We start from the raw sequence: 57,671 nt of genomic DNA, 5'->3' as shown, positions 1-57,671 counted from the left end.
AAGAAGATATTCCGGAAACCGGTCCTTTGTATGCGAGTGAAGATGATTTACGTCACTGCGCCGGCTTAGTGATGGGGAGCCCTACCCGTTTCGGCAATATGGCGGCACCGCTAAAATATTTCCTAGATGGTACTTCTGGGCTGTGGATGAGTGGCGCCCTAATCGGCAAGCCGGCGGCGGTATTTACCTCTAGTGCAAGCTTGCATGGTGGCCAAGAGAGCACCTTGTTGACCATGATGATGCCCTTGCTGCACCACGGTATGTTAATTACCGGCATTCCTTACAGCGAGGCGGCATTAACCACCACGCAAACCGGTGGCACTCCGTATGGTGCCTCCCACGTTGCTGGGCAAAATGGTCGGGCGGTTGACGACACAGAACTTGAATTGGCGGCGGCGCTGGGTAAGCGCGTCGCAACGTTAAGTAAACAATTGCAACACTGAGGTGGTCATGACCGCATTAGAAAAACGCACTGCTTTTGCAGGCATGTTGATGAAGCTGAGTTATGTCGGCTTTTTAATTACCTTAACATTGGGAACGTGGGTGTGGGTTCAAGAGGGACGTCAGCCCAGTATCACTATTTGGGTGATCCGTCTTGCGCCGATGCTGATGTTTGCGCCGGGTATTTTTAAAGGCCAATTGCGTCCGATTGCGTGGATGTGTTTTGCCAGCTTGCTGTATTTTGTGATGGCGGTGACTGAGGCTTTATCTTCCATGGCTATTTGGTTTAACTATATTGAACTAGCTATGGTGGTTGTGCTGTTTTGCAGTGCGACAATATTTATTCGGTGGCAGGCACAAGTCTGGCGCGAGAGAACAGCACTGAGGGATGATGCAGTATGAGCCAGAATAAAAAGCGTGGTTTCTTCTCTGCGCTCGGCAGCTTTATTGACGGCGCAAGACGCTGGACCCTAAATATCATTTTTCTGGTGATTATTGGCAGTATTGGGATGGCGATTTTTACCTCGGTAAGTCACGTCTCAGTGCCAAATGGTGCAGTATTAGTGTTAGCACCCGGTGGGGTAGTGGTCGATCAATTGTCTGCAGTAGATGCGTTTTCGCAGCTCAGTACCCAGGGCTTGCCCAGAGAAACACTGCTTGCAGATTTGATTGAAGCCGTTCAGCTGGCGACAGACGACCCGCGTATCGAGGTGCTGCTTTTGCATCTTGATGAGCTTGACCATATTGGCATGAGCAAGACCTTGGAGTTGTCTGAGTCAATTAAGGTATTTCGCGAAAGCGGTAAGACCGTGGTTGCCAGCGCGAATCATTACAATCAAGACCAGTATCTATTAGCGAGTTTTGCCGACCAGATTTTTGTTCATAATATGGGCGGGGTCGGGATTGAAGGTTTCGCTGTTATTCGCAACTACTTTCGCGACGCTATAGATAAATTAAAAATACGCTTTCATGTATTTAAGGTTGGCAATTTTAAATCTGCAGTCGAGCCGCTGCTGCGCAATGATATGTCAGAGGCCGCTAAAGAGGCGAACCGGGCGTGGTTGGATGAGCTCTGGACCTTATACCGCGATACCGTGGTTGAGCGGCGCGGAATAAGTGTGAGCAAGTTTAATAATTACGTGAATCAGATCGATCGCGTGATGGCCGATGTAGGTGGAGATGCGGCACAGGCAGCCTTAGATTATGGTCTAGTCGACGGGATTATTAGTCGACCCATGTTAAGAGAGATGCTAATTGAGCGGGTTGGCAAAAATAAAGATGGCAGCTTCAAGCAAAGTTACTTTCGAGATTACTTATCTTTAAATCGCAGCTTATTAGCTGAAGTTAAAGAGTCGGTTGGGATTATTGTTGCCAGCGGTAATATTGTGGACGGTGTTCAGCCTGCCGGCATAATCGGCGGCGACAGCTTGGCCTCGTTGATTCGACAAGCGCGTCTTGATGAGAATGTTAAGGCCTTGGTCTTGCGTATAGACAGCGGTGGCGGCTCTGCCTTCGCTTCTGAAGTGATTCGCGCCGAATTACAGCAGCTCCAAGAAGCCGGTAAGCCATTGGTAGTATCGATGGGCAGTATGGCGGCATCAGGTGGCTATTGGATTGCTGCGGGAGCCGATGAAATATGGGCTACGCCAGCAACACTAACGGGGTCTATTGGTATTTTCGGCGCGTTTCCGACTGTAGATAATTTATTACAGGACTTGGGTATCAGCACTGACGGGGTTGGCACTACCGCCGTTGCCGGCAAGTTGCGCCCTGATCTGCCATTAGATCCTATCTTGGCCAGTGCAATACAATCGGGCGTTGAATATGGATACCGACGGTTTATAAAAATTGTCGCCGATGGCCGAAACAAATTAGTGGCGCAGGTTGAACCCATTGCTGAAGGGCGAGTGTGGAGCGGGGTGGATGCGCAAGAGCTAGGCTTGGTAGATAAACTCGGTGGCTTACAGCAGGCTGTTAATTCTGCTGCAAGCTTGGTGGGTATCAACCCGGCTAATACTCGCGTGCTGTCATTGCCACTAAGTCCCGAAGAAGAGCTGATGCGGATGATCCTTGGTTCTGGCATGGTGAAAGCCGCACTGAGCACATCATCGCCGCTGCTATCTGTATTAAATAGCGTATTGCCGGCCTGGAGTGATGTTTTAAAGCTTAAAGATAGCAGGGGCGTCTATGCCTACTGTCTGATGTGTGTGGCGCCCTGATGGCGCCACTCGCTGGCTTTTGAATAAAGTTCTCATCTAGCGCCATGGTTAGACTGTAAGCTCATTCCAGAGCATGCAGTCTTACCTAGCGCCTATTGCGTTCTCGGCGTCCTGCCGTCGCAAAGTATCTTTTAAGTATTCCTGTAATATGGCGTAACAGTTGCCAACCACTCCGCGTGTTCACCATCCGCCCTATTAGGTGTTGGCGGTATTTTGCGGAAATAATTGTCGCCACATTTCAAAGCCACCATCCATGCTATAGACCTCGGTGAAATCCTTCTCGACAAAATACTGGGCGGCACTTTGGCTGCTGTTACCGTGATAGCAATAAATAATGAGAGCTTTATCAGGGTCGGCTTGTTCAATAAATTGCTGCAAACTCTGGTTGTCTAAATGATTGGCGCTTGGAATATGGCTCATTGCGTAGGACTGTTCATCTCGAATGTCGGCGAGCTGGCAACCCGCTTCTATCATTGATTGGGCGTCCTGGGGTGAGATGTGTTTGAATTCAGGCATGATATACCTATCAGTTTAAATTAAAGGGCTTATGGTACCGCGATGAAGCAAAAAACAGAACGCCGTCAACGCCAACAACGCTTTTCCTTGCGGGCGCGACTAGCTAGTTTTTCTTATGCATTTAATGGCTTACTTACAATGGTGGCTGAACAGCAAAATGCGCGACTGCATTTAGTGGCTGCAATGTCCGTGGTAAGCTTGGGTGCGTTGACGGGCCTAACATCGCTGGAGTGGATGTTGGTGCTGCTGGCGATTACGCTGGTATGGATGGCTGAGGCGTTAAATACGGCCTTGGAATATTTGGCGGATGCCGCTGTGCCGGAAACCCACGAGCTGGTTGGCAAGGCAAAAGATGTTGCCGCAGCGGGGGTGTTAATTGCGGCGGCGTTTGCACTTACTGTTGCCTTGTGGGCATTTTGGCCCTTTTAAGTAGTAGTGCTGGCGACTTCCTTTGAGGTCGCACCGACTAGGCGCTTAAAGTCATCTAACACAATATATAAGCACGGAATTAAGATCAGGGTAATCACCGTGGCAAAGATAATTCCAAAGCCCAAAGATACCGCCATGGGAATCACGAATTGTGCCTGTACGCTGCTTTCTAGAAGCATGGGCAGCAGCCCAAAGAAGGTGGTTAATGATGTTAGTAGTATCGCTCTAAAACGCAGGCAGCCCGAGTCGATCACAGCGTCTAGCAGGCGTTCACCGCGTGCAATGGCTGAGTTAATAAAATCGACCATAATGAGACTGTCATTAACAACCACGCCGGACAGTGCGATTACCCCAAAGAAGGACATCATGCTGAATGACATATTTAGCACGATATGTCCGAACACGGCGCCAATAATACCAAATGGGATTACTCCCATTATGATCAGTGGCTGTAGGTAAGACCGCAGCGGTATAGCCAGCAGCGCGTATATGCCGAATAAGGCGAGTACAAAGCCGATAGCAAGGCTTTTCATTAGTACACCGCTCTCTTCACTTTCACCGCTTAACTTCACAATGACCGATGGATATTTGTCGGGGAAGGTTTCGTTTACCAGCGTTTTCATTACATTGGCAGTGACTTTGTCTGGTGACGTAAAGTCCTTGTCAACTTGCGCTGTTACAGTAATTGAGCGTTCACCATCAATACGTTTGCGCTGGCTGAAGCCAGGTTCAAAATTCATATCAGCGACGCTGCTTAAGGGGACATAGGCATTGTCGGCAGAACGGATATACATGTTTTGTAAATCTGATATCGCTTGTCGCTCTTCCCGCGGGTAGCGAACCATGACTTTTACTTCGTCGTTGCCGCGCTGCAAGCGTTGCGCTTCTGCACCGTAGAAAGCATCGCGTAGCTGGCGTCCAAGCGATGCCGATGAAATACCCAACACCTCGGCGCTAGGTTTTATATCCAGCACAATTTCGTCTTGGATGGCACTGGCGCCGTTGCGGATGTCGAATACGCCCTTGTAACGACTTAAGGCTTCTTCAACCTGCTTGGCTGCAGCTTCTAATTCTGTGTTTGAATTGCTGCTGAGCTTGAGCGAAATTGATGGCCCTGATGTTTGATCGGCGCTGCTGACAGACAAGATTTTTGCCCCAGGAATGTCACCAATCTCTTTGCGCCAGCGTCGTGCAATTTCACCGCCATCAATATCGCGCTGCTCATTTTTAGTGAGCTCTACCATAAAAGTGAGGGTTCTACCCGATGTGCCGAATGCTTCTACGTGATTGATCAAGCGCTTGTTCGATGAGTTTTCATGGGCGCTTTGGTAATCAGCGTCTACTTTGCGGAGAGCGCTGTCGATATAGTCAAAAGCTTGCCGAGTTTGCGCTTCGGGTGTGCCTTCCACCATTTCCAAGTTTGCTTTAATGAAATCCGATGGGACGTCAGGAATCATCACAAAACGAACAATACCGCCAGCAATTATGCCAAACGTAATGATTAACATAGCGCTAAAAATTGAGCCGGTGAGGTAGCGGTTGGCAATGGCTTTGCGAATAAAAGGCCGGTAGAGATGGTCAACAAAATAGTTGAGCTTGCCATTAAAATAGCGTGGAATTTTATCTATCTTGAGCCAGATGCCGGTCGTGCCGGGCCGGCTATGCGCCAGATGAGCGGGTAAAATTAACTTGGATTCCACCAGTGAAAAGGTTAGGCAGAGAAGCACTACCCAGCCCACGGCTTCAGGAAACGGCGAAAAAGCGCCCTCGGTAAATAGCGTCGGCGAAAATGCCATGATGGTGGTCAGCACACCAAAGGTCGCGGGTGTGGCTACTCGCAGCGCGCCGGTGATCACGCTGTCGATGGAGTGGCCTTTATTTTCGGTCTCGGCGTAGGCGCTTTCGCCAATAATAATGGCATCATCAACCACAATACCAAGCACTAAAATAAAACCGAATAGGCTCAGCATATTCAAGCTGACCCCCACAATAGGCATCATCGCAAGTGTGCCTAAAAAGCACATTGGCAGGCCAACCATCACCCAAAACGCGAGTTTAATATTCAGGAACATGCCCAATACAATGAAAACCAGCAGCGCACCCATGCCGAGGTTCTTCATCATCATGGTCATCCGACCTTCAAGATAAAATGTGATGTCGGCCCAGGTGGTAATACTCACCCCTTGGGGAAGTTTATTGCGTTTTTCAGCGACGTAGCGTTTGGCGGCATCAGACACTTTGATTAAATCTTGATTGCCGACGGCGAATACCTGCAGACCGATACTGTTTTGACCATCAAAAAATGAGAAGCCGTCTTTTTCGACAAAGCCGTCGTTGATAGTGGCGATATCGCCGATGGTTACGCGAGTGCCGTCGGGATTGGAGATTAGTACCACGCGCTCGAATTCGTACTGGCTGCGAGCTTGACCGCGGGTGCGCAGAAGAATGTCGCCATTGACGGTTTTTATTGAGCCGCCGGGCAAATCTAAGGAAGAGCGACGAACAGCCTCGGCGACCTCATTGAGCGTTAAGCCGTACTGGAGCAATGTGTGTTCAGAAACCTCGATACTAATTTCAAAATCTCTAGCGCCGTTAATTTGTACAAATGCGATGTCTTCATCGAGGGTGAGTTCTTGTTTGACTTGCTCCGCCAGCTCCTTCAAACCGCGTTCATCGAGGTCGCCATAAAGTTGCACATTGAGTGCGTGGTTATTGAATTCAACCCGATTGACGGTGGGGCGCTCTGCTTGCTCTGGAAAACTCACGATGCCGTCAATAGCGCTTTTGATCTCGTCCATGACCGCGTTGGTATCGTAATCCTCGTAAATTCCGGCGGTTATGGTGGCGAAGGATTCGTCGGCGGTTGATTGGACACTTTCGATGGACTCGATATCTTTGAGTGCTTCTTCAATCTTTAATACCACGCCGTTTTCGACTTCGTCTGGCGTCGCGCCGGGGTAAGCAACGGTAATCCGTATTACGTTTATTTCAAAGTCAGGCTGGATTGTGCGTTGAATATTAAACGCAGTACCCAAGCCGATGGCAATAATGACAAACATGAGGAGGTTAGAGGCTACCGAATTACGGGCAAACCAAGGGATTATTCCCTTGTTGGTATCAAACTCCGGTAAGGGGTTCATAGCTGGCTCGCCGTTGTGTCTAGGGCGGCAACCGGGTTTGAAGTAGAGGTGACGAGGGAGCTAGTTTTTATCGTGCTATTTACTTTCACCTTGGTGCCAGCGATGACATTGGGTATTGTCGACAAGCAAATAGCGTCGCCGGCATTTAGACCTTCGTAAACATAGACCAGCTTACCCTCGGTATGAAGAATTTTGAGGTCGCGATTGCGAATGCGCTGCTCCTCATCGAGCACCCAGACTTTATTGCCAGTGCGCAAAATATAGCGCGGGATGGCAATCAAGCCATCGATTTTTTTACCGCTGATGTCAGCTTTTACGAAGCTGCCCATTAGCAAGGTGTCACCACCGCCGTCTAATCCATAGGGGTCGTCTATTTTAGCGATGGCAAATAACACTCGACTGCGTTCATCTAAAACCGCTTCGGTACGAACAATATTGCCCTGCCACTCGAGGCCTAATTCATTTTTTAAGACTACTGCCGGCGAGCTTTGGTTGCCGTTGCTATTTGGAAGCGCTAGATATGCCAGACGGTCAGTAGGAATAGGAAGTCGAACTTCAGCAAAATCTACCGCGAAGATATGTCCTAGTTGCGTTCCTGGACTAACAAATTGACCCAGACCAACACTTCGCGCCTTGATAATGCCGCGGTAAGGAGCGCGAATTTCGGTGCGATCTAAATTATTTTTGGCTTGAGCAATGTCGGCTTTGGCCGAGTCTAAGCGCGCCCGCGCCTCTTTCAATTGTGGCAGTCGCATGGCGAGGTAGCGGGCTTCTTTGCTGGCGAATTTGCGGGGATATTTTTTTATATCTTGCTTGGCAACTGAAACCCGGCCTTTCTCCTGAATTAAGTTGCTAAAGGCGGCGGCTGCATTGGCCTCGGCGCGTTTGACTTCGACGTCGTAGTTACGCGGATCAACACGCAATAATAACTCGTCTTTCTCTACTAAGCCGCCATTTTGAAATTGCGCTGCAACCTCGATAATTTTGCCTGACACTTCGGTAATTAGGGTAGTTTCGGTTCTTGGTTCAACCGTGCCCTGGGAGTTAACGGCAATAGATAATGTTTGTTTCTCAGCAATGGCGACGTTGATATATGGAGCCGATGGCGTGATCGTGACGGTTTCTGGTGGCGGTTTCAGAGCAAAGATGATGATTGCGATGATAAAGGCCGCGGCAATAACCGCTGCGGAAAGCAAAGTTTGTTTCGAAGTTTTTAACACACTGACGTTCTCTATTGCGTGATTACACCCGAGTATTGTCTAAGTCGAGGTTTAAAACGACATAGGCACGCTAAGCCCGCGTGCTCTGGGTGTCAAAGTATGGCCATTGTAGCGTTATCTTTACGCTGATGTTGTGACAACTTGTTAATCCGCTCTTATCCAGTTTTCACCGGTATCGACTTCCTGCGGCAGTGGGATCTGCGGTTTCCATTCCAGCCAGCGTTGATCCACCGATTGATGAAGGGCAAAACTCTTGCCGTCGTTCACAACCGGCGCTAATGGCGCCCCGTCTGGAGTAGCAAAGGCGATGCCACCTTCTAATAAGGATTCAATGGATTTGCTGCGAATGGTGGCGCCGCTAAATAGGCCGAATTTTACGGCGATACCGCTGGAGTTCCAAAATTGGCTGTTTTCGCGGACAAGGCCTGCATATCGCGGCTCGATATTAATGTGAATAAGGGTCTGGCGAGCATCCTCTGCCAGCTCGTAGCCAAATACCTCGCCGACCGGGATGTCTCGATAAAAGACTTTGACGCCATCTTTGATAGAGCCACGTTGGGCGGCGGTAAGAATTAAGTTAAGGCCGTTGCCTGGCTTGCTGAGCGGCGGGGGGTTATCGAGAGCGACGAATGCGTTAGTGCTGCTGCCATAACCGGGGCGAACGGTAATATAGCTGCCGGTTACTAGAGTTTCTAAATTTCGAGTACCGATGAGTCCGAGTTGTGGGCGCACCACCCAGAACTGACTGCCGGCGCGAGCCAGCGCTTTGGCGGAGGGGGCTAGTCGCGCGCTGACCTTGACGCGGTCCATATTGTCATCTAATTCTAAAGCGACGACTTCGCCGACCTTAATACCTTGGTATTTGATTTCGGTACCTTTGTTGATATTGTTGCCAGTGGCGAAATACAGGTGGATATCTCGGCCTTTTTCATCCGAAGTGCTTTGGAAGTCGGGGTATAAGGTGTAGCGCAATCCCTCCCAAGCCAGCTGTGGTTTGTTGATCACTGGGGTGTGAAAAGCAATGCCGCCAGCAACAATTGTTGCCAGAGAGTCGGCGTGGATGTCTAGCCCACTCAAACCGCCGCTGATACTCAGTCCGCTAGCATTCCAGAATTGAGATTCACGATGCACCAAATGGGCGTAGCGCTGGTGTATAAAGATACCGATATTTACGCCGTCTTTTTCCAGGTCGACAGACTCGATTTGGCCCACGGCAATTTTTCGATAATAGATTTTACTACCGACACTCACCGAGCTGAGTTCATCGCTGCGCAGCGTAAGCCGTAATCCAGGCTCCTGAACGCGCCTCTCTGGCGCTGTAATTAGGGCGGTGTACTGCTTGAGAATAGTGCCGCCTTTACCCTCTACTTGAAGGTTGATATAGGGGCCACTTATTATTGCATCTAAGCCACTCACGCCATTGCTGGAAAGCTCTGGCTTCACCAGCCAAAACTGGGTGTTTTCATTTAAGTAACGGTTGTAAGGAGGGGATACCGCAATCTGGATGCTAGCACCGAGATTGGGGTTGTCATCGACAAACGTCAAGCTATCTACCTTGCCAATTTCCATGCCCATCAGCTGCACTTTGCTGCCGACCTTTAAGCCGTCAGGGTTTCTAAAAAAGACGGTGATCAGCTTGCTACCTTTGGCTCTGTCATGGCTTTTAAACAAACTGAAACTCGCCATATGACTCGCTTCAGGGGCTGACTTTACGGGGGTGTCAAAGGCGATGCCGCCGGCCAAAATACTCGCTATCGATCCGGTTTCAATATCGATACCTTGCAGGCCGGCATTTACCTTTATGCCGCTTTGCACCCAAAAGCGTGAGCTACTATTGACCAAGTGGCGGTACTGCGGATCTATGCGGACGCTGATTTCAATATCATCGCCCTTGAGTTGATAGCTCTCAACCGCCCCCACATCAATTTTTTGATACAGCAGCGGCGCGCCGACAGATAGCGACCCCAGCTCCTCGGCGCTTAATACCAAGCGTAAACCGGGCAGGTTATTGGTTTGCGGCGGCGGCGTATTTAATGCCGTGAAATGCAGGCTAGGTTTGCCGTCACCGGGCTCGAAACTGATGTAATTGCCCGCCACAAGGGTGTCTAGACCAGAGACGCCAGACAGTGATATTTGGGGTTTTACTAGCCAGAATTGGGTGTTTTCCTTAATAAGTGGCGCTATCTGCTGTGATAATTCTAGCGTTGCGGTTACTCCCTCTAGGTCGTCGTCAAGCTGCAAGCTTTGCACGTGACCAACATCAATGCCCTGATAAATAACCGGCGTTTTGCCAACATTAATGCCGCTGCCATTGTTAAAGGCGAGGGTGACGTTCAGACCGCTGTCATTGAGGCTCTGATACATAAGCCATGCGGCGATGCCCAAGGCAATCAGCGGCAGCAGCCAGATTGCCGAAAGGCCGCGCTTAGGCGCCAGTACGGCGGACGATATATTGCGATCAGTCATTATCTAAGTCCCATAATAAACGCGGGTCAAAACTATTTGCGGCCAAGAGGGTAAATACCACCACGGCGGCGAAGGCAGTGGCAGCGGGGCCGCTTTCTACTGTGGCGATATTGCCTAGGTGTACCAATGTGACCAAAATCGAGATCATGAATAAGTCGAGCATGGACCAGCGACCAATAAAGTGAATGAAACGGTATAGCGTGGTGCATTGCCGGCGGTTTAAGGGGAGTTGGAATTGCACAACGAGCATCAAAATGATCAGAATAATAAGCTTTATTACCGGCACCGCAATGCTGGCAATAAACACGATGGCGGCGATGGCTTGGAGGTCAGCCACCCACAGCTTAACAACACCAGACATGATGGTGTCAGGATCACCTTGACCAAAGCTAATGACGGTCAGTATGGGCAAAATATTTGCTGGCAGCAGCAAGGCTATTGCGGCAAGGGTATACGCCCAGCTGCGCTGTAAGCTTCGGATTTTGCGGAAGCTCAGTACTGTGCCGCAGCGTGGGCAGGTGGCCGCAGTGCTGCGGTTGAGGGCCGGCAGATGACTGAGTTTGCCACATTCATTGCAGCGAGCGATGCCGCGTTGTTGAGCGCTAATAGTCATGTGGGTTTATTTTTTTCCCAATGCTGCCAGGCCTGTTCTTCATGAAAATACTGACTACACAGAATAATACACAGCAGCAGGGCGCTCACGCAGAACGTGCCGCCAGAGATACTGACCTCTCCGTCGTGCATCATTTTAACGTAGGCAACGATGATACCCAGGGCATAAACTTCTAGCATATTCCAGCTTTGCATCCAGCATTTGTATTTGAGCCAGAGTGGGAAGTGGCGAGGGAAATGATTTATTCGAATGCTCAGGCACACCACCGCAGTGAGCGCTAAATGCATAAGCGGTGCGACCAGAGAGCACAACAGAATTAACACCGCGAGCATTCTCTCCTGTTCCAGCCACATGCTGTAGATACCACCGAGCAGAGAGTTGCTGCCGTGCTGACCGACCATGGTGAATTTTAAAATGGGTAGCGTGATCGCGGGGTAAAATAAAATTAAACCGCTTATTGCCGCGGCAAAGCTTATGGTGTCAGTGTGTTTGGCTGAATGCCAAAGTACGGCCTTGCATCGCGGGCAGCGCCCTTCTAGATGGTGATCGCGCTGCGCGGTCTGCAATAATAGATCGCAGTCGGGACAGGCCGTGAGTTCTTTCGGAATATGACTGGGTATTGTCATGGGGCTATTTATTGCAGCGGTGCGAATAGATAGGCGCAGCGGCTGAGGATGCGGCGTGTGAGTGACCATTGTGCCACTTCGCGTGGCAGCAACTGGGTACATTTTTCAAAATCGTTGTTGAGCATCACTTCCATTTTGCTGGCAAATTCCACGCTGTGATTGATAACACAGAGTTCAAAATTGAGACGAAAGGACCGGTTGTCCAAATTGGCGGTACCGACCACGCTGATATCATCATCTACTAACATTACTTTCTGATGCAAGAAGCCGGTTTGGTAGTAATAAAACTGTACGCCTCTGGGGAGGGTTTCTTTGATGGCGGTATAGGACGAAAGTTGAATCATTCGCTTGTCGGGTTTAGCCGGCAGCATAATCCTGACATCGACGCCGCGCATGGCGGCGAGTTGCAGGGCGTGAATAACTGGCGCATCTGGAACAAAGTAGGGGCTTACTATCCAAAGTCGCTGACCGGCTTGATGAATCATATTTAAGAAGTACAGCTCGCAGCTGTCGGTATTGTCGGCGGGACCGGTGGCTAATACCAAGCTGTTTAAGGGGCCGTCTACGCTAGTGGCTTGCCAATTGAGCACTGGCAGCGACTCGTTTGTCCAGAACCAATCTTCTGCAAACGCCAATTGCACTGATTGAACTGCGGGGCCAGCTATCGCAATACCGGTGTCGCGCCAGGGAGTTAGCACTGGGTGCATATCGCGGTACTCATCACCAATGTTCATGCCGCCGATAAAGGCGTAGTTGCCATCACACACGACAATTTTGCGGTGATTGCGAAAATTGAGTTGCAGGCGGTTACCCAAACCCTTGGTACTGTTGAAGGAACATATATTGACGCCGTTCTTACGCATGTTTTTTACGTAATAATTGGGTAGTTTAAGGCAGCCTATTTCGTCATATACACAGTAAATACGCAGTCCTTGCTGGGCCTTTTTAATCAATAGCTCTGCCAGCTCACGGCCTATTTTATCATCACGAATAATATAAAATTCTAGTAGTACATAGTCTTTTGCCGCTTCTATACGCGTGAATATCTCGGCAAAGGCATGTTGACCATTAATAAGAAGCTGGCAGTCATTGCCTGAGCAAAATGGCAAGGTAGTGAGTTGCTCTAGCGCGACCAAACGTGGGTCATGACTACTCTTTTCGGCGGCTAGGGCGGGGAAATCTGCGAGGAGCTTGTTGGCTATTTCATCAATTTGTAATTGGTTGTGACGTTTGGCCAGAGCGTAACCGCGGAATTTGCGGCGACCAAATATCCAGTACAGTGGCACAAATACCGGGGGGAAGCCGATCAACACAATAGCCCAGGCGACTGCACCTTGTGCTGTTCGGGTTTTCATAATGGCTTCTATGGCTGACAAAATACCTAATATGGCAAAGGTGGCGGCTAATAGTGCGCCAATACCGGTTAGGTTGCTGATAATCCAGTTCCATACTTCTGGTACGGGGTAGGTCGCCATGTGGTATTGCGTATCCCTATATTAATTACTAAGGCTTTTCTCGCCTCGATTATATAGCGCGCGCTTCTTTAGACAAGGTGCTTGTGTGCTGGCGTCTAGTTTGGCGAATAAAGGTGAGCGGCCATACATAGCTGAGAGCGGGAGATCGTCGTCTTGTTAGACTATGCCTCAGTATTTATAGGCAATGGTAAAGTTGCCGAACGTGAATCAGAATCCCAGCCGCTCATTTTAAGCGGGTGGCCAAGACATAAAAAGATATCGGCCAGATACCGGAGACCCAATGACCACCGTATTTAAGCAACCACAAGAACTCTTCTCAGCGCTTGGCGCCGAGCTAGGCACTAGCGAATGGCTGGAGCTTGATCAACAGCGCATTAATTTATTTGCCGATGCCACTGGCGACCATCAGTGGATACATGTGGACCCGGAGAGAGCAAAGGACGGACCGTTTGGTAAGTGTATTGCTCACGGCTATTTAACGTTGTCTTTGGTGAATTTGTTCTTGCCTCAGATTGTTGATGTGCAGGGCATTTCTATGGGTGTGAACGTGGGCTGTGACCGGATTCGCTTTCCTGCTCCCGTGCCTGTTGGCTCCCGAGTGCGCGGCAGTGGCGAGTTGATTTCTGTTGAAGAAATAAAGGGCGGTGTTCAGGCCGTGGTCAGAGTCACGGTAGAAATTGAAGGCAATGATAGGCCCGCATGTGTGGCTGACACGATTAGTCGCTACTTCCCCGCATAATGGATTCTTTTGTAAACCCTTATTAGCGCATGTCTTGGCGGTGAGCTTTTTTGTCACCGCCTAGTGGCGACTGCGGCTAATGTTTTTGTCTGAGAGCCGGCGTAGAGTGGTGTTGAGTCCGCTTATCAGTCCAGCTACAGGTCCAGTTATAAGGCGCATTGCTATGAATTCACTTCCTTATTCTCTAATCGATTGCGACAACCATTATTACGAGCCTGACGATTGCTTTAGTCGGCATATAGAATCTCGCTTTCGGGATCGCACGGTGTGGGTTGAGCGCGAGCGCGATGATGGCTTTGGTATTATGAGGCTGGGTGAGGAGCGCTTAAATTTCTTTAGCGTTGGTGTGGGGGATTATGTTGGCGCCCCCGGAGCCATGAAGGCCTTTTTTAAAGGTGATGTTGATATCGGCGGCGCAGTTAATGCCAATGCGATTCGCGCCATCGACTGCCCTGAGTTTATTAATAAAGATACGCGTCTAAAAAGAATGGATGAGCAAGACGTAGAAGCTTGCGTGATGATTCCAACCTTGGGATGCGGTGTGGAATATCAGCTCCGCAAGCCTATGCATCATGATGTTGCCTACCCAAGTATTCGTGCCTTTAATCGCTGGGTGGCGGAGGATTGGGGCTGGGGTGGCGATGGCAGGGTGTTTTCCACCGCCATGATGAGCTTGCTAGATGTGACCCAGGCTTTGCTTGAGCTAGAGCGTGTTATAAAAGAAGGGTGTCGTTTAGTACAAATTAATACCGGTCCGATAGAGGGCCGATCGCCGGCCGATCCGCATTTTGATCCTTTCTGGGCTCGGGTGCAGGAGGCGGGTCTGATCGTGACCTACCATATTGGTAGCGGTCCGTTTACCGAGCTTCACGCTGCGCCCTGGGGCGAACCCGCCAACCCGCCGTCGCATCGTTTTACGGCATTTAATATGTATGTTGGTATGGGCGAGCGTACGGTCGTCGATCAGCTAGCCGCAACTATTTTTCAAAATCTGTTTGGGCGTTTTCCCCGTCTGCAATTTTTAATTGTTGAGTTTGGTGCGGCGTGGCTGCCGCATCTACTGAAAACCATGGATAAAATTTATCGGCTTGGTGATCACAAGAGTCGTTGGCCTTATGGCAAACCCGAGCTTCCGAGTGAGGTGTTTCGCAAGCACTTTAAAATAGTGCCCTTTCATGAGGATGATTTTAGCCATATCGCTAAAAGTGTGGGGGTGGACGTTATTCTAAATGGATCCGATTATCCCCATCCCGAAGGCTTGCTCTGGCCTGCGGAAATGGTAGAGGAGATGGAGGGATTTTCCGAGGGCGAGATCTACCAGATGATGCGAGGCAATGCGGCAAAAATGCTGGGTATTGGCGCATAAATACGCATATATACTTTTTTGTCATACAGCTGCCGGTAAATAGAGGTGCTTTGCTCAAATTTGGGGGCACAATTTTCAGCAGACTTGTGATTTGCAGAGGGTAATGATGGGGATACTATAAGGTGATGTGGTGGTTGATGCTTACCATGAATTTTCGCATCCTCGCGAGGTGATGGCTGGGATAGTGACGGGATTGAAACCGGGCGGCCGGGTAGTGCTGGTTTAATACCGCGGTGAACACAACAGAGTGCAGATCAGGCGACTGCATAAAATGACCCAACAGTAAGCCAAAAAAGCAATGAGCGCGGTCGGCTTACAATGGCTTCGTACCGACGACTATTTGCCGCAACAACATGTCATGATATTCAGCAAACAGTGAGCGAGTTGCCCATTACTTAGCAGAGCTCGCAATGAATACCAGTCACAGATCACCCGCATCAACGAAATTATAGATGTGATTTAATAAAGTTGGCAATATATTGATTGACTATTTCTGGTTGCTCAAGGGACACAGAATGGCCTGCCTTGGGTATCACAACCATCTGACTACCAGCAGTGGTTCGAGCAATATTTTCTGATAAAGGTACCTCATACGCATGATCCTGCTCTCCTGCCAATACTAGCAAGGGAACTTTGTTATTCTCAAGTTCTTTCAAGATGCCGTTGCGATGAATAACGCCGTATGCACTTCGGGCGATATCTGTTCCAAGTTTGAGCATATAATTGCGCCAGTACTCGCGCTCATCAGAGCGGGATGAGTCTGCTAAATAATCATCACCAAACATAATATACATAAGCGTATCGATAAACGGTTCGGTGCCCTGTGCAGCTAAACCTGCTATTAGTGGCGAAAACTGCTCTAATTTATACTCAAGCTCTGCACTAGAACCCAGTACAATGCAGCCCTTAAGTAAATCTGAGCGACGAGCGGCTAAACGCAGCGCGATAAAGCCTCCCATAGAGTTGCCGGCGAAGAAGCAAGGCTCTAATTCAAGTGCTTCAATTAAGGCCGCAGCATCATCTGCGTGTGTATCCATATCGACGCTGACTAATCCTGTACGGGCGCTTTGCCCTTGGTCTCGGTGGTCGTAGCGCACTATCCGAATGTTTTTAGTCAAATGTTTTGCTTGGTGTTCAAACATCTGTTGATCAAAAAACAGTGAGTGGCTTAACACCAAAACCGGAGCGTCTTTCGGCCCTTGGTCTTGATAAAAAATGGTGGTTCCGTTCACGTCAATCTTTGGCATGGTGTTCCCTTTTTATTTGAAAATAAGTCTATCTAGTGTCGACGCAGAGAAATCGAATACAACAACATAAATTATTATTTACACTACAGGATGACGAATACAATCTTTATCATAACTAGCTTAAAACGTAAATGAGTATCAATTGAAGCGTGTAAAATAGAATCCTTTTAGGTTAATGAAATAATTTATGATAAGCAGCTACACAAAATTTATCACAGTCTCAAAGCTGCGCCATAATGATGCTATATATGGTTTGATAATATATATTGAGTCAATGACCGACTAATTAGTTGGCTTGCAAAAATACTGCATATCAATTTTGGCTTAAGAAAGTCTGTTGTTTATTGATTGCTTAGTCACTCTCAACACCACCTCAAGTGAGCCTTTTAATATGTGCTACTCGGTGGGTTATGATTCTTTTATCTGATGGATTCTCAGCGGTTCTTTGAACGTCATGGTGCGATATGGGAACGGTATTTCAATACCTGCTTGGTCTAGGGCGCGTTTGATGGCGCCGACTACTTCACATCGAGATTTTCGTTGGCCCAGCGGAGAGTACGTAATTGAATTTGAATGTAGCACGGAGTCAGTCAATGGATTTGACACATGGCAGTGTATTGCAGGGTGGTCGGGAATTGTTATCTGACGTTCCCATGTACATTTCCACTAGCAAGAAATATGTTAAGTGGGGTGGCTGCCTGCATTTAAATAAGCAGATCAGCGAGCGTCTAGTCGGAACGGATTATAGTATCCGTCTGCGCAATGGCCGCTTGGGCCAAATTCGAATTCGCAAAGTGGTAAACACCAGCGGTTCTCTGCATGTCGAATTACTCTTCGATGGCCTCGGTAGCTTGGATGCCGACGTCGGCGCTGTTTGAACGTGTGTTGGCTTTTCCTCTCGTCTATATTCGTGCGTAGTTATTGACTGCAGTTATCTGCTGTCCTTGTCGAATATCTCCCTCCCTAGTCTATTTCAGATAATGGCGGCGCAAAGGTGGGAGATTTTCTCTCTTGATCAGCTTTGCTGCCTAAATTGGCGTATCCATTTTGCCGCACTGTCCCCGCTAAAAACCCATACCTAGAATCCAATATCTGTTAAATTGACGTTCAAATTAGCGCATGGCCGCAAATTTTGCTCTGATGTTTCTCGTGAGCTAGTAATCAACGATTCAGGTGGTAATAGTATTTTGTATAAGGGCGAGCGTTTTAACAGCGTGTCTCATTTTGCGGGTGCCTTAGCGGCGGCGCTTGGTAGCGCGGCGCTGATATGGCCGGCAGTGCAAGACGCTGAGGTCTGGAAAATATTAGGTTTTTCGATTTACAGTATCTCGCTGCTATCGCTGTATACGTTTTCAACCCTTTATCACAGTACTCAGGGCGCGAGTAAGGCCCTGTATCGGCAGTTAGACCATTTAGCGATCTATCTACTTATTGCCGGCACGTATACTCCATTTTTAGTGGTAACACTCCGTGAAGCCGGCGGTTGGTGGATGTTTGCTGTGATTTGGTCTTTGGCGGCGGTGGGTATGATCCTTGAGGTCATCCCTAAGGCTGGTCGGCGCGCCTGGTCAATCGCTGTTTATTTGCTTATGGGTTGGTTGGCGGTATTCCTGATTAAGCCCTTGAGTGCTGCGTTGCCAGAAGGTGGCTTTAGCCTGCTATTGGCGGGTGGTATTGCCTACACCGTGGGTATTATTTTTTATGTGTTTGATAAGAAAATCACCCACTTTCACGGTATATGGCATCTTTTTGTCTTAGCCGGTAGTGTGTGTCATTTCTTTACCATCTATTACTATGTCGCCTGAAGTGACGAGATAACTAGAGGTCGGATTTCTTGATTTTATGTCGTATTGTAATTGCCTTTGGTCTGCTAAACGTTCTGCTGTTACTGATTGCCGCGCTGATGCCGCTGCCTTTTAATGGGCTTGAATATGGTTGGTCGCAGGCGTCGTCGCTGATGATTTTACAGGGGTTTATAACAGCGGCGATGATATATGCCGCTAGCGAAAAATTGCGCGGTAGTGATATCGGGCAAAAAGCCTTTCCGGCGTCAATAATGAGTTATGTGCTGTGGCTGTGTATGTTCCTGCGGTGGGTAGCTCAGTAAACTAACCCCGCCTATGGCGGTGAAGGGTAGATAAAGATGTTGCTTTGCACTATGGAGCCTCGGTTCTGTGAAACAGATGCCTTGGGCCATATAAATAATACTGTTGTGCCCATGTGGTTTGAAACCGGCAGAGTGCCGGTATTTGAGATATTTAATCCCGGTCAGCATTTAAATGCGTGGAATATGATTTTACGTAAGATAGATGTCGATTTTGTGGCGCAGATTTATTACGGCCACCCAGTTGAGATCAGGACGCGCGTTGGTCATGTCGGTAGCTCCTCCTTTGTCTGCGAACATGAAGCTTGGCAGCGGGGCAGTCTTGTCGCCACGGGCAGTGCGGTGATGATTTATTTTGACTTTGAACAGCAGCGCAAACAGGAAATTACCGCCGCTTTGCGCGTCGAGTTGGAAAAACTGCGCTAAGGGTGGGGTGTGCGCGCCACTCTTGGGGTGCTAATGCCAAAAAAGGCCAAAGGTTTCAAGGTATTTCTGCGTTCATATCGGTATAATGCGGCCTCAACGCCATATCTGCGTTCGGCCGAGTGTGAGGTCTAATGTTGCGGCGACTCATGCATTTTTTACGGTAGCGATTATGCCCTCAGATACGGCCGCGGCAGCGGAAATTATGACTTTTGACGATTTGGGTTTAGCACCCATGGTCCTTGCCGCTGTGAAAGCGGTTGGTTACGAAACACCTTCGCCAATCCAGGCGGCAACAATTCCCTTTATTCTGGCAGGCAGAGACCTCGTTGGTCAGGCCCAGACTGGTACCGGTAAAACAGCAGCATTTGCGCTGCCTTTACTATCTCGTCTCGATGTAAATAGCCGTCGTACTCAAGCCTTAATTTTGGCGCCAACACGCGAATTAGCGATTCAGGTAGCGGAAGCACTGCAGAGCTATGCGTCGCATATGCCTGGTTTCCACGTCCTACCCATTTACGGTGGTCAAGATTATCGCGGTCAACTGGCGGCTTTAAAACGCGGTGTTCAGGTTGTTGTCGGTACGCCTGGCCGGGTAATGGATCACATGCGTCGCGGTACCTTAAAGCTCGATGATTTGAGCCATTTGGTATTAGATGAAGCAGATGAAATGCTCCGCATGGGCTTCATTGATGATGTTGAATGGGTTATGGCGCAAATGCCTGCGAAGCGTCAAATTGCCTTATTCTCAGCCACAATGCCATCGGCTATTCGTCGCATCGCTAATACGTATTTGAACAACCCCGAGCAAGTCACCATTCAAACCAAGACCTCAACGGCGATAACGATCCGTCAGCGTTATTGGATGGCGCGTGGTTTGAATAAGCTGGATGCCTTAACCCGTATTCTGGAGGCCGAACCTTTTGATGGCATGATTATTTTCGTGCGGACCAAATTGGTGACCACCGAGCTTGCCGAGAAATTACAGGCCCGCGGCTACGCAGCAGCGGCTTTGAATGGCGATATCGCTCAAGCCCAGCGCGAGCGCACGGTTGAATACCTGAAAAATGGTCGTTTGGATATCATTATTGCTACTGATGTCGCCGCACGTGGTTTGGACGTTGAGCGTATTAGTCACGTTATCAACTACGATATTCCACATGACACCGAAGCCTATGTGCACCGGATCGGTCGTACTGGTCGCGCTGGTCGCAGCGGTGATGCGATCTTGTTTGTGGCACCACGTGAAAAACGTATGCTTCAGGCAATCGAACGCGCCACGCGTCAATCCATTGAAGAAATGGGTTTGCCGACGGCAGAGAATATCAATGCACTGCGCGTTGACCGGTTTATGCAGAAGATCACCGAGACCCTCGCGGGCACGGATCTTAGCTTCTTCCGTAAGATGCTTCAGGAATATGTAACCGAGCACGATGTGTCTGAACTCGATGTCGCTGCGGCTTTGGCGAGTCAATTGCAGGGCGACAAGCCACTGCTAGTAAAAGATGCGCCCAAGCTGATGACTGAATCGCGTGCTCGCGACAAGGTTGGTGGCGGCAAGCGTGCGGCAGAGTCAACGCTGCAGCGCTACCGTTTAGAAGTCGGGCGTGAGCACGGTGTGAGTGCGGGTAATATTGTTGGTGCTATCGCCAATGAAGCCAATATTGATAGTGCTAATATCGGTCGTATTTCAATCTACCCAGAGTTCAGCACCGTCGATTTGCCTGCAGATTTGCCTGCTGGTGCGTTTGATTGCTTAAAGACCACCCGCGTTGCTGGCCAGGCTTTGAATATCTCTGTTCATGAAGGCGGTGATATGCCTATTGAGCGCGAGCGTCCTCGCAAGCCGCGTGTTAGTAAGACCGGCGAGAAAGGTGGTCGTAAGCCAGTCACAAAAGTGATTAAGGCTAAACCTAAGACTCCGGTAACTCCAAGAGAAAAACGCGGCAAGCTATAAACCGTAATACGCTTGGTTTACACTCTTCTCGCTTTATTAAAGTAGTATTGAGGGGAGAGTGTGAACGTGGTGTGGCGTACTTTTCTGCAGTTCCTCTATTTGGGCTGTGTTAGTTTTGGTGGCCCAGCCGCACATATCGCTTATTTTCGAAAAGTGTTTGTTGAGCAAAAATCTTGGTTAAGTGAACAGGAATTTGCCGCTAATCTCGCACTATGTCAATTTTTACCTGGACCATCTTCTAGCCAACTTGGCTACGCGATCGCCTGTCGGCGTGGTGGAATTGCTGCGGGTGTTGCGGCATTCCTGGGCTTTACCCTACCGTCTTTTATTCTTATGTATAGCCTTGCTGTTTGGCAGTTAGATCTTGCCAAGGGGTCTCTGCAATACGGCGTTGTGAGTGGCTTAAAGCTGTTAGCGGTGGCGGTGGTGGCCGATGCAGCGTGGGGAATGGCCAATCAGTTTTGCCGACAGCCGCTAAGCATTGCACTTACCTTGCTTAGCACTGCGGTGCTGAGCTGGGCGATGACGCCGCTGTGGCAGTTCTCATTAATGGTGCTCGCAGCGGCATCAATGGCGTGGCGAGCGGGTCCTACGCAGACCGGCGCGAGTATTGCGACTGATTTCACGCTGCTGATTTGCGTGACGGTATTCGCGCTGTTGTTTACGATTGCCATGGTGTTTCCCGAGGCGATCTTTTCAATATTTTATCAGGCGGGCAGCTTGGTGTTTGGCGGCGGCCATGTTGTATTGCCGCTGTTGGAGCCGCTGGTAGGCGACGCCTTGAGCAAAGATCAGTTTCTATTGGGCTACGCCGCCGCGCAGGCAATGCCGGGGCCAATGTTTTCCTTTAGCGCGTATCTTGGCGCGGCTATGCGTCCTGATGCTGCGCTGTCATACGCTATTATTGCCACGCTAGCTGTCTTCGCGCCGGGCTTCTTGCTGTTGTCGGGGTTTAGCGGGATATGGCAGCAACTATCAATACGCCCGCGTATTGTCGCGGCTATTGCGGGTGTTAATGCCGTCGCTGTGGGTATGTTAGCCGCAGCATGGATAGATCCAGTGCTCACAAGTGCGCCGCATAACGGGCTTGCACTTTTTCTGGCGGTAACGGGGTTTATTGCTCTGCGTAGTAAGCGCGTTCCGATCCTGGTGATTGTTGCGGCGTTCGCTCTGTGCGGCGCGGCTTTTTATTAGTAACGCTTAGCTGCAGCTCAAAAATAATAATGATACGAGCCCAAGCCAAGCGAGTTGAAATATCGTTATTCTCATTCTAGCTTGCCAAAATGTTTACCAGCGCTGATGCCGGTGCTGATAGTTCAAACTCCTGCCGGTGGGCGCAACATACGCTTAGCTTCTCGGCAGAAGTAAAGCCGAGGATAGTGAAGCGTTTAAGAAACTCACGATTTTGGAGATAATTTTGTCCCACTGTCGCTACAGCGTCGGTAGCGGCGACCACTTCGCAGGCCAGCGGGAAGTGGCCAATAATATGTATTGGGTGATCAGGCGGTATTTCGGTGTCGCCAAATAAGCGGTTGGTGATTTCGGGAGAGGCACCATCTCGCTCGGGAAGTACCAAGGGGTAGTTTAATATATGCTTTGATGACACCGCCCGTTTATTAGTTAAAGGATGATCGCGGCGGGTAAAGAAGTAGGCGTCAAAGGGTTGTAGTGGAATAATTTTAAACTCGCGCCTTTCCTCAAGTGCCCGCATTGGGCCAATGATCAGCTCAGAATCACCTGCTCTTAAAAGGCTAATGGCCTGCTCTGTCGATACCGATTTTATATCTACTTTTAAGCTCGGGTAGTGCGTGAGTAACTGAGGTAGCGCGGGATTCATGAGGGTTATCAACGGTGGCGGTGAAATGCATAGGCGCAAATGAGATTCTCGGTACGCTCGAAATTCCTTGGCATCCAGATCTAGGCGTTCAATATCGGCAAGAATGCGCGCTGCGCGGTCAATGATGCTTCGCCCCTGCGGAGTGGCAATGACACCTCTTGCGCGGCGCTCAAATAAGGCTATGCCCAATTCCTTTTCCACCTCGGCGACGGTTCGGGTTAGGCTGGGCTGCGAAACGTGAATGGCCGAGGCGGCAGCGGTCATCGAGCCAAATCGATCAACGGCGACAATATAACGTAATTTATTGGTATTCAAAGGTATACGGTTTCCAAATATTACAGTAAAAATAGTATTGGACTGAATATTAGTTACGTTGTCAAATGAGACCATATTCGCAGTCACTTGAATGATCTAGGAGCTATACCGGTATGCACCCTTATACTGAAATCACGGCAGAAATTGATAACGCTCCCGCAGGGCCACAGATCGCCGCGCTGTTTGATTTTGACGGTACGATCATTGATGGTTATTCGGTCTTTAGCTTTCTTCGTGAGCAGGTACGTCGAGGTGATTTAGCGCCATTCGAAATACTGGCGACGGTCGACGCCGTTGCGCGTTTTGGCTTGGGAAGTGCCGATTTCACTGCGCTTATGTCATTGTCTGCCCACAGCATGAAAGGTTTAAAAGAAGAGGATTACCTCGATGTGGCCCAAAAGCTTTTTGAGCGCGATCTAGCAAAAAAAATCATTCCTGAAACTCGCGCCTTAATAGAAGCCCATATGCGCAAAGGCCACACGGTGGCAATTATTTCCTCTGCGACCCCTTATCAAGTTGTGCCCTGCGCGAAATATCTCGGCATCGATAAGGTCGCTTGCAGCACCATTGAAGTTAAAAACGGCATCTTTACCGGCGAACTGGGTGGCCCACTGTGCTTTGGTGTCGGTAAAGTTAATGCAGCCCTAGCGTTGGCTGAGACCCATGATGTCGATCTGGACAATAGTTACTTTTACTCTGACAGCACTGACGACATCGAACTCCTCGAATATGTCGGTAAACCGCGGCCACTTAACCCGAGTCACAAATTAAGAGATATTGCTGAGAAACGTGGCTGGCCGGTGCGGGTCTTTAGAAGTCGTTCAAGAAAATCAGTCATGGGTCTAACTCGTAATATCGCCACCAAGATTAGCCTCGTCGGTTCGGTATTAGCGGGTTTGCCAATTTGGGCGCTGACGGGATCTAAGCAGGAAGCCCGAAATTTTTCGATGTCGCTATTCGGTGACTTAGCGAGCGCAGTGGCGGGGCTCAAGCTCGAGGTTGTCGGTGAGAAAAACCTCTGGGCAGCTCGCCCCGCGGTGTTCATCTTTAATCACCAAAGTGATATCGATGTCATGATTTGCGCCAAGCTGCTACGCCGAAACTTTTCAGGCGTCGGCAAAGCCGAGATTAAGAAAATGCCACTGATTGGCGTAGCCATGGAATACTCCGGTGTGGTGTTAATTGATCGCAATAATAGCAAGGGCGCGATTGCAGCGCTCGATCCCTTGATCGACAGAATCAAGCAAGATCAGATTTCTGTTGTTATGGCGCCAGAGGGCACCCGCACCCATTCGAAGAAACCCAAGCCGTTTAAAAAGGGCGCATTTCATATCGCGATGCAGGCGGGGGTTCCGATTATCCCCATCGTTATTCATAACGCCATGGATGTATCCCCAATGGGTGACACCTTGTATTACCCCGGTACTGTCGAGGTAGAAGTTCTCGCTCCAATTGATACCAGTGATTGGACCACCGCTAATCTCCACACTCAGGTGACCAAGGTAGAGGCGCTTTATAAAGCCGCGCTGGACAAGTCTACGGCGGTGGGTGAATAACTAGTCTGATTTTTATACGTTATTATATTTTTTATCTGCGGTCTCGGCCCTACTTGAGACATATCATTTCAGCACTGAGCGAGAGCGAGCATGGAACAAATAAAACCCCAAGACGCGCAGTTTCTTTATACCGAAACAGACGATAATTTCAACCATATTACCGTCTTGCTTAACTTTGGTGGTCCCACAGTCCACAGCGAAAGCGCTGTGGACTGTGGCGCAATAATAACGTTTTTAAAACAAAAGCTAGAACAGTACCCAATATACTCGCAACGCTTGGTGCGATTGCCTGCAGAGCTGGATTACCCCTACTGGCTTAACGACGACGACTTCAACGCTGATGAGCACTTTAATGTGTCGCCGCTCGCCGCAGCGGGTGAGTGGCCCGTCCTGCGAGAGGCTGCGTGCTACCTTCATTCTCAGCCCATGGATATGGAGCGCCCCTTATGGGACGTCACGATATTTACCGGTGTTCATTGCAACGGTGCCAATAAAAACGGATTCACTATTGCTATGCGGCTGCATCATGTCGCTATTGATGGGGTCGGGATGGTAAAACTGCTGGCAAACTTAGCAATGCCGGCAACCGCACTCGATGTTCGCCCAGTAGCAGAGCCTAACGAGCAGGGTAATGTATTGTCTTGGTCTAATGTAGCGGGCCGGGCAGTCGCCAATAGGCTCCGTCAATCCATCGACCTGGGCGGCACCTTATTAAAAGGTACTAAGCTTATCGCACCCTCCGCGCGGCGCTATCTTAATACCAAACCCTCAGAGCGGCAGCGTGTGCCCCCTAGTCGATTTAATACCAGTGTTAGTGGCGACAAGATATTTGACGTGATTAATGTCGATCTTAAAGTCTTGGGTGCCCTGCGGCGTCTTCATCCTGGAGCGACGGTTAATGATGTCGTCCTGAGTATTTGCGCGGGGGCGCTGCGGCGTTATTTGGACAAACACGGTGAGCTGAACTCGCAATCTTTAGTCGCCTGGGTACCAATTAATGCAAGAACGGCGGAGAGCCAAAAAGGCGGTGACACCGGCAATAATCTAAGCGCGTTTACAGCCTCTATATATACAAATATTGCCGACCCTGCGGCCAGGCTGGGCAAGATAGTGACGGCTACTCAGAATGGCAAAAGTGGAAAATCCGGAGCGGGTCTGCTTCTTAATATCACTAAATGCCTATCTGCTCCGGAGCAGTATTTATTCGCCCGAGCTATTAACGCAACGTCGGCTGCTAGCTCAACCTGTAATTTATTCGTCTCCAACGTCCCTGGCCCCGCCCAGCCAATTTCCTTGGCGGGGTATCCTTTGGAAAGTACATCGGGACTACCACCGCTGGGCGAAGGTATGGGGCTTTTTATTGCCACGCCTAGCTACAACGGCAAACTGTATTTCAATGTGATTTCAACAGCGGCAATTTTGCCGGATATTGAGTTCTTTATGAAATGCCTTCAAGAATCGTTTATTGAGATGCAGGCATCACTGGCGGATTTGACTAGTAGTTAAGTCTTAGGGAATACGCTTTATGTTTTGGGGCGTGGTTTTACACAGAGAAGCTTGAGCTAGATTAAGGACAGTCGAGTCCAAGTCTTGTGTAATGCCAAACTCAATTCATAAGGACAGATGTGGCTGCGCGGATTGCGGTGCATCTGTGGAGAGTCAGCGAATGTCCGAAGAGCAAAGCCCCTATCAGATCTTGGGTGAAGACAAGATCAAGGCGCTAGCCAGCACCTTCTATGAGGTCATAGACAAATTGCAGGATGCCAACCGCTTCAGAGAGATGCACGGCAAAAGCTTAGTTGATATTAAACAGAAATTGGCCGAGTACTTGAACGGCTGGTTGGATAGGCCTCCACGGTATTACGAAAAGCACGGCATCGTCTGTCTCACCAAGCCTCATACTCCTTATGCTATTGGATCTGAGGAGCGAAACCAGTTCCATCTAGCTCTTGAACGTATTGATGCCAGCGAAGATCTTAAGCTTATGTTGCGCACCCCAGTGTTCCGTCTGGCCGATATGATTTGAAACCGCGATGAGTCGGTGAGCTAGGTTTGTTTTAAAGTTGAAAGTGCCGCGCGACTGTCACAGCGGCAGTGCGGTTAGCAACGCGCAATTTCGCGTATAGATTTTTCAAATGCCAGGCAATGGTATGCTGACTAACACTCATTTCTATGGCGAGCTCTTTGTTTTTTAGTCCCTTGGCAAGGAGTTTTAAAAGGTCTAGTTCCCTAGGGGTGAGTGGTTCTATGTCATTAATGTCAGTGGTAATCTCTTCTATAGCAGAGCGGCTGACGCCAAAATTTTCTTTTAGAGTAGCGAGGTATTGTTCACCCTCAAGACTACTGTTTAGATCGCCATCATTTGGCCAGCGCGATAGAGTCTTTTGAAAAGCCTCATGGAGTGCCGGATCAGATTCGATAAATGTCTGCAAGAAACTGCCGTTGGCACCAAGTTGGATTGATTCAGTAAGCCGATTAAGAACACTTCTATCCTTGCCAAGTTGCAGTAGTGCACTTGCTTCAATTAGTAGTATTTTAATTAAGTGGCGATCTTGATTTAGTTTTCTGGCAAGTGCGGATTGTCTGTTTAGGATGGGAATAGCCTGTTCGGGCTTACCGATACCTAGGAAGTATATACATGCACCCATATCAACATAGTATTGAACCTCAGACCAATATTCATGACTGCTGTTATCTTGCGGTATATTCAGTGTGCTGAGTTTTTTTAGATCGATGAATACAGTCGCAGCGGACTCAAGCTTGCCATGCTTGCATAAGAGCCTAATTCGTTCAGACAACATCGCTGCCACTAATCGATTGTAATGATCTTTTTTACCTATTGCTTCGCCTTCAGCGAGAAACTGTAAGGCTTTCTCAATATCCCCTTTAGCGGCAGCGAGCTTTGATGATATTTGGTAGTAGCAAACTAAGGGCTCGATTACTGAAGATTCGTGTCTAACAACTGCGCTATTTTGAATGCATTCAGATGCGCGGGAAAGATCACCCCATTCATAATATATTTCGGCAGATAGCGCGCTCGGAACAGCGAATGGCATCCACTGATCTTTAAAACCCTTACCTGCAATGAGTTGGGCTTTTTCGTACAGTTCATTTGCTTTTTTCAGGTGGCCAGAAAGACGATATCCGAGGCCTCGAAAAATGAGTATATATACCGTCGCACGGAAATTATTTATATCTCCTAAAATGTCATTTTCTATTGCGAGACGATGACCCTCATCAAATCTTCCTTGATGCATTAAGGCATAAACCAACGCAGCAATATAGGTGTTGCGAAAGAATATATGTTCTTTTGATATGTCAATTTCGACGGTATTCGCAAATTCAGAAATTTGGATTTCATTATCACTGACTACAGTAATAACGCCCTTTTGGGCCTCAATGTTACTCAGTAGTTTACTGAGTTTGTTTTTGGCTACGGTATTTTGTTCTCTAGCTAAAGCCAATGTCGACTCTGCATTGCTGCAGTGCTCAATGGCAGTAGAGTAATCTCTTTGAAGAATGGCGACCCAGCCTAGTCCAAGTTGGAGGCACGGATTTTCTTTTACATATTGAACTGGTAAGCGATTAATCCATATTGCTAGGGTCGCTAGGCGGTTTCTTGATAATAGCATTTCCAAACTATTTTCTATGGCATCGGCGGCGTAGTCCCAGTCTTCTACTACTAGCATATGATTTATAGCTTCATGTAGTAAATTGTTAGCTATACACCACTTATACGCTCGCCTGTGTATTAGATGCAGATCTTTCTTTTTTCTTGACAACATTTTTTCCTGAAGAAAGCTGCGAAAAATATGATGGTAGCGATAACAAGAAAGTTGTTCATCTAAGGTGACAATGAATAAATTCATTCGACGTAATTGAGCGAGTATCGAATCGCTATCATGTCTTTCGGTTACCGCATCGCAAAGCTCTGGTGTAAGTATCTCAAGTATTGATGTTTCAATAAGAAAGTTCTTAATCAAGTCTGGCAGTTGAGAAAAAATATCGCATTCTATGTATTCGGAGAAGTCTGATTCCCGCCCTGAAAACCTACGTATATACTCATCGATATTGGTATCTTTCTTTAAAGATAAAGATGCTATATGAAGTCCGTTTATCCAGCCGTCGACACGTTCAAGTAGTAATCCAATATTGTCATTACTTAGACTTGGAAGTGACTTGCTCGAAAGTATTTTAACTGCTTCAGAATAATTTACTCGTAAGTCGTCAGCGGATATTTCTATGAGATTTTTACGCGCTCGGAGTTTTCCAAATTTGGCAAAAGAAGATCGACTCGAAATGATTATTCTAAGATTGTGGGGACCACTACCGAGTAGTTCTACCATTATATCTTCAATGTCAGCTGAATTGGAGCGGTGAAGATCGTCTAGAATTATCGTAATAGGCTCGCCAAAAGATAGTATCTCGTTCATCAGCGTAGTCAGGATAACCCTAAAAGATAGCACCATTCCTGAACCGATTAATGCCTGCGAGGCGACGCCAATATTCTTTCCTAGCGATTGAAGGGCATAAGAAATCCCGGTCAGAAAGTGGATAGGGTCAGAGTCATTTTCCGAAACTGACAACCAGGCAACTTGTTTGTTCTCTAATTTCAGCTGATTAAAATACTGCACAAGAAGACTTGTTTTGCCAAATCCAGCGGGTGCAGAGACTAAATAATTACCATTAGAACCATGGGATTCTTGTAAAAGTGTCAAGCATTGTCGCTCGATTAGCTCTATTGAGCTTTTGGGGGGACGAGTTTTCGCCAAATTGACGATACTTCGGTGATTCAGTTCATTCACAATGGGGGCTGCGTTATTTTTTATAATTGATGTTATTCAGTGGATGAACAATACACTCTACATATTCAATACTCAAGGTTAGTCCTAGGCTCATAGCTTATCTTGCGGCCGGCCAAAACGGGCACTAAGAAGCAGCGGTCAGCTATAGCTAGCTAATAACTCACTTCAAAACCCGCTTAATTTTTGATCAGGGCGCTATGTGGTATATCGTCAGTCCTTAGCGATTTATATCTCATTGCCTAGTTACTTATTCCGTCGGCCTTGCCTATGTCCATATTGAGTAGCTAGTGCATTCCGATACCTGATCAGATCAGTTCGACAGAGCGGCTTGCCGTTTCTCTGAAATCAGATGTACTAGTCCAGCGCTAGTAAAATCATTATCAAACATCCTATCCCCCCCCCTCGGATTAATGGCAAGCAATTTTACCTGCTTGGGTGGTTATTGTTACTCCTAAGTTCACTACGATGACGTCATTGTCAGTGAGGTGTGCGGATATCGATTGACTTACGTAAGCCCGTAATTATAAAGGTGAGCCATTATGATAAAAGAAAAAGTAATCATCATTACAGGCGCAGGATCAGGTATTGGCAAGGGAACCGCTCTAGCTATGGCTAAAGAGGGAGCGAAGTTAGTACTTGCTGATATAGACAGAGAAGCGGGTGAGAAAGTTTGTCTGGAGTTACTCGATCTAGGGTATGAGGCAACGTTTGTGCAGACCGATGTTACCGACTCTGTACAAGTCGAGAATATGGTTGCCCATGCCGTAAATACCTTTGGTCGCCTTGATTGTGCGTTTAACAACGCCGGGATTGAGGGACAACTTGTTGCCTTAGATGAAATCGATATTGGTCACTTTGAGCGCACTATCGCAGTAAACCTGACGGGTGTCTTTTTATGTATGAAATATCAGATAAAAGCGATGCTGAAAAATGGAGGTGGCGCGATCGTTAATAATTCATCGGTAATGGGCCTCGTGGCGGCACCAATGATATCGACTTACTGCGCAAGTAAGCACGCAGTAGTCGGCATAAGCAAAAGCGCGGCACTTGACTACGTTAAACAGAATATTCGCATTAATGCTGTTTGTCCTGGTGGCGTCGCGACTCCCATGGTTACCCAAGTGCTAGCAGAGACACCGGATGCTCTTAAAGACATTTTGGCTGCGGTACCCGCGAAGAGATTAGCCGCAACATATGAACTAGCGGAAGCTGTTATCTGGCTTTGTTCGGATCGTTCAAGTTTTGTCACTGGAACAGTGTTGCCCGTAGATGGCGGATACACAGCGCAATAATACTCCGACATAAATATAACTGTAGGAATAGGTTATGACGCTTGATTATCGAGAGTTACGCAATGCGCTAGGTCTATTTGCCACTGGCGTGACGTTGATAACGACGACCTCAAAAACCGGTGACGTTATTGCAATGACCGCAAATTCCTTTTCTTCATTGTCTTTGCAACCACCACTAGTGCTTTGGTCTATAGATTTAAAATCCAATATTTATGAGGCTTTCAATGGCGCTGAGCGATTTGGCGTAAATATCTTAGCTATAGACCAGCAGGATGTGGCGGATACATTCGCCCGTTCGACAAATGATCAATCTGAATTCATAAAAAGATTTGATATCGGTGATTATGGAAGTCCAGTGCTAAGTGGCTCGCGCGCTGTTTTGGAGTGTGAGGTCACTACCAAGTATATCGCCGGCGATCATCAAATCCTGGTAGGAAAAGTGCTTGAATATAAAGTTGATTTCTCAGTTGCACCACTTATTTTTTCCGGTGGTAAGTATCACGAACTCGGCGCTCAGATTAGCTGAAAAGAGGTGTGAATATGGTGAAAGTGAAGTTCGTATCCGCTAGTGGTGGCGTTATAGACGCGGAATGCAGTTCAGGTTGTACACTGATGGAATGTGCTAGCAATTATATGGTGGCCGAAATTGAGGCGCAGTGTGGTGGTGGATGTGCCTGTGGCACTTGTCATTGTTACCCTCGAATAGAGTGGTTAGATAAGTTACCGCCTATGGAGGACATTGAGGCCTGCACACTGGAGGGTGGGATGGCTGAGATTAGACCTACTAGCAGGCTGGCATGTCAGATCGAGCTGACCGAGGAGCTGTCCGGGCTGATTATTGATTTGCCCGAAATTGCTTGAGAAAAAATTGAAGTTAAATAATAACATTAAGGTTGGGGAATTATAATGGAAAAAATTGGTTTACAAATAATGTTTCAGAACTATGGCAGTAGCATGTCAGATGTCGATCATGTTCAGGAAGAGATTGCGATTGCAGAGATGGCGGAGCCAATGGGATTCGACGAAATATGGCCAGTGGAGCACCATTTTACTGACTATTCAGCGTGTCCAGATAATACTCAATTTTTATCATACCTAGCCGGTAAGACATCAACAATAAGGCTTGCAACTGGTGCTGTAATTTTGCCATGGAATGACCCGCTTCGCGTTGCCGAGAAGATCAACTTTCTAGACCATCTGAGTAATGGCCGAGCCATTCTAGGTGTGGGTCGCGGCCTAGCGCGGTGCGAGTATCAAGGTTTCGGTATCAATATGGAGGAGTCGCGTGATCGCTTTGATGAATCGGCCGAAATGATTATTAGAGGATTGGAAAGCGGCTTTTTAGAAGGAGATGGAGAGTTTTACAAGCAATCTCGAGTGGAGATACGCCCGCGACCTATTTCTACCTGGAAAGACCGTTTCTACTCCGTAGCCATGTCGCCAGACTCAGTCTTGCAAGTAGCCAAACTTGGCGCTCAGATGATCCTCTTCTCTAATAAAAGTGATGAGAAGCTTAAGGACTCTATTGATATGTATAACACTGAGTATCGTAAATATCACAACGATGAACCTAAGCCACCGCGTCTTTGCGATTTTGTTGTGTGTCATGAAGATGCTGCCGAAGCAAGGAAGTTAGCTAAAGCGCATATTGGTGGGTATTTTGCGTCCGTGATGGATCATTATGAGTTAGCTGGCGATCACTTTAAAAACAGTAAGGTTTATAAGTCTTATGGCGACGATATCGATATATACGAGAAGACAAATTTCGATACACTCATGGATGCGTATATAGACTGCAATTTATACGGTACTCCTGAGCAAATCACCGAACGAGTGGAGCGTCGCCGAAGCATTATTGGTAATTATGAGCAGAATATCTGCGTAAAATTCGGCGGTAACACTCAACAGGTGGCTATTCATACTATCAAGTTATTTATGGGTAAGGTGCTTCCAGCGCTGAGAGCGAAGTAGGCAGCGGGCGTTATATTGTCTGAACTTGTTGAAGGTGTTGCTATGAAATATTGTCAATCTTGTGGTTCGTCGGTGACCTTAAAAACGCCAGAGAATGACAGCTTGCCACGTCATACGTGCAACGCTTGTGGCAAGGTCTACTACAGAAATCCAGTCGTCGTTGCAGGTTGCATACCTTTTTGGAAAGAAAAAGTACTCCTGTGTCGCCGGGCTATTGAACCGGGCTATGGTTGCTGGACTGCGCCCGGCGGCTATGTCGAAAGTGGTGAAACTGTTGAACAGTGTGCGCAGAGAGAGGCATGGGAAGAGGCCAGGATAAAAATAAAACTTGGTAAAATACTATCTGTAACAAATGTGACTGCTGCAAACCAAGTTCATGTTTTTTTCCGCGCTGACATGATGTCAGCAAATTTTGAAGTGGCAAGTGAGTGTCTTGAGGCACGCCTTTTCGACCCTAGAGATATCCCCTGGGATGAAATTGCTTTCTACAGCGTAGAAGAAACCTTAAGACGAGAGCTAGAAAGAGACAGCGGCCTATTTGGTTTGCATCGATTCCCATTGAATTTGACGTCGTTAAGACCGCCGCGTAGATCTGTTTCTACTTAGTCATTTTTAGACGCTGCAGATAAATGATGTTATCAAGATATAAGATCATAAAAAATTATATGAATTCTATTATAAGGGAAGATTATGACCAATGACTTATTTTCTGTCAGGGGAAAGCTTGTGCTAATTACCGGTGCGTCATCTGGTATAGGCTACTCTTTAGCAAAAGGGCTTTCTGCCGCTGGTGCGGTGATTGTTGCCGCGGCACGACGTATCGACAAGTTAGACGCTCTCCGAGAAGAAATTGAGTCAAGCGGCGGTAAAGTGATAACGGTCAGAATGGATGTCAGCGACAGAGATAGTGTTAATGTGGGTTTTGATTTTGTGAACGAACAGGTCGGTGTCATTGATACTATTATCAATAATGCTGGTATAGCGGCTCCCGGTAGTTTCCTGAAAATTAATGAAGAAAGTCGTAACTCTGTTATGGATACAAATTTTAACGGTGTCTGGAATGTCGCTCAAGAGGGCGCGAGGCGCATGATAAAAGCGGATAAGTCGGGTTCAATAATAAATATTTCTTCTGTTTTAGCACTGGGCGTTAAGCCAGGTCAATCAATCTACTGTGCGTCGAAAGGGGCAGTTGCGCAGCTCACACGAGGCATGGCACTCGATTTAAGTAAATATAATATTCGTGTAAATGCGATTGCCCCAGGGTGGTTTGAAACTGAGATGAGTAAAGACTTTTTTGATTCCATGGAAGGACAAGAGTATATCGCTAGAATGCCTGCAAAACGCTTAGGGAATCTGAACGAGCTCAATGGTCCAGTCATTCTTTTAGCCAGCGAAGCGGGTTCTTTTATGAACGGTGTTGTCATGCCGGTAGATGGGGCGCTCAACGTAGTAACGATATAATACGATAGTTTTTCAAAAACCGGAAAGACGGATTCGAACTATATGATCATCAAGCGTCCGCTAGTGAATAATTTCAAAGTAGCTGAATAAAACGAAAAATTGATAAATATCAATTGGTGTTAATGATAATTTTAAAATCGTGAATGCGGTGGAGTTACATCACTATATTTTTATAAAATAAGTGATTTTAGGAATATAATGATGATAGATAGTACAATAAAAATTGCTCTAGCCGCAGTCTACGTATTAATTTGTAATCTAAGTATGGCAGGCCCCCGGCGCTAGACGCCGTACCGGGCACGCCAGTAATTTTACTTTTGTTGGATATTCTGGCCCAGAGCCCGCTCTGAATAATCTCGCTACTAATAATTGGATTTTTGTAAGCGGTCGGGATTTTGTCCCCGCCGCTAGCATGAATACTCTTCAGTTGTCGCTCGCCGCTAAATTAACTCATATTACTTCGGTGACTATCATGACAAACTTTTATTGAATTGATGCCGCTAGGCGGAAGTTTAGATCGAGTATTAAGTGAGCTAAGGCGGAATTCTTCCTGCAGTATCGACTTAGCGTAAAATTTTATCCTTTTCAGTAGGAATAAAACTGGAGTTATATTCTAAATCCCCCGCAGCTGGTCATGCTAGGCGGGGAACAGTTTTGTTACGGCTCTAAGATCAATTTTCCGAAGTTACCGCCATCAAAAAGTAATTTGAAGTATTCACCGAAGTGATCAATACCCTGGCGAATATCTTCTTTAGATTTTATTTTTCCTTGCTGGATCCATTCGCTGAGCTGGCTTACTCCCTCGTGGTAGCGTGAGTAGTAGTCTAGTACTACAAAACCTTCCAGCCGAGCACTTTTAAACAGAATCGGAATGTAATCAATTTCGGCCCTGATGCTTAAGCCCGAGGCATTATACTGTGATATCGCTCCACATATGGTTACTCGGGCGTTGGGGTTTATATGATTTAGCGCTGCGTCAAGTGCTGCCCCGCCGACATTGTCAAAAAAGACGTCAACCCCGTTAGGGCAGCTTGATGCAATAGCATTATTTAGGTCTTTTACATTCTTGTAGTCTATTGCGCTATCAAATCCAAGTTCCTCTACGAGATATCGACATTTTAGCTCGCCGCCTGCGATGCCTACGACATTACATCCTTTTATCTTAGCGATTTGTCCCGCGATGCTGCCAACAGCACCGGCTGCGCCAGAAATTAGAACCGTTTCCCCTGATTGAATTTTGGCCACATCTGTTAAGCCGAAGTACGCGGTCATTCCTGGCATGCCAAGAATGCTGAGGTGCATCGATTTATCTAAATTTGAAAGCTTAGTTATGTCAAGCTTTTCGATTGCAAGGACGCTATTTAGTTTGCAGAATTTTTGAACCCCAAACATACCAGATAATATGTCGTTCTTAGCGAAAGAGTCATTCTTCGACTCAATCACTTCTGCCAAGCCTAAGGCCCGCATAGTTTCATCAATTTGGACAGCCGGCATGTAGGACTCCACATCGTTGATCCATCCTCTCATTGCTGGGTCAACTGAAATATACATTACTTTAACAATAAACTCGCCAGGCTTTAGGTCTATATCCATGTTTTCTTGAATGACCTTCCAGCAATCAGGGCTGACATTTCCGTTGGGCCTTTTGTTAAGAACAATTTTTTTGTTATGTACGGTCAACATGACATTCTCTCCGGAAGTAAATACCAGCCTACTTTAACGGTTTTTTTTGGTCATCAACCTATTAGTAATAGGGGGGAGTAGATGCTACTTGATGTGATGGTCTACGCGGGCATTTATCTGGATAGTATCTGCCAATTGAGAATCAAAGTGTTGATAACGCATGGACTATAATTTTTGAACATGAAATAGAGCCATCCAGTCTCTATAAGAAAATTAGTATGCCTTGTTTGGTGTGGTTTTTTAAAAGTGAGATAGATGAAAATTTATTTTAAAAGCCCATGCCTATTTACCAAGATGTGATTGATATAATTAAAATAAGGATAAGGTGAATGAGAGAGACAGATTGTAATTTTTCTAAAAGTATATTCTGTGTATTAATGCTTGGGGCATTCGGTCTTGCCAGCATCCAGTCCTTCGCTGAATCTAATACTAGAAATCGAATGTTAGAAGAGGTTGTGGTTACTGCGCAAAAGAGGGAGGAGAATTCTCAAGATGTACCAATTACGATGGCGGCGTTGGGAAGTGAAAAATTGGAAGCATTTGGTATTGAGCAAACGGCTGACTTAGAGAAAATCATTCCCGGTCTTACATTCACTCAGCAGTACGGATATACAGTAATTTATTTACGTGGTGTAGGTAGCGAATCATTTCTACCTAATTCCGAGCCGAGTATTGCTTCTTACGTAGACGGTATTAACATTGCGTCTGCTCATGGAAAATCTGATGCAGTTGGCCCCGTTGAGCGTATTGAGGTCTTGAAAGGCCCCCAGGGGACTTTATACGGAAGAAGCGCTACTGGCGGCGCAATCAATATTATTTCAAAATCGTTACCGGCTGAAGGCTATGAAGGTTTTATTAATTATGGCGCTGGGAATTACGATGACCGGCATGCGCAAGGCTATTTTGCTGCGGCGCTGACAGATAGCACAGGTGTGAGCTTTTCTTACTATAAGGATCAACGCGACAATATAAACGTGCGCGCGGTAAATGGTGTAGTACAGCACGATGACAAAGAAGATTTTTCTGAGAGCTATCGAGTTAAATTAATACAAGATTTCGGTGAAAATATTCGTATTACGGGTATTGCTCAAAAAACAGACGTTCAGTTAGCCGATGCGGATAAAAAAGTTAATATTCGTCCCGCCGGCCTTTCTATCGGTGCTCAGGCCCAGCAACCGAGTCGCTTAGTGGAAAACGACAAAGAAGGCCAAATGCGCACAGATGCTGAACTTTATGGCTGGATATTTGAGTGGCAATTTGACGTGGTAGCACTTAAGTTTGTTTACTCCGATCAAGAGTCTTTAACTTATGATCGCACCACCACAGATTATGACGGCACCAGCTTAAACAAGGTTAGTTTTTTTACTTACAACGAACCTGTTTTTCAGAAAACGTATGAGTTCCAGCTTAGCTCCACTGAAAATAGCTGGATGTCCGACAAGCTTACATGGGTAGCTGGATATTACCATTTGGAGGGCGGTGGTGGTTTTGAGCGTATTTTCTTTGAGCTCTCACCTGAGATCGCTAGCGGACTTGTTACTGGTTTTGCTGGATCAGTCGGAGATTTGTTAAATGACTTGCTATCACCTGTTACCAATAGTTCCGTATATTTAGAGGCGGGCGGAAAGATAACCATTGATTCCGACTCAATATTCGCCGAGGCAACGTATTCACTGACACCCAGTTTTAATATTACGTTGGGCGCGCGCTATCAAGAGGAAACTCGTGGTTTAATTAATAGTTACTTTGATATTGTAAATCCTATTTTTGGAACGCCTACGGAGGAGTATTTTGACAGTGATGATCGAAGTCGTAATATTCGAGTCGGTACGTTCAACAAGCCCGAACTCGAAGATGTTTCGGTCGCTCCGCGAGTGGCTTTACAGTGGTTTGCCAGTGATGATGTGCAGGTTTACTCCTCTGTAGGAAAGGGCTTTAAGAGTCAGACATACAATATTCTCAATTTCTTTTCCGAGCCTGATGAAGTCGATAAGTCTGAAACAACGTCGCTGGAGATTGGTTTTAAATCAGATCTACTGGACAGCACACTGCGTCTAAACGGGGCTTTTTTTAATACGATTACCAAGAACCCTATTTCGGCGTTTGTTGGTCTGACATCAGGCGGAGTAGTTAATTATTTTAATGCTAAGGAATCCACGATAAAAGGAGGGGAGGTGGATTTACTATTTCAGCCGATGCCTAGTTTAAACCCAGGTTTAGTGGTTTCAGGCGGGGCATCGTATATAGAAGCTAAATTTTCTGATTTCAAAGATGGGCGAGGCTATGACGAAGATACGGGATTAGCATATGGGCCTGGTGCCTTAACATTACTAGCTGAAAGAGATTTTACTGGCAATGATGTACCACGGACTCCGGCCTTTAGCTCTAATATCGCGATTAATCAAGGTATAGAGTTAGGCGATTTTGGTTATATTGAGCTGGCGGTCGATTATGCGTTTAAAGACAGCTTTTACTATACAGCGTCAAATACGCCTCATGCGCAACAGGCGCAATACGAGCTTTATGGCGCACGGATGAGCTGGATATATGAGCCCAAAGGTATAACCCTAACTGCTTATGTAAATAATATTAAAGATGAAGATTATTATGTGGCGATGGTTGAGAACGACTTCGGGGTGTCCGCAGCATTAGCACCGCCACGATTGTATGGTGCAAAAATTAAGATTGATTTTTAAAGAGAATTATTTAGTCGCTATATGCTCCGGGATTTAGATCCCTATACGGTTTAATATCAATGATTTTATAGTTCAATGCCGGATTTAAGCGACAAGTACATGAGGTCGATCGATCATACTGATGATCACTAAAAATCATAGTCGTACTGCCTCTTTTCTGGGATTTAATGTCCGTTGAATATTTAGTGTCTAAAATTAATTCGTTAAAGAGGAATGTTAATAGTGTAATTGAAAGGAAGAGGGCGGTTAAAGTATAAAATATTAGGCTATGCGACAGAATAAAATTATAGTTGATGTGAATATATTAAGATAATTAATAATTTTATCCCATACTTATGACTGTATTTCTTAGATTTCTTGAATTTTTATATTAATTAATATTACGTATATAAGAGACTCTGTACCGGATGGAGATTGCACAGTATCCGGTACACCCATTTAATGCCATTATTAGAAATATAATAATAACGAAGTCTCTAATACGCGCAGATTTAGGTCTAACCGTTATATGCAAGGTTTTTGTGTTACAGTACTCGTCGATTCATACTAAATTACTTCATAGCCGCTTATTAGGTCAAGTTTAGGCGTGATTTTAGAGAACCTTGCAAAGATAGATCAGTGCGATTTATGGCTAAGCTATTTTTTTCATTGCTAATTTGTCTGTATTGGTACCTATACCTTAGTGCTGATATAAAACAAAGTTAGCCTTTTATCGCCAAAAAGATAACCATCTATTATTTATAATAACAGCATAATCGCGTATTTAATGCCGGCCAATAAGGTATTTTTCAATAATGCTTTATTGATAGTGTATTACACCGAAAAGAGACGTTTTTTTCCAACACATCGCCAACTGCTTTTAATAAGTTGCGCGTGACTCATTGATTCAATCGAATTTTTATTACCGGGAGTTACTATGAATAAGCATCTTTTGCTGTCAATTGCGCTCGCAAGTACATGTGCCAGTCCGATATATGCACAAACTACAGAAGTTTCCGCAGCGGAGCTTGCCAAGCTCAAGGCTCAAATCTCGTCATTGCAAGCGAAACTGGTCGAGATTGAGGAGCAAGCAAATGAAACAACGTCAGAAGTAGCGTTGAATACTCAAACCTTAACTAGGCAGAAAGTTACTGAAGCAAATCCAGTCGAGGTCGAGTCTGAAGACGGTATTACCATCGGTGGGGCCATTCGCAGTAATTACAATTACACCTCCTATAGTGAGGGTAATAAAGATCGTGGCGGGGACTTTGATTTTGATATCTTTCGCATAAATGTTCGAGGTGAAATTGGCGATGTCTCCCTCAATGGGGAAATTCGATTCTTTGACTATATGAGAGCGATTAAATACGCTTATGTTGGTTACCAATTTAGCCAGAATTGGGAAGTGCAGGCCGGTATTACTAAGGTGCCATTTGGTAATAGCCCATATAATTCGCAAAATTACTTCTTCAGTACTAATTACTATCTCGGTTTGGAAGATGATTTTGATTTAGGTGTGGTCTTTAAGCGCAGTGTCGCTGATAACTGGCAGTTGGATTTAGCGTTCTTTAAAAACGATGAGTTAGGGGGCGTAGATGGTTATGTGGATAATCGTTCTGACCGTTATTCCTACGATATTGTTGGCAGTCGGGCGCCAGGTGATGGAATTTATGATGAGCCAACGCAGCCTTTAGGTGAATACAATACGTTTAGTGGTCGCCTTGCCTATCATTTTGAGCAGGGAGAACTGTCCACCGAAGTAGGGATATCAGCATTAAGCGCGGGCATTCACGACGGCGATAGACGCGTTGGTGATTATCAAGCCTGGGCACTACATACCAATAGCCAATATCAAAACTGGCATTTGCAGTTGCAACATAGCGAATATAGCTACGATATTGCTCAGGTCGATCGTATTGCCGTAGGTGCCTACTCTTTTTATGATTCTATTGCCGCTGAAGCCACCTCATCTACGGCGAATCTAGCTTACGACTTGGCTGTGAACTTCGGTCCGGTAACAGGGCTTCAATTTTATAATAACTATGGGATTGTTTACGACAAGTCAGATAGCAGTGCCGATACGGTTATGAACGTGACTGGGGTGTCGGTAGCAGCAGGCGGACTGTTTACTTATTTTGACTGGGTGCACGCCAAAAATCAGCCGTTTGTAGGTGGCAGTGCAGCCGGTAACAGCAGCGAGTATGAGCAGCGCTTTAATATCAATATCGGCTATTACTTCTAAGCTAAAAAGTGTCACAAGTTTAAAAAACACATAGCAAGGACAATCTGATGACAGATAATACGGACCCTATGGTTCCTGATGGTAGGGTCAACGCGATTGATACCGACTATCAAGTAGGCCAAGACAATATTCTAGTTAATCTCGGCCCTTTTGGTTTAGATATACACAATAGAGTATTTGCTATCTCAGCACTCATGGTAATTGCCTTTGTTGCTCTTACCTTGTTTTTCCAAGAACAAGCTGAGCCCATGTTTAATGGGGTAAAAAACTGGCTAACCACTAATTTGGACTGGTTTTTTATTAGTGCAGCAAACGTATTTGTGCTGATCTGCTTAGCGCTTGTAGTTTCGCCTTTAGGGCGAGTGCGCTTAGGCGGTACTGAGGCGACCCCGGATTACAGCTACCTGGGCTGGTTTTCGATGTTATTTGCCGCAGGCATGGGCATCGGATTAATGTTCTATGGCGTCTCAGAGCCACTGACACATTTTACGACCTCCTTTGCCGGCACCGCAGGCGAAAGCGGCATGCGCACTGATTGGGCTCCACTAAGTGGCGCCGCAGGGAATGCAGAGTCAGCAGAACGTTTGGCAATGGCGGCTACTATTTATCACTGGGCATTACACCCCTGGGCGATTTACGCCGTGATGGCGTTGGGTTTAGCTTTGTTTTCTTTCAACAAAGGTTTACCCCTGACTATTCGGTCAGTATTTTATCCGATTTTAGGTGAGCGTGTATGGGGCTGGCCAGGTCATATCATCGATATTTTGGCGGTGTTGGCGACCTTATTTGGTTTGGCTACCTCTTTGGGTTTGGGGGCATCTCAAGCTGCTGCCGGCCTGCACCATCTGTTTGGAATTGCCTTAGGGGAAACGACCCAGATCTTGTTAGTGATTGGGATCACCTCTTTAGCGCTGATTTCAGTGGTAAGGGGCTTGGATGGGGGGATCAAAAAATTATCTGAACTCAATATGGTTCTTGCTCTGCTACTATTGTTTTTTGTATTGATCGTGGGTCCAACCCTCGCTATTGCGACAGGTTTTTTTGAAAACATCGTTGCCTATTTTCGTTATTTGCCAGAATTAGCAAATCCCGTGGGCCGCGAGGACAGTAATTTTGCCTCTGGTTGGACCGCATTTTACTGGGCGTGGTGGATATCCTGGAGTCCTTTTGTGGGCATGTTCATCGCTAGAGTGTCTCGTGGTCGCACAGTACGTGAATTTATTATTTCAGTATTGTTGATACCCTCGGTCGCCTGTGTGTTTTGGATGACTGTGTTTGGCGGTACGGCGATAAAACAAGTTGTGGTAGACGGTTTTCAAAAAGTCGTTGAGACTGACTTACCATTGCAGCTGTTTACAATGCTCGAAGCGCTGCCTTTGTCCAGTATCACCTCGTTCATTGCCATTGTGCTGGTGATCGTATTTTTTGTGACCTCATCTGATTCCGGGTCGCTGGTGATTGACGTTATTTCCGCGGGTGGCAAGGTAGAATCGCCAACGCCACAGCGAGTCTTCTGGTGCGTATTTGAAGGTCTGGTTGCGGTATCGCTGATTGTGGGTGGCGGCTTAGTGGCCTTACAGGCGATGGCCATATCTACTGGCTTGCCTTTTACCTTGGTGCTGTTGGTAGCCGCATTTTCCACGGTTAAAGGCCTGATGTCAGAGCCTAGATAGTTCGCGAATTGGCGTGCGCTCGTCTTGAAGCTATAATGCTTCGAGGCGAGTTATGCTAGTAAAGTACGGAGCTCAATAATGCAGGCTGACCAATCCGAAGTGTTGGATTTTTTTCGGCGTCACCCACCATTTTCAAACTTACCTGACAAAGTGCTGGGCGACGTAGCCAATAATATTGAAGTCGCTTATTATCGGGCGAAGTCGGATATATTGCCCTTAGGGCAAGACAATCATCAGTGGTACGTCATCCGCAGCGGCGCGGTAGAAGTATTTCGCCGAGACGGAAAATTATATAATCGCCTAAAGGCGGGCGAATTTTTTGGCGAACAGAGCTTAATGCTTAATCGCCCAGTTCGTTTCCCTGTCACCGCCCTTGAAGATACCCTGGTGTACCTCATCAGCAAGGAAACTTTTAATTATTTATTCGATAATTTCGAGCATTTTGCAGATTTTGTTGAAGTGGAAGATCAAACCCGTTTACGTCAATCCATGGTCAAGTGGGAAGACGATAATACCTTGCTAACAGCTAAAGTAGCGACTTTAATCACCGCTTTACCGGTCACCGTATTCAGCTCCACCACGGTGCATCAAGCCGCTATTCGCATGACCGAGGAGAATCTATCCTCACTATTAATCATTCGTTCCGAACAAGACCAGATAGAGCATGAAGATCCAGTTATCGGCATTATTACTGACTTAGACATTCGTGAGCACATGGTTGCACAGGGCTTAAGTAGTGATATTCCAGTGGCGGATATTATGACGTCAGAACTGATCTATGTGCAGAGTCATCAGTTTGTGTTTGAAGCGATGATGCTGATGCTAAAACACAATGTTCAGCATCTTCCTGTTCTTAAGAAAAAAGTGCCTATCGGCCTTATTAGTCATCTCGATATTTTGCGTTACGAATCGCAAAATAGTTTATTTGTGGTGAAGAGTATTTATAGTGCCCAAAGCGTCGATGAGTTAGCCGTGCTTACTCAGGGAGTACAAGGTTGTTTCACACGCATGGTGCACCAAGACGCCAACTCGCAAATGATTGGCAGTGCGATGGCTGTGGTGGGGCGTAGTTTCAAACAGCGCCTGTGTGAGCTTGGCGAGATGCATTTAGGGCCTCCGCCGGTGCCATATTGTTTTTTAGCCTTAGGCTCAATGGCGCGCGGCGAACAGCTAATAGTGACCGATCAGGATAATGCTCTTATTCTTGATAATAACTTTGATCCCAAGTTACATGACGAATATTTTAGGGGCTTGGCGGCCTTTGTCAGTGACGGTTTGGCGCGTTGTGGTTATAGCTATTGCACAGGAAATATAATGGCGAGCAATATTCAGTGGCGACAACCATTGGCTGTTTGGCAGCAATATTTTAGTCAGTGGATTGAGCAACCTAGTGCAGAGTCGTTATTACACAGCGCAATATTTTTTGACCTAGAGGGTGTGTGGGGTCAGATCCATTGGGCAGAACAACTTAATGTTTTTATCCGTCAAAAGGCACAAAAAAATCCGCGATTTTTAGCATGTATGGCTCGTAACGCCTTGCTCAGAACGCCTCCCTTAGGATTTTTCAAAGATTTTGTGATGGAAACAGATGGTCGCCAAACTAATTCTATCAATATGAAGCGTCGTGGCACCGCCCCGATCGCCGATCTCGTTCGCCTACATGCTTTGGCTGTGGGATCGTCTGCGCGCAACACCTTTGATCGCCTAGAAGATATTATTGAGGCGGGAATACTACCGCCTGGCAGAGGGCTCGATTTACGCGATGCACTAGAATTTATTGCTATGGTAAGAATCCGTGATCAAGCCGTAGATATCGAGTTAAAACGCGAGCCGGACAACAATATTGAACCCGAGAATTTATCAGATTTTGAGCGCAAAAATCTTAAAGAAGCCTTTCAAATATTAAGTAGCGCTCAGCGCTTTATGAAGTTCAGATATCAACTGGGCAGGGTAAATTGAGGAGCTTACATGTTTTATCTTGCCAGAAAACAGTTTGCTGGTCAGGCTCATGCTATGTCGCAAGGCGGACAGGTGGACTGGTCCAGTCGTTTTGCGCTACTGGCGAAAACCAGTAAATATCCTGCCTTAAAAGCCTTTTATGAGCAGGGCGTTGTGCCACCGTCAACGCTAATTACCGACGTGCCTATGGTGGCCTTAGATTTCGAAACTACCGGTTTGAACCCCAAGCAAGACAGTATTATCAGTATTGGTTTGGTACCCATGAGCACCAGCCGTATACGTTGCAATGCCGCTAGACACTGGATTATAAAACCAGAAACACGCTTGCATTCAAGTTCTGTTGTCGTTCACGGTATTACCCATTCCGCGGTAGCTGATGCCCCTGATTTTTCTACCTTAATCGACAAGTTGCTAGGATGTTTGCAGGGTAAAATTGTTGTCGCCCATCACAGCCCTATAGAGCAACGTTTTCTATATGCGGCGCTTAGACGTCATATTCACGAGGGTATCGAATTTCCCGTCATCGATACCATGGCTCTCGAGGCGCGCTTCGCTCGCACTATTCGTCAAAATCTTTGGCGCAGTCTGCTTGGGCGACAAGCGGAATCCATTCGCCTAGCTGACAGCCGCACTCGCTACCACTTGCCTTACTATCGACAACATAATGCTTTGACCGATGCTTTAGCCTGCGCTGAACTACTTCAAGCCCAGTGTGCAACGAATCTACCATCAGACACGCCGATAGGCACTATATGGAGTTAATTTGGGGAGGTGAGCTTTACTTTATTTAGGATGTGATACCCGCAGTCACTTAGTGCCTTATGATTTTTTAAAAATGAGTGTGTGCATTGTTATTTCGGAATGTAATTGGCGAATTGACTTCGGAGATCTTTTTTGCTTATTTTTCCGGTGGCAGTGTGTGGAAGTTCGTCAATAAATACTACATTTTCGGGTACCCACCATTTAGCGACTTTGCCGCCGAGATAGGATAAAAGCATTTTCTCATCGATTATTTCTCCAGCTAACTTTACCGCGATTAGTAGCGGACGTTCGCTCCACTTTAAGTCTGGTATACCAATTACCGCTGCTTCAAAAATTGCTGGGTGACCGACGGCTGCGTTTTCTAGCTCTATGGAGCTTATCCATTCACCGCCGGATTTAATAACATCTTTGCGGCGGTCGGTAATACGCATATAGCCCTGTCTATCCATACAAGCGACATCGCCGGTTTTTAGATAGCCATGTTCGTCATGGCTAGTGATGCCTTTGTCCTTGTAGTAGCCGCTGCAAATCCAGTTTCCTTTAATGCGAACCTCCCCAATGGACTCACCATCCCAGGGCTGGATGCTCCCATCGTCGGCGACAATTCGTAAATCAACGCCGAATACGGGGCGGCCCTGTTTTAGACGAATTTGGTTTAGCTCCTTTTTGGGCAGAGCATCCATTCCTGACTTAAGCGTGTTGAACACACCTAAGGGGCTAGTTTCCGTCATGCCCCATGAGTGATGGGTGTAAATGCCGTGTTTTTCCTGGAATTCTTCTATGATTGATAAGGGGCAGGCAGCGCCGCCCACCACGATTCGTTCTAAACTTGATATTGTTTTGCCACTCTCTCGCAGGTAGTTCAGTAGTGCCAACCATATAGTGGGTACCCCGGCAGAAATAGTAACCTGTTCACTACTAATTAGGCGCTGCAAGGTTTCTCCATCGCCCATTTTGGATCCGGGGAAAACAATCTTCGCACCCACCATTGCTGCGCAATAGGGAATACTCCAGGCGTTAACATGAAACATAGGAACAATCGGTAGTATTACGTCCTTAGAAGAAAGGTTCATCGTATCTGGTAGTGCCGCTGCATAGGAATGCAGTACGCATGAGCGATGGCTATACAAGACGCCTTTGGGCTTGCCCGTTGTACCTGAGGTATAACAAAGCCCACTGGCGGTATTCTCGTCAATATCTGGCCAGTTAAAATGATCAGAGTGGCCTGCAATAAAGCTTTCGTAGTCTTCAATATTCGACAGGCTGGTTTGAGGCATATTGGCTGCGTTGGTCAAGACTACTATCTTTGTTAGCTTCGGTAGTTTGCCTTGTGATTGTTCAAGCAGCGGTAGGAAGGCCGGGTCAGTAAACAGTAATTTGTCTTCGGCGTGATTAATAATATAGTCAACTTGCTCAGGAAATAATCGTGGGTTGATGGTGTGGCAAACCGCGCCAGAACAGGGTACGGCATAATATAGCTCGAAATGTCGGTAATCGTTCCACGCTAATGTGGCGATTCGATCACCGGTTTGGACTCCTGCCGCTGCCAGTGCATTTGCGAGTTGTCGACTGCGACGGAACGCATCTGCGAGAGTATAGCGATGTAGTGGATTGTCAGCGGTACAGGATACAACTTCAACATCTGGAAATACGCGATCCGCAAACTTCATAATCGACGTAATCGTGAGTGCTTGTGTCATCATCTGACCGGCTAACATTAGCTGTACCTCCTAGAATTATTGTACTAATTTGATGGTGCATGAGAGTGCGCCGATAATAATCGGTTCACCCTTCGGTGGCGTTTTAAGTTTATGAGAAGGTGACTGGATAATTCCCCATTACGCGAAAGAATGAGGGTGACCAGACGATGCCGCCGGCGTTGATTTTTAGGTGTTTTGTGCGCTCAGAAAACTCGGTTAAGGCATGCCGCGCTTCCATTCTGGCCAGCTGATTCCCTAAACAGAAGTGAGCGCCACCACCGAACGAGACATTGGCATTACGCTCACGCAAAATATTAAAGGTGTCGGGATTTTCAAACCGCATGGGGTCGTGGTTCCCTGCCGCAATATGCAGCCAGAGTACGGCATCCTTCGGGAGTAATTTACCGCCGATTTCAAAGGGCTCGGTTAGTACTCTCCATATAAAGTGAATGGGTGCATCGTAGCGCAGCCCCTCGTCAATTACCGCGTTGACGCGGCTAGTGTCCTGACGAAAGAGCGCTAATTGATCTGGGTGTTCTATCAGTGAACGGCAGCCATTGCCGATAAGTCCGATTGTGGTTTCATAGCCGGCAACAATAATTCCGATAGCCTGAACCGCTAGTTGCTCATCGGGTATAACGCCATCTTGATCGGCAGAAATAATTAGCTGACTGACAAGATCTTCACCGAGGTTTTTTCGTCTTGTCGCGACAAGTTTTTCAAAGTAATCAGCGATATCATTGCCGGCCTGTCGCAATTGTTCTTGCACTTCTGGAGGCAGGAATCGGGCGAAGAACCCATTAGTTCTGATGGCCGTGAGGCGATCGAACATTTCTCGATCTTCCTCAGGAATACCCATGATGGTGCACACCATTCTAGATGGCACTACCATCGCAAGGTCTTTGATAATATCTAGTCCACCATCAGCTAGAGCTTTATCCATAACCTCTTTTACAGTTTCTATTACCGCACCTTCCATTGCGCGCACCGTCTTCATATTCATGGAACGTACAATTATTTTTCGTAAGCGGGCATGCTCGTCGCCATCTTTATTAAGAACAAACTCTAGGAAACTGCCACGCCGATCTAGTGGATCGAAGCCGGGAGATAAACCACTTGAAAGGGTTTGGCTAGTTTTGGCATTTCTCAGTATATTCTGAATATCGTCGAATCGATTGATGCGCCACGTGTTTACCGGAGTGAGGTTTATTGGATCTGCTTCGCGCAGCGCGTTTATTCCTGGGTACGGGTCGATGCGATAGTCAGGGTCAAACGGATTGATGCCTTTCCAGTCGCCTGGTCCGCCATTAGCCACTATGTTTTCGTCATACGCTGTGTAATCGAGTTTAACGCTTTCCATGACACTTCCTTCTCGCAGATTCATTTGTGATGATCATGGTTTAGGGATTAGGGCTTAGGGCTGATACCGACAAGCCATGATCTATTATTTATTTTCTTAAATGTGCCTAAGATCTATACCGATCAATAAAGGCAGACAGCTCTGCGATGGCGCTATTTGCTTCGGGCAAATACGGTGCAAAAGCATGCCAAACATGGACCATCCCAGGGTAGACACTTAGCTCGCCTTCACCCCCGTGAGCTAAGTGTTCCCTCATAAATATCTTAGAATCGTCGAGGAGTACTTCAGAGCCACTAACCTGCATGAGCAGTGGAGGAAGATTTTCTATCGCTGCCTTTAAGGGTGATATCTCAGGGCTATTGGGGTCTAGGCCTCCGGAATATAAGCCTCCCGCAGCCAAAATAGCCGGTGCTGATAGCAAGGCATCTGAGGCTTGATTTTCTACCATCGACGTCGACTGCGCAGTGAAATCTGTTAATGCCGATAGAGTTGCGGCGGCGCTAGGCTGTATTTTAAGAGCGTTGCGCCGACGGAGGAGCGCAGCTAAAACCAGGCCGCCACCAGCAGAGTCGCCGACCATGAATAATTGATCGGCTTCACTGCGCCCAGCTGGTGAATTCATCGCTAACCAATTTGTGGTCTTTATGCAATCGTCTAAGGCCGCTGGGTAGGGGTGCTCCGGTGCAAGGCGATAATTGATACTCAAAACCACGCAAGCGGTTTGTGCGGCAATACGAGAAGCAAGCGCCCTATGTGTAGATGCTGAGCCGGCTAGGCCACCGCCACCGTGCACATAGAGTAGTCGTCTGCCCGGGTCTGAATCGACATGAGTAATCCATTCGCAAAGAGTATTGCCAGCTTGTATTTCGGCGGCACTGCAATCTGCGCTCATGGTTAGCATAGAAAGCATGGCCTGAGGCTTATCCTCATGGCCGGTGAATATGCGCTCGACGGTTTGTCGAAGACCGTCAACAAAGTCTTCCGCTTTGCCCTGAGCAAGCTTTGCGGCCTCATTACGCATATATTCTTCTACGATATTTGCTTCCAGGGATCTCACTAACGCGGCTCCATTCTACTTTTATTAAAGTACTTTAAAGATGTCATATATGACTTTGCCGCCGCCAAATGTCCGAAGTTTTCCGATAAAAACATATTCGTTTAGCCAAGCATATTTTTCAGAGTTCGTTTCAATATATGGTGCAGATCGAAAGTATATTTCGTCGCCGGTGATGGTTTCGCCAGACCCGATGCGAGCTTGAAAGTTTTCGTCCATATGTACTACGCCGCTATAGTTGACGTAAGCGTGGTTTCCGTCATCGAGTAAAATGGTGAACCGTACATCCAGTCTCCAATGACCATTGGGCATAACTTGAATCCAGTCGCCAGCTGGCTGCTGCATTTCGCCGGTGATGCCAGGCCCTTCAAACGATCCGCGCAATACATTAAAAATTAAGCGATTATTTATGGCGACTGGTGCATTTATCTCGCCTACTAAGGTCATGGCGTATTCGGTTTTTACATTTTCAATCATGATCACCGGCTCTCGTTGTTATAGTTGAGCTAGCATGCTGATGGATTGTTGGTGGAAGCGCCCCCCCCCTATTAGTAGCCACCTAACCTATCATTTTTAGCGGCTATGCATATTGGCGCGGTAACTATACATACTGCGGGGCGCAGGCTTTAAAATGGTGGCGCGGTTGATGTGCGCAAGCGATTATTCGTGTATCAGATGCGCCTAATACAGTTATATTTTTCGATTGCGACTCGGACACGCTTGTTGACAATCAATACTGCTAATAGCTGTGGGATTGTAACGAGGTGTTTGTTGTATTCATGCTATAAGACATAGTCAGCAAGTTTGATATCATGCTCTATGATGTCCTGCTTATAAGAAGGTAGTTAAATAGTTGTTAGTCAGCCTTACGTGGATAATATTACAATCGCTTACAAACCCTGTTTTAGACGAACTGCTACTAGTGGATTTTTATGAGTATTGAAGATCAAAAAATCGGCGAAGTTATTCGTCGACAAGTCATGGGTAGCTCCCATGTCGATGCGTCGCTGGGCAATGCCAACGCTTTTGATATGCCGCTGCAAGAGGCGGCAATGGAGCATGCTTGGGGCGGAGTATGGGCCCGAGATGGCCTAGATGGTAAAACCCGCAGTATTATCACGGTGTCCATGTTAATTGCGCTGCAGGCGCACGGAGAGCTGAAAGGCCATATTCGAGGCGCACTTAATAATGGCGTCAGTGCCGAAGAGATCCGCGAAATCATCATGCATGCTGCAGCGTATTGTGGTTACCCAGCCGCGCTCTCTGCCATGCGAGTGGCGAGAGAGGTAGTCGATACTTGCGGTGACTAGCGATATTCGCTGTGGTTTTTCAATAGAGCGTGTCAATGGGGCCCTTCAATTGGCCCCTTTGGTCCGACGCGTCAGTCCGGAGCGAGGGCTAAATCTGCCTTCAAGTGTCGTGATGCCGCATAGAACGATATTGCCGCTAAAGCCATTATTGGCGGCACTATATAGAGCAGTGCGGTACCCAAGGCGGACGCACCCAAGCTAGGTGTGAGTATGTCGCTGAGGATACCAACACTCCACGGTCCCAATCCTAAGCCAATAATATTGAGGATAAAAAATAGTACAGCAGACGCCGTAGCACGCATGCTCAGACCCACCAATCCGTGAGTCATGGCAATAACATTACCTAAAAAGCTATTTATAACAATGCTCGGAATGACAAGGGACATTAAGGCCATATATTTGGTCTCAACAGTGAATGCTGCAATGTTGAAGGGAATGCCAATAAGTAGTGCGAGCATGGGCATCCACATATACCAGCGCTTGTCGCTTTTACCTAGTTTGTCAGAAAGGTACCCGCAAGAAATCATACCTATAGCGCCGCCCAAGCCTAATATAGCTGCCAGCCATGTCCCTAACTCGCCAGTCGTCATGCTATGGCTGCGAATCATAAAGGAGGCTATCCAGTTCGCTGTTGCGTAACCAGCAAAGGCGTTTAGCGCTGCGCCAATGGACAGGTAACGAAACGACGGCCGGTTCCACAGCACGGAAAATACTTCTCTAAGTGATGGTTGGGTCGTGCTTGCCTTTCTTAATTCAGATTGACCACGCTCAGGCTCATCCATCGTAAATCTAACGATAATCGCAAGTAATATACCCGGTAGCCCAACCACGACAAATGCGACTCGCCATCCGAAAAACTCGTTTAGCCAACCACCAAGTAAAAAACCGAAAAGAATACCAATACTGACGCCAGAAGAATAAATGCCCATTGTAGTTGCGCGCTTCTCAACGGGGAAAATATCAGAAATGATGGAGTGGGAGGGTGGGCCGCCACCGGCTTCGCCAACACCAACGCCAATTCGGGCAAATAACAGCTGCACAAAGTTTTGCGCTAGGCCGCTAATACTGGTCATAAAGCTCCAAATGAAGACCGCAAGTGCAATAATATTTCGGCGATTGGCGCGATCTGCCCAACGTGCAATGGGAATGCCTGCGGTTACATAAAATGCTGCAAAGGCAAACCCAGTGAGTAAGCCCAAATGAGAGTCCGTTAAGCCTAGGTCGGCTTTAATTGGTTCTTGAAGAATAGCGAGTAATTGTCGGTCTATAAAATTAAAGCTATAAACAACGGTCAGAAGACCGAGCGAGTAATACGCCGCGCTTGTTGGGTTGGATTGTGGCGGCGTGGCTTTATCACCCGGTTTGGTACTGGTTTTAGACGTATCTTTATAATCAGCGCTCATAACTATCGATTCCCGCTATTTATTGTTATGGAAATATCTCGAACTTCATACTGATTGCGGTTTTAAAGACCCATTACCGCCAGCTTGATATGTGAGTTCGTGGCTATTTTTATAATTGATTCATCTGCTTATCTAAGACACATGAATGAGGTGGAGACTTTAATATATCCGTGGCACTGCTTTTAATAGCTATATACCGTCAATAAAAACCCCATCGCTACAATGGGCTTTACTAGCGCCAGTATCGCAACGGCCTAGCGCATCTAAAAATTAAAGAGTAAGCAGAGATCGCTAAAGTTATAATTATAAATTAACTAGCGATCTCATATGTTGTGCCCTAGCTATTTAGAAGGATTAATCAGGAATTTTCTGCCGGTAGCTTGCTGGCTATATGCGGCAACAATATCTTTATCAAGCGCTTCTGTCAGAGAAATTTCATCGCTGTAATGGCTGGCAAAGGTGGTGTGCAGCTCATTGGCTACCCGCTGACGCAACTCCATTGTTTTCTCCAGGCCAACCTTTTGAGTGAAAGGTGTGAGAAGCCAAGCATTGATACCCCAGCTAAAGCCAAAGTTACGGTTAAGAACAGTTGGGGACATATCCAAACCACCATAAATATATAGCTGTTTAAATGTGGTGGAACCATAAGGCCCGGGATGTTGATCACCTTTTAACGCCGCTTTTTCCATGCAGCCTAGAATATGACTCCCGAGATTGCCGCCGCCGGTGGCGTCGAAGGCGATATATGCTCCCGTTTCTTCAATAGCGGCAGTCAGGTCTGCCATAAAAGTATCATCACTGGAATTGCATACATACTTCGCGCCCTGAGCCTTTAGTAACTCAGCCTGCTCTTTTTTGCGCACAATATTGATCAAGTCGATGCCGTCGTTGAGACAAATTCGGTTGAGCATTTGACCTAAATTCGACGCGGCAGCAGTATGGATAATAGCTTTGTGACCTTCCATTCGCATGGTTTCTACAAACCCCAATGCGGTAAGCGGGTTTACAAAGCAAGAGGCTGCTTCTCTTGCAGTAGTGCCCTCGTTCAGTGTCATGCACTGCATAACGTTAACCTTTCGGTACTGACAATACAGCGCGCCGTCTAGCACCGCGACGGTTTTCCCCAGTAAGGCTTGTGCGGCGTCACTGCTACCCGCTTTTACAACTGTACCTGCGCCCTCGTTACCCGCAGCGAGTGGTTTACCGACTCGGGGTTTAACGCGGCTCTCAATGCCTTTGCGTAATTTAGCGGTATAGGTCGTGTCAGCTCCGGTTCCAGTAGTTTCGCCGGTGGTTACGTCCGCTGGTATGATGAGGGTCATCTGATCGGATGGATTAATAGGGGTCGCTTCAATTCTCACTACCACTTCGTCTTCGCCGGGTTCGGGCACCGGTGCCGATTTCAAAAATAATTTTAGGTGGCCATCCTCAGTAACTAATGATCTTAATTGCAGGCCGGATGTAATCGTGTCGTTGCTCATAGTGTCTGTCTCCTGAAAAAGTCTTTTTAGGTTTATGATTATTTTTTCGCTTAACAACAGCCTATCATCAACCGTCGCCAAGGTATCCATTATCTCGGGATGGCGAGAGTCTTAGGCCGCGGGCCGACTTGCTAGGTGGCAGGTGAGTTGACGGCATACGGATACTGGTAGAATTAATGTCTGCTGTGGCGGTCTTGAGGTAATCGATCTGGTCTAACTATGATTGCGTGGTTGTTTTATGTTTAATACCGCGTGTTTAGAGGCTTCAATCGATGTCTCAATGAGATGTGAGCGAATACTTTTTATAGTTGCTGTTATTGGGTTATGTATGAAATCGGTGCAAAGATGATAAAACCAAAGGTACTCACAGTATTCTTGGTGAGCTGGGTATTGGCAGCTTGTGTCCAGATTCCTAATACCCCAGCCACTTACAGCGGCCCTGTCGCTCATCTCAATGATAGTATTAGAAAAGTGTCGATGATCAAGTGGCATTTTTATGAATTATCGATGGTAGATGATAGGCCCATATATGCCAGCTCTGCTTGCACTTACGACGGCGGTGCCAATAGCCAGCTGGGTTCAGACGTGTGCCGAGGGCGTCACGCTGTGCCTGCGGGTAACCGAATAGTACATATTCGCGCGGTCAATTATCTATCGGTGCCGTTTTTTTCACTATTCAATAACATCTACAAAGTTGAAGGCGATGTCCTTGTCACATTAGAAGCCGGTGCGGAGTATTTTGTGAAAGGTGAGCTCACACAAGGTGATGCCGCCGTTTGGGTAGAGGATGCGATGGGAGAGTTGGTGTCACAAAAAATTGAAACGCGATAGGACTTTACGTGGTGTTTGCTAACTGGTTTGATGACGACAGCTGGTTCTTACTTCGTGATAACATTGTTAATGAAAAATAATAGTTCAAAAGTGGTTTTCGGGCGCTTTCTTAAGTTTTGGCGCGGTGTCCATCATCTTAGCCAAGAAGATCTGTCGGATCGCTTAAGCAGCTCACCGCGGCACATCAGCCGCCTTGAAAACGGTAATAGTCGGCCCAGTGAAGTCATGGTGCTGGATATTGCTCGAGCCATGGGTCTGGGGCGGCGTGATGTAACCCATTTATTAATCGCCGCCGGCTACGCTCCCAGAGAAGAGCGGGTCGATTTCAATGCGCCGGAGTTAAAATGGCTTCGCAAGGCCTTGATGATGAATTTGCGGGCGTTAGACCCGTTTCCCGCCTCGGTAGTGGACAGCTCGGCCAATATCCTAATGGTTAACCGCGGCTGGGTAAGCTTTTACTCACGAATAGTGAGCGACGAGGCGCTAGCATCGGTCACCAATTTTTACGACTTTATATTTAGTAATTCTGGTCCCGGTAATATTGTCAGCGATTGGCCGGACACCTTGTCCGCTATTTTGATGTCTATTCAGCAAACGGCTTTGTTCTCTGGCACGGACGTCGCAAACGATACCATTGAGCGTCTACAAGCCTACCCAAATGTGCCCGCAGATTGGCCTCAGCGCGCCGCGCGCACCGAGCCTATGGCGAGTTTTCGGGTGCAATTAGACATTGATGGCGAGTTAAAGCGGTTTTTTAGTGTTGGCACCATGATGGGGGCTTTGGGGCCTAGCGCCTTTGCCTCTGAGCCCCAGCTTAGCATCATTACCATGTATCCTGAGGATGAGGCATACACCTTTGGCGATGCCTCAGGTCAGGCTCTAGCGCACCCCTTATTATTTTATTAGCCGCTAAACGGCTCGGCTATTTCATCTAGACATTGGGTGTCGTGGCGACTGAATGGTCAGTTTGTCAGAATGTACCCCTACAAAACAATTAGGTCAGATTATATGTCAGCGCCAATACTCTCTGAACGCGATATACAGTTTATGCTCTACGAACTATTTGATGCTGAAAAGCTCATAAATCGAGCTCGTTACGCGGATCATTCGATAGAGACCTTTAATGCGGCAATTAACACTGCCCAGCAAATAGCCACTAAATACTTTTTGCCTATTCGTAAAAAAATAGACAGTAATGAACCGACCTTTGACGGCGAAAAGGTCATTATGATCCCCGAGATCAAAGAGGCTTTAGATGCTGCTCAGGCTGCCGGCTTAGGTGCAACCACGGCTGATTTTGAATTGGGTGGCATGCAGTTGCCACCTATAGTGGCCGCAATGGTAAGTGCCTACTTGACCGCCACAGGTAGTACCACCATCGGTTATATGGCGTTGACCTCAGCTAATGCCAGCTTAATTGAAGCTTATGGCAGCCCAGAGCAAATTAAAACCTGGGTTGAGCCGATGCACGCGGGACGATTTGCGGGCACCATGGCCATGACCGAGCCTAGCTCTGGGTCGGGCTTGGGCGATCTCACCACCAGCGCCGTTAAAGCCGAGGATGGCAGCTATCGCATCACCGGTAATAAAATATATATCTCAGGTGGTGATCACGACCTCAACGAAAACATTGTGCATTTGGTACTGGCCCGCATTAAAGATGCGCCAAGAGGAACCAAGGGTATTTCACTGTTTATTGTTCCCAAAACTCTTGTCAATGAAGATGGCTCACTGGGCGAGCGCAATGATGTTGTATTAGCGGGTCTATTCCACAAAATGGGTGGCCGTGGTCAAACCTCCTGCGCCTTGAACTTTGGTGAAAATGGCGGCGCGGTGGGATATCTAGTGGGCGAGGAAAATCGCGGCCTGATGTGCATGTTCCACATGATGAATGAAGCCCGAATCATGGTAGGTACTGGCGCTGCGACTCTAGCTCTCACTGGCTACCAGTATTCCTTATACTACGCAAAAGAGCGGCCCCAAGGTCGTCTGCCATCGAGCAAAGACCCTTTGTCAGCGCCGGTCAATATTATTGAACACGCCGATGTGCGGCGTATGCTACTTGCCCAAAAAGCCTACTCAGAAGGCGCCATGGCACTGTGTTTGTTTGGCGCCCAATTGGCGGATGACAGCCATACCGCCGACACAGAAGAAGCTCGGAAGTACGCGCAGACGCTGCTGGATTTCATTACTCCAATCGTTAAAACCTGGCCCTCTGAGTATGGTCCCAAAGCCAATGATATTGCCATACAGGTCTTGGGCGGCGCGGGTTATACCAATGATCATCCGGTAGAGATGTTCTATCGCGATAATCGCTTAAACCCGATTCATGAAGGCACCACTGGTATTCAGTCGCTAGACTTACTTACGCGCAAGGTCCCAATGAACAATATGGCGGGCTATTCACTGATGCTGGGTGAATTTCAGGCAACCATAGATCAAGCTTTAAAACATACTGCTTTGGGCGCGTTAGCAGAGCAAATGGCAGAATCTGTTGCGGTACTCAAAAGCACCACTGAGTTCCTGCTAAAATCGATGTTAGATAAAAATATTGATATGGTTTTATCTAATTCGGTGAAATACCTAGAGCTATTTGGTAACGTGGTTATTGGCTGGTTGTGGCTCAAGCAAGCGATTGTTGCGGTTGAAGCACTGGCTAAGTCGCCACACGAGAGTGACCGTAGCTTCTATCAGGGTAAGGTTCAGGCGACACGCTATTTCTTTAGTTTTGAGCTTCCTCAAATTCACGTCTGGTCTAAAATTCTGACTGATCTTGATAGTAGCTGCTATGACATGCAGGCCGACTGGTTCTAATGATAATTAAAAAAATGAGGATTGCCCCATGGTGACATTTGTTGATAAAGAACAGGTAGCCGATAAGATCGGATTTGAGCCAGAGCCAACGGCTTGGTTTACTGTTACCCAAGAAACTATTAATAAATTTGCTGACTGTACCTTGGATCACCAGTTTATTCACGTCGATCCAGAAAAAGCCAAAACCTCGCCCTTTGGTAGTACAATTGCCCACGGTTTTTTGAGCCTTTCTATGCTCTCGCATTTTGCCGAGGAATATAGTCTCATAATCAATGGTTTTTATATGGGCGTGAACTACGGTTTTGATAAAGTCAGATTCCTTGCCCCCGTAAAAGTGGGTAAGCGCATTCGTGCGGTTCCAAAGATTTTAGACATAAGCTCAAAGAAGCCCGGTCAGTATTTATTTAAGACCGAGGTGACGATTGAAATTGAAGGTGAAGACAAGCCCGCCTGTGTGGCGGAATGGCTCAGCATGCAAATGGTTGCTTAAGGGATAATATAAAAAA

48 protein-coding genes (1 of these 48 running past the window's edge) are annotated in these 57,671 nt (G+C 47.0%); 31 read left to right on the top strand and 17 right to left on the bottom strand.

All coding sequences use genetic code 11. The features are described from left to right. The 3 genes in view from wrbA to sppA are tightly spaced (at most 7 nt apart) and all read left to right on the top strand, a layout consistent with a single transcriptional unit that may run on beyond the window. Positions 1-443 carry the 3' portion of an NAD(P)H:quinone oxidoreductase gene (gene wrbA / locus ACI955_RS12690; protein WP_415244112.1) on the top strand. Its footprint begins 151 nt before the window's first position, so 443 of the gene's 594 nt are visible here — the last part of the coding sequence; its start codon lies beyond the left edge, outside the window; the stop codon is at positions 441-443. Positions 444-450: 7 nt separating this feature from the next. Next, the gene (locus ACI955_RS12685) at positions 451-843 is read left to right on the top strand and encodes a DUF2069 domain-containing protein (RefSeq protein WP_415244111.1); all 393 of its coding nucleotides are present in this window, start codon (positions 451-453) and stop codon (positions 841-843) included. Further along, positions 840-2,660: a signal peptide peptidase SppA gene (gene sppA / locus ACI955_RS12680; RefSeq protein ID WP_415244110.1), complete on the top strand. Its 1,821-nt coding sequence runs from the start codon at positions 840-842 to the stop codon at positions 2,658-2,660. The genes ACI955_RS12685 and sppA overlap by 4 nt, the downstream gene beginning before the upstream one ends. Before the next feature lie 195 nt (positions 2,661-2,855). On the opposite strand, the gene glpE is transcribed toward sppA, so the two are convergent. Next, positions 2,856-3,176 carry a thiosulfate sulfurtransferase GlpE gene (glpE, locus tag ACI955_RS12675; RefSeq protein ID WP_415244109.1) on the bottom strand — a complete coding sequence of 107 codons (321 nt, stop codon included), beginning with the start codon at positions 3,174-3,176 and terminating at the stop codon, positions 2,856-2,858. Between the two features lie 42 nt (positions 3,177-3,218). Here glpE and ACI955_RS12670 point away from each other — a divergent pair, with 42 nt between their 5' ends. Beyond that, positions 3,219-3,605, top strand: a complete 387-nt coding sequence (locus ACI955_RS12670) for a diacylglycerol kinase family protein (protein ID WP_415244108.1) — start codon at positions 3,219-3,221, stop codon at positions 3,603-3,605. Here the strand turns inward: ACI955_RS12670 and ACI955_RS12665 are convergent. The 6 genes from ACI955_RS12665 to cls all read right to left on the bottom strand — a co-directional run bounded on the left by ACI955_RS12665 (position 3,602) and on the right by cls (position 13,145). Next, entirely contained in the window at positions 3,602-6,745 is a 3,144-nt protein-coding gene (locus ACI955_RS12665; protein ID WP_415244107.1) for an efflux RND transporter permease subunit, read from the bottom strand. The genes ACI955_RS12670 and ACI955_RS12665 overlap by 4 nt on opposite strands. Continuing rightward, complete coding sequence (locus ACI955_RS12660; RefSeq protein ID WP_415244106.1) at positions 6,742-7,965, bottom strand: efflux RND transporter periplasmic adaptor subunit; 1,224 nt, start codon at positions 7,963-7,965, stop codon at positions 6,742-6,744. Before ACI955_RS12660 ends, ACI955_RS12665 begins: the two co-directional genes overlap by 4 nt. 144 nt (positions 7,966-8,109) lie before the next feature. Continuing rightward, complete coding sequence (locus ACI955_RS12655; RefSeq protein WP_415244105.1) at positions 8,110-10,431, bottom strand: MlaD family protein; 2,322 nt, start codon at positions 10,429-10,431, stop codon at positions 8,110-8,112. Next, positions 10,424-11,038 (bottom strand): paraquat-inducible protein A, encoded by a 615-nt coding sequence (locus ACI955_RS12650; protein ID WP_415244140.1) that lies wholly within the window; start codon positions 11,036-11,038, stop codon positions 10,424-10,426. Before ACI955_RS12650 ends, ACI955_RS12655 begins: the two co-directional genes overlap by 8 nt. Before the next feature lie 2 nt (positions 11,039-11,040). Beyond that, positions 11,041-11,670 carry a paraquat-inducible protein A gene (locus ACI955_RS12645; RefSeq protein WP_415244104.1) on the bottom strand — a complete coding sequence of 210 codons (630 nt, stop codon included), beginning with the start codon at positions 11,668-11,670 and terminating at the stop codon, positions 11,041-11,043. 8 nt (positions 11,671-11,678) lie between these two features. Further along, positions 11,679-13,145 carry a cardiolipin synthase gene (gene cls / locus ACI955_RS12640; RefSeq protein ID WP_415244103.1) on the bottom strand — a complete coding sequence of 489 codons (1,467 nt, stop codon included), beginning with the start codon at positions 13,143-13,145 and terminating at the stop codon, positions 11,679-11,681. A gap of 280 nt (positions 13,146-13,425) precedes the next feature. Between cls and ACI955_RS12635 the strand changes: the two genes are divergently transcribed. Continuing rightward, positions 13,426-13,884, top strand: a complete 459-nt coding sequence (locus ACI955_RS12635; protein ID WP_415244102.1) for a MaoC family dehydratase — start codon at positions 13,426-13,428, stop codon at positions 13,882-13,884. Between the two features lie 163 nt (positions 13,885-14,047). Next, positions 14,048-15,250, top strand: coding sequence for an amidohydrolase family protein (locus tag ACI955_RS12630; protein WP_415244101.1), 1,203 nt, complete (start codon positions 14,048-14,050; stop codon positions 15,248-15,250). Positions 15,251-15,696: 446 nt separating this feature from the next. On the opposite strand, the gene ACI955_RS12625 is transcribed toward ACI955_RS12630, so the two are convergent. Further along, positions 15,697-16,497, bottom strand: a complete 801-nt coding sequence (locus tag ACI955_RS12625) for an alpha/beta fold hydrolase (RefSeq protein ID WP_415244100.1) — start codon at positions 16,495-16,497, stop codon at positions 15,697-15,699. Positions 16,498-17,090: 593 nt separating this feature from the next. On the opposite strand from ACI955_RS12625, the gene ACI955_RS12620 reads away from it, so the two are divergent. The 6 genes from ACI955_RS12620 (at position 17,091) to chrA (ending at position 22,175) form a co-directional block, all read left to right on the top strand. Then, positions 17,091-17,375: a hypothetical protein gene (locus ACI955_RS12620; RefSeq protein ID WP_415244099.1), complete on the top strand. Its 285-nt coding sequence runs from the start codon at positions 17,091-17,093 to the stop codon at positions 17,373-17,375. A gap of 309 nt (positions 17,376-17,684) precedes the next feature. Beyond that, positions 17,685-18,302, top strand: coding sequence for a PAQR family membrane homeostasis protein TrhA (gene trhA / locus ACI955_RS12615; RefSeq protein WP_415244139.1), 618 nt, complete (start codon positions 17,685-17,687; stop codon positions 18,300-18,302). Between the two features lie 29 nt (positions 18,303-18,331). After that, positions 18,332-18,604: a hypothetical protein gene (locus ACI955_RS12610; protein WP_415244098.1), complete on the top strand. Its 273-nt coding sequence runs from the start codon at positions 18,332-18,334 to the stop codon at positions 18,602-18,604. Between the two features lie 36 nt (positions 18,605-18,640). Then, on the top strand, positions 18,641-19,027 hold the full coding sequence (locus ACI955_RS12605; protein ID WP_415244097.1) for an acyl-CoA thioesterase: 387 nt from the start codon (positions 18,641-18,643) through the stop codon (positions 19,025-19,027). Between the two features lie 169 nt (positions 19,028-19,196). Continuing rightward, the gene (locus tag ACI955_RS12600) at positions 19,197-20,981 is read left to right on the top strand and encodes a DEAD/DEAH box helicase (RefSeq protein ID WP_415244096.1); all 1,785 of its coding nucleotides are present in this window, start codon (positions 19,197-19,199) and stop codon (positions 20,979-20,981) included. 60 nt (positions 20,982-21,041) lie between these two features. Then, on the top strand, positions 21,042-22,175 hold the full coding sequence (gene chrA / locus ACI955_RS12595) for a chromate efflux transporter (protein ID WP_415244095.1): 1,134 nt from the start codon (positions 21,042-21,044) through the stop codon (positions 22,173-22,175). A 76-nt stretch (positions 22,176-22,251) separates the two neighbouring features. On the opposite strand, the gene ACI955_RS12590 is transcribed toward chrA, so the two are convergent. After that, positions 22,252-23,133 (bottom strand): LysR substrate-binding domain-containing protein, encoded by an 882-nt coding sequence (locus ACI955_RS12590; RefSeq protein ID WP_415244094.1) that lies wholly within the window; start codon positions 23,131-23,133, stop codon positions 22,252-22,254. Between the two features lie 113 nt (positions 23,134-23,246). On the opposite strand from ACI955_RS12590, the gene ACI955_RS12585 reads away from it, so the two are divergent. From ACI955_RS12585 to ACI955_RS12575, 3 genes are all read left to right on the top strand, one after another. Further along, positions 23,247-24,689 (top strand): HAD-IB family hydrolase, encoded by a 1,443-nt coding sequence (locus ACI955_RS12585; RefSeq protein ID WP_415244093.1) that lies wholly within the window; start codon positions 23,247-23,249, stop codon positions 24,687-24,689. 90 nt (positions 24,690-24,779) lie between these two features. Next, entirely contained in the window at positions 24,780-26,195 is a 1,416-nt protein-coding gene (locus ACI955_RS12580) for a wax ester/triacylglycerol synthase domain-containing protein (protein WP_415244092.1), read from the top strand. Positions 26,196-26,355: 160 nt separating this feature from the next. After that, positions 26,356-26,715, top strand: a complete 360-nt coding sequence (locus tag ACI955_RS12575; protein ID WP_415244091.1) for a globin — start codon at positions 26,356-26,358, stop codon at positions 26,713-26,715. 31 nt (positions 26,716-26,746) lie between these two features. Here the strand turns inward: ACI955_RS12575 and ACI955_RS12570 are convergent, their stop codons facing one another. After that, positions 26,747-29,494, bottom strand: a complete 2,748-nt coding sequence (locus ACI955_RS12570; protein ID WP_415244090.1) for a LuxR C-terminal-related transcriptional regulator — start codon at positions 29,492-29,494, stop codon at positions 26,747-26,749. 539 nt (positions 29,495-30,033) lie between these two features. Here ACI955_RS12570 and ACI955_RS12565 point away from each other — a divergent pair. The 6 genes from ACI955_RS12565 (at position 30,034) to ACI955_RS12540 (ending at position 34,218) form a co-directional block, all read left to right on the top strand. Next, positions 30,034-30,786: a glucose 1-dehydrogenase gene (locus ACI955_RS12565; RefSeq protein WP_415244089.1), complete on the top strand. Its 753-nt coding sequence runs from the start codon at positions 30,034-30,036 to the stop codon at positions 30,784-30,786. 34 nt (positions 30,787-30,820) lie between these two features. Then, on the top strand, positions 30,821-31,312 hold the full coding sequence (locus tag ACI955_RS12560) for a flavin reductase family protein (protein WP_415244088.1): 492 nt from the start codon (positions 30,821-30,823) through the stop codon (positions 31,310-31,312). Between the two features lie 14 nt (positions 31,313-31,326). Further along, entirely contained in the window at positions 31,327-31,647 is a 321-nt protein-coding gene (locus ACI955_RS12555; RefSeq protein WP_415244087.1) for a 2Fe-2S ferredoxin, read from the top strand. A 45-nt stretch (positions 31,648-31,692) separates the two neighbouring features. Beyond that, complete coding sequence (locus ACI955_RS12550) at positions 31,693-32,757, top strand: LLM class flavin-dependent oxidoreductase (RefSeq protein ID WP_415244086.1); 1,065 nt, start codon at positions 31,693-31,695, stop codon at positions 32,755-32,757. A gap of 15 nt (positions 32,758-32,772) precedes the next feature. Beyond that, entirely contained in the window at positions 32,773-33,363 is a 591-nt protein-coding gene (locus ACI955_RS12545) for an NUDIX hydrolase (RefSeq protein WP_415244085.1), read from the top strand. A gap of 84 nt (positions 33,364-33,447) precedes the next feature. Beyond that, positions 33,448-34,218: an SDR family NAD(P)-dependent oxidoreductase gene (locus ACI955_RS12540; RefSeq protein ID WP_415244084.1), complete on the top strand. Its 771-nt coding sequence runs from the start codon at positions 33,448-33,450 to the stop codon at positions 34,216-34,218. Between the two features lie 657 nt (positions 34,219-34,875). On the opposite strand, the gene ACI955_RS12535 is transcribed toward ACI955_RS12540, so the two are convergent. Continuing rightward, positions 34,876-35,901 (bottom strand): NADP-dependent oxidoreductase, encoded by a 1,026-nt coding sequence (locus ACI955_RS12535; RefSeq protein ID WP_415244083.1) that lies wholly within the window; start codon positions 35,899-35,901, stop codon positions 34,876-34,878. Between the two features lie 329 nt (positions 35,902-36,230). Here ACI955_RS12535 and ACI955_RS12530 point away from each other — a divergent pair, with 329 nt between their 5' ends. The 5 genes from ACI955_RS12530 (at position 36,231) to ACI955_RS12510 (ending at position 45,212) form a co-directional block, all read left to right on the top strand. After that, on the top strand, positions 36,231-38,597 hold the full coding sequence (locus tag ACI955_RS12530; RefSeq protein WP_415244082.1) for a TonB-dependent receptor: 2,367 nt from the start codon (positions 36,231-36,233) through the stop codon (positions 38,595-38,597). A gap of 916 nt (positions 38,598-39,513) precedes the next feature. Beyond that, positions 39,514-40,818 (top strand): porin, encoded by a 1,305-nt coding sequence (locus tag ACI955_RS12525; RefSeq protein WP_415244081.1) that lies wholly within the window; start codon positions 39,514-39,516, stop codon positions 40,816-40,818. A 47-nt stretch (positions 40,819-40,865) separates the two neighbouring features. Beyond that, complete coding sequence (locus tag ACI955_RS12520; protein ID WP_415244080.1) at positions 40,866-42,491, top strand: BCCT family transporter; 1,626 nt, start codon at positions 40,866-40,868, stop codon at positions 42,489-42,491. A gap of 78 nt (positions 42,492-42,569) precedes the next feature. Then, a complete protein-coding gene (locus tag ACI955_RS12515) occupies positions 42,570-44,450 on the top strand; it encodes a putative nucleotidyltransferase substrate binding domain-containing protein (protein ID WP_415244079.1) in 1,881 nt (626 codons plus the stop codon). 9 nt (positions 44,451-44,459) lie between these two features. Continuing rightward, positions 44,460-45,212 (top strand): 3'-5' exonuclease, encoded by a 753-nt coding sequence (locus ACI955_RS12510; RefSeq protein WP_415244078.1) that lies wholly within the window; start codon positions 44,460-44,462, stop codon positions 45,210-45,212. An 89-nt stretch (positions 45,213-45,301) separates the two neighbouring features. On the opposite strand, the gene ACI955_RS12505 is transcribed toward ACI955_RS12510, so the two are convergent. The 4 genes from ACI955_RS12505 to ACI955_RS12490 form a co-directional block, all read right to left on the bottom strand. Further along, on the bottom strand, positions 45,302-46,930 hold the full coding sequence (locus tag ACI955_RS12505; protein ID WP_415244077.1) for a long-chain fatty acid--CoA ligase: 1,629 nt from the start codon (positions 46,928-46,930) through the stop codon (positions 45,302-45,304). Between the two features lie 91 nt (positions 46,931-47,021). Further along, positions 47,022-48,272 carry a cytochrome P450 gene (locus ACI955_RS12500; protein ID WP_415244076.1) on the bottom strand — a complete coding sequence of 417 codons (1,251 nt, stop codon included), beginning with the start codon at positions 48,270-48,272 and terminating at the stop codon, positions 47,022-47,024. Positions 48,273-48,378: 106 nt separating this feature from the next. Further along, positions 48,379-49,329, bottom strand: a complete 951-nt coding sequence (locus tag ACI955_RS12495) for an alpha/beta hydrolase (protein WP_415244075.1) — start codon at positions 49,327-49,329, stop codon at positions 48,379-48,381. Positions 49,330-49,353: 24 nt separating this feature from the next. Then, positions 49,354-49,803 carry a DUF3237 domain-containing protein gene (locus ACI955_RS12490; RefSeq protein ID WP_415244074.1) on the bottom strand — a complete coding sequence of 150 codons (450 nt, stop codon included), beginning with the start codon at positions 49,801-49,803 and terminating at the stop codon, positions 49,354-49,356. Between the two features lie 455 nt (positions 49,804-50,258). Between ACI955_RS12490 and ACI955_RS12485 the strand changes: the two genes are divergently transcribed. Continuing rightward, positions 50,259-50,636 carry a carboxymuconolactone decarboxylase family protein gene (locus ACI955_RS12485; protein WP_415244073.1) on the top strand — a complete coding sequence of 126 codons (378 nt, stop codon included), beginning with the start codon at positions 50,259-50,261 and terminating at the stop codon, positions 50,634-50,636. A 71-nt stretch (positions 50,637-50,707) separates the two neighbouring features. Here the strand turns inward: ACI955_RS12485 and ACI955_RS12480 are convergent, their stop codons facing one another. Together ACI955_RS12480 and ACI955_RS12475 are read right to left on the bottom strand one after the other, a co-directional pair. Next, on the bottom strand, positions 50,708-52,039 hold the full coding sequence (locus ACI955_RS12480; RefSeq protein WP_415244072.1) for a spinster family MFS transporter: 1,332 nt from the start codon (positions 52,037-52,039) through the stop codon (positions 50,708-50,710). A 341-nt stretch (positions 52,040-52,380) separates the two neighbouring features. Continuing rightward, positions 52,381-53,520, bottom strand: a complete 1,140-nt coding sequence (locus ACI955_RS12475) for a zinc-binding dehydrogenase (protein WP_415244071.1) — start codon at positions 53,518-53,520, stop codon at positions 52,381-52,383. A 345-nt stretch (positions 53,521-53,865) separates the two neighbouring features. On the opposite strand from ACI955_RS12475, the gene ACI955_RS12470 reads away from it, so the two are divergent. From ACI955_RS12470 to ACI955_RS12455, 4 genes are all read left to right on the top strand, one after another. Next, complete coding sequence (locus ACI955_RS12470) at positions 53,866-54,351, top strand: hypothetical protein (RefSeq protein WP_415244070.1); 486 nt, start codon at positions 53,866-53,868, stop codon at positions 54,349-54,351. 69 nt (positions 54,352-54,420) lie between these two features. Further along, the gene (locus ACI955_RS12465; protein ID WP_415244069.1) at positions 54,421-55,257 is read left to right on the top strand and encodes a helix-turn-helix domain-containing protein; all 837 of its coding nucleotides are present in this window, start codon (positions 54,421-54,423) and stop codon (positions 55,255-55,257) included. 102 nt (positions 55,258-55,359) lie between these two features. Next, on the top strand, positions 55,360-57,165 hold the full coding sequence (locus ACI955_RS12460) for an acyl-CoA dehydrogenase (protein ID WP_415244068.1): 1,806 nt from the start codon (positions 55,360-55,362) through the stop codon (positions 57,163-57,165). A gap of 31 nt (positions 57,166-57,196) precedes the next feature. After that, positions 57,197-57,655: a MaoC family dehydratase gene (locus ACI955_RS12455; RefSeq protein WP_415244138.1), complete on the top strand. Its 459-nt coding sequence runs from the start codon at positions 57,197-57,199 to the stop codon at positions 57,653-57,655. The last annotated feature ends 16 nt before the right edge of the window (positions 57,656-57,671 follow it).

It is taken from the genome of Zhongshania sp. (assembly GCF_047636175.1).
In the GTDB taxonomy this organism is placed as follows: Bacteria; Pseudomonadota; Gammaproteobacteria; order Pseudomonadales; family Spongiibacteraceae; genus Spongiibacter.
This window is presented reverse-complemented; position numbering and strand designations above follow the sequence as displayed.

Excerpts from the sequence above, each read along its gene's own strand:
- ACI955_RS12565 (WP_415244089.1), top strand. The coding sequence starts at position 30,034 with ATGATAAAAGAAAAAGTAATCATCATTACAGGCGCAGGATCAGGTATT.
- ACI955_RS12515 (WP_415244079.1), top strand. The coding sequence starts at position 42,570 with ATGCAGGCTGACCAATCCGAAGTGTTGGATTTTTTTCGGCGTCACCCA.
- ACI955_RS12535 (WP_415244083.1), bottom strand. The coding sequence starts at position 35,901 with ATGTTGACCGTACATAACAAAAAAATTGTTCTTAACAAAAGGCCCAAC.
- ACI955_RS12655 (WP_415244105.1), bottom strand. The coding sequence starts at position 10,431 with ATGACTGATCGCAATATATCGTCCGCCGTACTGGCGCCTAAGCGCGGC.
- ACI955_RS12585 (WP_415244093.1), top strand. The coding sequence starts at position 23,247 with ATGCACCCTTATACTGAAATCACGGCAGAAATTGATAACGCTCCCGCA.
- ACI955_RS12605 (WP_415244097.1), top strand. The coding sequence starts at position 18,641 with ATGTTGCTTTGCACTATGGAGCCTCGGTTCTGTGAAACAGATGCCTTG.
- ACI955_RS12645 (WP_415244104.1), bottom strand. The coding sequence starts at position 11,670 with ATGACAATACCCAGTCATATTCCGAAAGAACTCACGGCCTGTCCCGAC.
- cls (WP_415244103.1), bottom strand. The coding sequence starts at position 13,145 with ATGGCGACCTACCCCGTACCAGAAGTATGGAACTGGATTATCAGCAAC.
- glpE (WP_415244109.1), bottom strand. The coding sequence starts at position 3,176 with ATGCCTGAATTCAAACACATCTCACCCCAGGACGCCCAATCAATGATA.
- ACI955_RS12485 (WP_415244073.1), top strand. The coding sequence starts at position 50,259 with ATGAGTATTGAAGATCAAAAAATCGGCGAAGTTATTCGTCGACAAGTC.
- ACI955_RS12665 (WP_415244107.1), bottom strand. The coding sequence starts at position 6,745 with ATGAACCCCTTACCGGAGTTTGATACCAACAAGGGAATAATCCCTTGG.
- ACI955_RS12525 (WP_415244081.1), top strand. The coding sequence starts at position 39,514 with ATGAATAAGCATCTTTTGCTGTCAATTGCGCTCGCAAGTACATGTGCC.
- ACI955_RS12600 (WP_415244096.1), top strand. The coding sequence starts at position 19,197 with ATGCCCTCAGATACGGCCGCGGCAGCGGAAATTATGACTTTTGACGAT.
- ACI955_RS12630 (WP_415244101.1), top strand. The coding sequence starts at position 14,048 with ATGAATTCACTTCCTTATTCTCTAATCGATTGCGACAACCATTATTAC.
- ACI955_RS12460 (WP_415244068.1), top strand. The coding sequence starts at position 55,360 with ATGTCAGCGCCAATACTCTCTGAACGCGATATACAGTTTATGCTCTAC.
- ACI955_RS12520 (WP_415244080.1), top strand. The coding sequence starts at position 40,866 with ATGACAGATAATACGGACCCTATGGTTCCTGATGGTAGGGTCAACGCG.
- ACI955_RS12555 (WP_415244087.1), top strand. The coding sequence starts at position 31,327 with ATGGTGAAAGTGAAGTTCGTATCCGCTAGTGGTGGCGTTATAGACGCG.
- ACI955_RS12505 (WP_415244077.1), bottom strand. The coding sequence starts at position 46,930 with ATGTTAGCCGGTCAGATGATGACACAAGCACTCACGATTACGTCGATT.
- ACI955_RS12575 (WP_415244091.1), top strand. The coding sequence starts at position 26,356 with ATGTCCGAAGAGCAAAGCCCCTATCAGATCTTGGGTGAAGACAAGATC.
- ACI955_RS12465 (WP_415244069.1), top strand. The coding sequence starts at position 54,421 with ATGAAAAATAATAGTTCAAAAGTGGTTTTCGGGCGCTTTCTTAAGTTT.
- ACI955_RS12635 (WP_415244102.1), top strand. The coding sequence starts at position 13,426 with ATGACCACCGTATTTAAGCAACCACAAGAACTCTTCTCAGCGCTTGGC.
- ACI955_RS12490 (WP_415244074.1), bottom strand. The coding sequence starts at position 49,803 with ATGATTGAAAATGTAAAAACCGAATACGCCATGACCTTAGTAGGCGAG.
- sppA (WP_415244110.1), top strand. The coding sequence starts at position 840 with ATGAGCCAGAATAAAAAGCGTGGTTTCTTCTCTGCGCTCGGCAGCTTT.
- ACI955_RS12550 (WP_415244086.1), top strand. The coding sequence starts at position 31,693 with ATGGAAAAAATTGGTTTACAAATAATGTTTCAGAACTATGGCAGTAGC.
- ACI955_RS12480 (WP_415244072.1), bottom strand. The coding sequence starts at position 52,039 with ATGAGCGCTGATTATAAAGATACGTCTAAAACCAGTACCAAACCGGGT.
- ACI955_RS12560 (WP_415244088.1), top strand. The coding sequence starts at position 30,821 with ATGACGCTTGATTATCGAGAGTTACGCAATGCGCTAGGTCTATTTGCC.
- ACI955_RS12670 (WP_415244108.1), top strand. The coding sequence starts at position 3,219 with ATGAAGCAAAAAACAGAACGCCGTCAACGCCAACAACGCTTTTCCTTG.
- ACI955_RS12475 (WP_415244071.1), bottom strand. The coding sequence starts at position 53,520 with ATGAGCAACGACACGATTACATCCGGCCTGCAATTAAGATCATTAGTT.
- ACI955_RS12510 (WP_415244078.1), top strand. The coding sequence starts at position 44,460 with ATGTTTTATCTTGCCAGAAAACAGTTTGCTGGTCAGGCTCATGCTATG.
- ACI955_RS12540 (WP_415244084.1), top strand. The coding sequence starts at position 33,448 with ATGACCAATGACTTATTTTCTGTCAGGGGAAAGCTTGTGCTAATTACC.
- ACI955_RS12625 (WP_415244100.1), bottom strand. The coding sequence starts at position 16,497 with ATGCCAAAGATTGACGTGAACGGAACCACCATTTTTTATCAAGACCAA.
- ACI955_RS12530 (WP_415244082.1), top strand. The coding sequence starts at position 36,231 with ATGAGAGAGACAGATTGTAATTTTTCTAAAAGTATATTCTGTGTATTA.
- ACI955_RS12620 (WP_415244099.1), top strand. The coding sequence starts at position 17,091 with ATGGATTTGACACATGGCAGTGTATTGCAGGGTGGTCGGGAATTGTTA.
- ACI955_RS12500 (WP_415244076.1), bottom strand. The coding sequence starts at position 48,272 with ATGGAAAGCGTTAAACTCGATTACACAGCGTATGACGAAAACATAGTG.
- ACI955_RS12685 (WP_415244111.1), top strand. The coding sequence starts at position 451 with ATGACCGCATTAGAAAAACGCACTGCTTTTGCAGGCATGTTGATGAAG.
- ACI955_RS12470 (WP_415244070.1), top strand. The coding sequence starts at position 53,866 with ATGATAAAACCAAAGGTACTCACAGTATTCTTGGTGAGCTGGGTATTG.
- ACI955_RS12580 (WP_415244092.1), top strand. The coding sequence starts at position 24,780 with ATGGAACAAATAAAACCCCAAGACGCGCAGTTTCTTTATACCGAAACA.